The following is a 55,536-nucleotide window of genomic DNA, read 5'->3' as shown; positions in this document are numbered from 1 at the left end:
TGTGGTGTTCGGCCTGATCAGCCGCGGATGTCGTCATAGAGGACGGTGGAGATGTAACGCTCGCCGAAATCGCACACGATCGCGACAATCAGCTTGCCGGCATTCTCCGGGCGTTTTGCCAGTTCCAGGGCACCCCACACAATGGCGCCGGAGGAGATGCCGCCCAGGATGCCCTCCTTGATGCCCAGCTCGCGGGCAACGCGGACGGAGTCTTCCAGCGTGGCGTCCAGTACCTCGTCATAGACGTTGGTGTCCAGGATTTCGGGGACGAAGTTGGCGCCGAGGCCCTGGATCTTGTGCGGGCCCGGGGCGCCGCCGTTGAGGATCGCGGAGTCCTTCGGCTCGACGGCCACGATCTGGATGCCGGGCTTGCGTTCCTTGAGGACCTGGCCTACGCCGGTTACGGTTCCACCGGTTCCCACGCCGGCAACAAAGATGTCCACCTTGCCGTCGGTGTCGGACCAGATTTCCTCGGCCGTGGTGGTGCGGTGGACTTCGGGGTTGGCCTCATTGGCGAACTGCTGGGCCCAGATGGAGTTCGGCGTGTTGGCAACGATCTCCTGGGCCTTCTCGACGGCGCCGCGCATGCCTTCGGAGCCCGGGGTCAGGACGATTTCCGCACCGTAGGCGCGCAGCATAACGCGGCGCTCTGTGGACATGGTTTCCGGCATGGTGAGGATGACCTTGTAGCCGCGGGCAGCGCCCACCATGGCCAGGGCAATGCCGGTGTTGCCTGACGTGCCTTCAACGATGGTGCCGCCGGGCTTCAGGGCACCCGAGTTTTCGGCGGCGTTGACAATTGCCACACCGATGCGGTCCTTGACGCTGTTGGCAGGGTTGTAGAACTCCAGCTTGACGGCGACGGTGGCGTCGAGGCCCTCGCTGAGCCGGTTCAGCCTTACCAGCGGGGTTCCGCCAACCAGCTGCGTTACATCGTCATAGATCCGTGCCATGTGCAGATACGCCTATCTCTGAGTGTGAATACTGAGGTCAGCCTAACGAGGCCGCGTAATGCTGGCTAAGCGTTAAGCCATGCAGAGTAATATTTCCTGGCCTTCGCGAGCTTGGGGTTGATGATCACCTGGCAGTACCCCTGCTCGGGGTGTTTGCCGTAGTAGTCCTGGTGGTAATCCTCGGCCACGTGGAACCGGGGGAGCCGGCTGACCTCCGTGACGATCGGATGGGACCACAGGGCCTGGTTACGGTCAATGGCTTCTTCGAAGAGGATCTTTTCCTCCGTGGTCTCGTAGAACATTGACGAGCGGTACTGGGTGCCCACGTCGTAGCCCTGGCGGTTCAGGGTGGTGGGGTCGTGCAGCGCGAAGAACATGTCCAGGATGACTTCCGCCGGGATGATGTCCTCGTCGAAGGTCACCGCCACCACCTCCGCGTGCCCCGTGGTGCCGTTGCACACGGAGTAGTAGTCCGGCCGGGGATCATGCCCGCCGGTATAGCCGGACACCACCGAGCTCACGCCCTTGGTTTTCTGGTAAACGGCGTCGAGGCACCAGAAACAGCCTCCGCCCAGAACAAAAGTTTTCATGTCCTCTTCAATGGTTGAGCGTGCCGGATGATTCCCGGCACAGCAAGGCGCGGCTGCCCGGGCACGCTCCCCGGGACCCGCAATGGGGTAAAACTAAGACTATGGAACCTGTGGACACCGACGTTACCGGCCCCGATAATCACGACGGCGGCACACCGCCCGGAGCCTCGGGTCCAGGGCCAGGGGCCGTCACCACACTGGCAGACCTGCTGCTCGCTGTCGAAGAGCTCTGGCCGGAGTCCCTCGCAGAGAACTGGGACGAGGTGGGCCTGGTGGCGGGGCGTCCGGGCGCACCTGTGTCCAAGGTCATGTTTGCCGTGGACCCCACCCTTGAGGTCATCGAGGAAGCCGTTTCCTGGGGCGCGGAACTCCTCATCACCCATCACCCGCTGCTGCTCAAGGGCGTCACGTCCGTGGCTGCCACCTCTGCCAAAGGCAGGGCCGTGCACCGCCTGATCGAATCAGGCACTGCACTGCTGACCGTGCACACCAACGGGGATTCCGCCGTCGGCGGTGTTTCCGATGTACTGGCCGATGCGCTGGGGCTTCAGGATGCGGTCCCGCTGACGGCAGCCGCCCACGGACTGCCGGAAGAAGGCATCGGCCGGGTAGGGGACCTTGCGGAGGCCGTCAGCCTGGGCGACTTCGCTGCCCGGGTGTTCGGTATCCTTCCGGCGGTGGCCGGCGGCGTCCGGGTGTCCGGCGACAAGGACGGCCTGGTACGCCGGGTCGCTGTCTGCGGCGGCGCGGGGGATTCGCTGTTTGACGAGGTCCGCGCCAGCCATGCGGACGTCTACGTCACCGCGGATCTGCGGCACCATCCTGCCTCGGAGGCCCGCGAGGCGGCTGTGAACGGCAGGCCTTACCTGGTGGACGTCTCGCATTTTGCCAGTGAATGGCTCTGGCTTCCGGCTGCTGCCGCCGCGCTGGGCAACGTCCTCTCGGACCAGGGCCACGAGGTGCAGCTCAGGGTCAGTGGCACCAACAGTGACCCCTGGGACTTCATCCTGACTCCCGGCTAGGCCGGGCCCGCACACAACCCAGCCCGCGCAGCGAGGCAGGGAAGCAGGGCAGGCGCTAGAGTCGTGGGAGCGCCAAATCGGTGCCCGGCCATGGGCCGGAAGGTTTTAGCGGAGGTAAAAGTGGCGAAGGCAGCACCGGCGGAACAGTTGAAGTTGCTTGAGCTGCAGGGTTTTGACGCCAAACTGACGTCGCTGGCCAACCGCCGCCGGACGCTTGAGACCGATCCCCGCATCAAGGACCTCGAAGCTGCACTGGCCGTTGCAAACGGCACCCTGGGCTCGGCGAAGGTTGCCGTCCACGATGCTGAAGCCGAGCTGAAGCGGGCTGAGGCCGACGTCGAACAGGTTGCCGGCCGCATCCAGCGGGACGAAGCGAAACTGAACAGCGGCACCGGCCTGTCCAAGGACCTGGTGGCCCTGCAGAAGGACATCGTCTCGCTCAACAAGCGGCGCTCGGACCTCGAGGACGTGGAACTGGAGGTCCTGGAACGGCTGGATACCCTGCGGGCAACGCAGGCCGGGCAGCAGGTTATCGTTGACGTCATCCAGGGCTCCTTCGGCGGCATCCGCGCCGAGCTCGACGCGGCGCTGGCCGAAGTGGCTGCCGAAGCCACGGAGGTAAAAGCCAAGCGGGACGACTTCGCTGCGCTGCTGGAACCCGCACTCCTGGCGGTGTATGAAAAGACGCTGGCGAAGCGGGGCGTGGGCGCAGCCCGGCTGTTCCACGGCACCTCGGAGGCGTCCGGCATGAAGCTCAGCCCGGGCGACCTGGCCGAGATCAAGGCCGCCGCTGCCGATGACATTGTGTTTTGCCCGGACTCCGGGGCCATCCTGGTCCGCTCCGACGAGTGGAACGCCGCGGCCCCCGCCAGCTGACCCCAACTAACTAGCAGTAGATGTCGTTTTGGGGCGTCAAAACGACATCTACTGCGACCTAGTTGGGGAGGATGATGTTCAGCGCGTGCGGCTTGCGCACCGTGCCGGGAACCAACTCCGCGTCCCACCTTTCGCGGGCCGCTTTCAGCAGGGCCGCCGGCGTGGCGGGGGCGTTGCCGCGCCGCGCCAGCAGGTGCCGTGCCAGTTCCCCACGTGTGTGCTTGGCAAAATGGCTCACCACCTTGCGGACGCCGGCCACCTCGGTGAACACGTTGACGGCAACAGTACGGTCCGACGGCGGCGCCCACGCCGCTGCGTAGGTGCTGGACCGGCAGTCCACCAGCAGGTGGTCCGCCAGCTCCGGTGCGAGGGCGGCGCTCAGCTGCGGTTTCCAGAACGAGGCCAGCCGGCCGACGTCGGCCAGCGAGGTTCCCATGGACAAGCGGTAGGCGGGGACGCTGTCACCGAACCGGATCGCCCCCCACAACGCCGAAATCACCAGCACCGACTGGTCCGCCTTGCGCCGCTGCGCTGGGATCAGGCTGCGGTAGCCGAGCGCGTCGTACAGAACCCCGGAATAAATCTGGTGGGCAGGGGCCGCCGGTTCCGCGTGCAACCGGGTGTTCCGGTCGACGTCGTCCTGCAGGGACGCCCCCACGCCAAGCAGGGCCAGGGCATCCTGGTGGGCGCTGACCGTTCCCAATGCCTCCAGGACGGTGGCCCGGTGGGTGTTCAGGGCCGGAAAACTGAGTGTGGACCAGTCGACTGCGGGGCCGCGGACGGCGGGGGTCTTGCCTTCGGAGGGGGGAAGCAGAATCAGCACCGTCCGATCCTACCGGCGCTCCAACGCGCGGCGGCGCCAGGTTCCGGCACCCGCACCGTTAGACTTGATGCGGATGGGACAGCCAGGCGGCCGCGCGTCACGCAAGTGGCTCGAGGAACGTCCGGGCTCCGCAGGGCAGGGTGGTGGGTAACGCCCACTCGGGGTAACCCGCAGGCCAGTGCCACAGAGAAAAGACCGCCTGCCTCAGCCGTCCTTGGACGGGGGAGTGCAGGTAAGGGTGAAACGGCGGTGTAAGAGACCACCAGCTTCCCGGGTGACCGGGAAGGCTAGGTAAACCCCACCCGGAGCAAGGCCAGACAGGACACGTTTGAGGGCTGCCCGCCCGAGTGTCCGGGTAGGCTGCTGGAGGGCGTCGGCAACGGCGTCCGTAGATGGATGGCCGTCGCTCCCTTACCGGTAACGGTTCGGGGGAACAGAACCCGGCGTATCGGCTGTCCCATCCACACAAAAGGCGCCCCCTGGAGGGCGCCTTTTTCGTTGAAGGGAATCAGGACGCCATCAGTTCCTTCATGACCGGGACCAGCCTGTGCGCTGGCGGGGGATTGTGGCCGGCCTCTTCGTTGCTGAAGAAGCGGATGCTGACCCCCGCTGCGGCGTCGGCCCGTGTCAGTCCGGCAACCAAAGGCACCAGGTGGTGCTGCATGTGCCAGTGGTCGTGGGTGTTGATCATGACCGTCGCGGCCGGGACATGCTCTTCCTTTTTCCACAACTCCGCGATGCTGACGCGCCAGGGCATGGTCGCCTCAATCTTGATGGAGCTCATGCCGCCGAAGCTGGCCCGCAGGGTCCGTGCGAGTTCACCAACGTCGTGGAACCGCAGGATTTCGGTCTGCGGGTTGACCGCCAACGCTTTGGCGCCGCGAAGGTGGGTGGCCATGGCCAGGGAGGCGAAACCGCCAGCGGATGAACCGAAGAAAAGCGTCTGGCTAGGCTGAATCCCCAAATGCCGCAGCAGCCCGCCCATGAATGCCGCCGTGATTTTGGCGTAGTCAGCCGCAGCGGTCCCGATGAACCAACCAATCTGAACGTCATCTGCCAGGCGCTGGGTGGGGTCGGCCAGCGATATGCCCACGCCGTCCAGGTCAGCCAGCCACTTCATTCGCTGGAAGTACGGGTACGGGTAGGTCTCGCGGTTGATCCATCCCGGTGAGAAGATATAGGCCGCTTTAGACTCCGATGGCCGGAAATAGAAGTCCAGGGTGAAGTCCTTGAGTTTCACTTCGTAGTGTCCCTCATCCTGGATTTTCGCGTAGTCCGGACCGTTGATTGTTATCTTCTGCACCGTGTCAGTATGCCAGCAAGCGCTATCCAGCCTGGTAGGCGGGCAGGCGGAGTTGACCTGGTCCGATGCGTTGGGCATCCTGAAGCGTGCTTCCAATCTCTGACCTTCCGTCCGCTTCCGGACGTAAGGTTCCTTCCCCCGGCGGGCAGGCGGCTGCCCTGCTGGGGTTTCTTGGCCTGTCGATGGCAGCCTGGATCGTTGCATCAGTGCCCATCATTCTGAACTCCACCGGCTGGTTCGCCGCATCCGTCAAAGCCCCGTGGATGCCGCCGGGCTGGATGTTCAGGTCCATGTGGATGCTCCTGTACGCCGCCGTGGCGTTGGCGGCGTGGCTGGTATGGCGCCGGCAAGCACTTCGCGGCAGCACCCGGTGGTGGTACGCCGCACAGCTGCTGTTCAACGCCGCGTGGCCGCTGACGTTTTTTGGCCTGTATCCGTTGATCGGCACAGCGGCCCTCTGGGGTGCCCTGGTGGTCATTGCCGGCCTGGGTTTGTCCGTGGGATTCCTTGTGGTGCGCTTCGGCCCGGTCAGTGCCACTGCGGGGCTGCTAATGCTGCCTTATCTCTCGTGGGTCATCTATTCGTTCAGCCTGAACCTCTTTTCCGCCCTCCATAACTGAACGGCAGGTGTGAGTGATTTCACGGCGCCGGGGACTCAAACAGGCATCACGCCAAATTAGAATGGAACCGAACGCAGGGGTTCTTCCGCCGGAGCTCCGTTCTTAACCGGCGGTTTTTCTTTGCCAGCGATCCCGGTGCCCAGGGCCGAACCCTGCCGGCGCCACTGCCACTGGACATCATCAGGTGGCCTACAACCGCGCACGACGACGTACGCGGCTGAACCGAGGAAGGTATTTCTGTGAGCCAGACGTCAGATTCTTGTCTTGATACGTGGATGGGCCGGGAGGCCCTCGCCGAGGCCATGATCCCGGTGATTGGCCGGCTGTACCGCGACAACAACGTGGTCACCAGCATCCATGGCCGGAGCCTGATCAATAAGTCCACCATGAACATCCTCAAGGCGCACCGCTTCGCCCGCAGGATGAGCAAGGACGAACTGCTCCTGGAAGAGACAGCGCCGCTGCTCAATACCCTTGCCGGCCTGGAACTCGGCGCCGCAGCGATCGACATCGCGCGCCTGAACCAGAAGTTCAAGGAAGAAGGCGACGGCGCCTCGCTCGAGGAATTCCTCCGCGCTGAACTTGCCGACGTTGTGGGCAAGCGCGGCGGCGATGACCGCACCAGCACCGATGTTGTGCTTTACGGCTTCGGCCGGATCGGCCGGCTCCTGGCCCGCCTCCTGATCGAAAAGGCCGGCGGCGGCCACGGCCTTCGCCTGCGCGCCATCGTGGTGCGCCGCGGCTCGGACAACGACCTCGCCAAGCGGGCCAGCCTGCTTCGCCGCGACTCGGTCCATGGCTCCTTCGAGGGCACCATCCGCATCGATGAGGTTGCCAACACCATCACGGCCAACGGCGTCCAGGTCCAGGTCATCTACTCGGACAACCCCGCCACCATCGACTACACCACCTACGGCATCCACAACGCCCTGGTTGTGGACAACACCGGCCGCTGGCGCGATGCCGAGGGCCTCTCGCAGCACCTGCAGAGCACCGGCGTGGCACGGGTCCTCCTGACCGCGCCGGGCAAGGGCGACCTGAAGAACATCGTCCACGGCATCAACCACACCACCATCGAGGACAGCGACCGGATCGTCACCGCCGCATCCTGCACCACCAACGCCATCACTCCGGTGCTGAAGGCCATCAACGACAAGTTCGGCGTCATCCACGGCCACGTGGAAACGGTGCACTCGTTCACCAACGACCAGAACCTGATCGACAACTTCCACAAGGGCGACCGGCGCGGCCGCTCGGCAGCGCTGAACATGGTCATCACCGAAACCGGCGCCGCCAAAGCCGTTGCCAAGGCACTGCCTGAACTCCTGGGCAAGCTCACCGGCAGTTCCATCCGCGTCCCCACGCCTGACGTGTCCCTGGCCATCCTGAACCTCACTCTGGAGAACGGGACCACCAAGGACGAGGTCAACAACTACCTCCGGGAAATGTCGCTGCACTCGGGCCTGCGCAAGCAGATCGACTACATCGACTCGCCCGAAGTTGTTTCCACCGACTTCGTGGGCTCCCGCCGCGCCGGCATCGTGGACGGCCTGGCCACCGTCTCCACCGACAAAAACCTGGTGCTCTACGTCTGGTACGACAACGAATTCGGCTACAGCTGCCAGGTGGTCCGCGTGATGGAGGAGATGGCAGGGGTCAACCCGCCGTCCTTCCCCGCGAAGGAAAGCGCCGCTGCGCTGGCGGCCATCGCCGTCTGATCCGTCAAACGGTCAGCGGATTCCCGGCTGGTTCTCTGGAATCAGCCGGGAATCAGTACCACACTGGGGGAATGGAAAAAGAAAAGGCAATCCGGCACGAAACCACCCTCGAACACGCTCTCGACGTGGCACAAGACAACCACAAGGAAGCCATCCGGCTTTTGGAAGGGGCCCGTGCGGGCCACAAAACGGGCGACGTCGGTGCAGACCGGGTGCGCCAGCTTGAGGACCTGCTGGCCGTGGCCGAGGAGGACCTCCGCAGGGTGGTCCGGGAACAGTAACCGTCCCACCGAAGGGTCGAGTGGCCCTCCACACTGTGGATAACGGGGCAGCCCTGCTGCGGGTGCCCTAGGCTTTCCTGATGCTTGTCCCCACACCTACCGTCGTTGAGCCGTGAGCGTCAGCTGGGCCGCGTACCGGCGTGCCCGGCGCAGGTCACGGGCCGCGTGGGCCCTGCTCGCCGTTGCAGCCCTGGCCTTGCTTTCCGGACTGTTCTGGTTCTTCACTGCCGGGCAGTTTGCCGCAGCCGGCCCATCGTTGCCGGGTCCCACAGTTGCCCCGGTCTTCGAGCCGGGCTGGATGAAGCCGGTGGCTCCCGTCCACCCCGTGCCGGCCGGCGCAGCGGGCAACGTCCTCAACGGGCTGCCGGTAAAGGGCCGCGCAGGCAAGGGCGGATACAAGCGGGAAGCCTTTGGCGCGGCGTGGCTGGACATGGACCACAACGGGTGCGACACGCGCAACGACATCCTCCGCCGCGACCTGGCTGATGTCCGGTTCAGCGAGGGGTCACGCTGCAACGTCGCGGCCGGCCGGTTCACGGACCCGTACACGGCACGCGGCATAAATTTCAACCGGGGCCCTGACAGTAGCCAGGCCGTGCAGGTTGACCATGTGGTGGCCCTGGCGGATGCCTGGCAAAAGGGTGCCCAGCAGCTCAGCCCCGCACAGCGCACCGCCCTGGCCAACGATCCGCTGAACCTCATCGCTGTGGACGGCGCAGCGAACCAGGAAAAAGGCGCGGGCGACGCGGCCACCTGGCTGCCGCCGAACAAATCAATCCGCTGTCATTACGTGGCCCGCCAGATTTCGGTGAAAGCCGCCTACGGCCTCTGGGTGACTGCTGCCGAAAAGGACGCCATGAACCGGGTGCTGGGCTCCTGCCCCGGACAGCAGGCCATCAGGGTCCCCTGATCCAGGCCGTTGCCCTGTGGGGTCAGTGCCCGAACGGGTCCGGGTCGACGCCGGGGAGCCACGTCAGCCCTGGAACGCCCCAGCCGTGCTTTTTCGCCTGCTTCATTGCCTTGCGGCCATAACGGTCCAGCAGGCGGTTGACGTACAGCTTGCCGTCGAGATGGTCGAATTCATGCTGGATGACCCGGGCAAACCAGCCGGTTGCCTCAAACTCGACCGGCTGGCCATATCCGTCGAAGGCTTCCACGCGCGCCCAGTCGGCGCGCTTGAGCGGATACTGCTCACCCGGGAAGGACAGGCAGCCCTCTTCCTCCTCATCCGGATCGGGGACTGCACCGGAGACCTTGGAGAGCGTCAGGACGGGATTGACCAGGGCTGCGGTGGCGGGAGCGCCGTCGTCGTTGGCGTATTTGTAGACGAAAAGCCGTTTACCCACACCCACCTGGGGTGCCGCCAGCCCCACGCCGTTGGCGGCGTCGTTCGTTTCGAACATGTCGGCAATAAGGGTGCGGAGCGCGTCGTCGAACTCCTCCACTTCGGCTGCCCGGCGATGGAGTACGGGCTCTCCCCAGATGGTGATTGGCAGAACAGTCATCTTCAGCGGTCCTTCGACGTGCGGCCCCGGCCGGTTCGCCCGGGCAGGAAACAAAACAAAGGAGGCCGCACCGGGTATCCGGTACGGCCTCCTTCTTGGAAGGTCCACGACCATCCTGTGCGGGTGAGCTACGGGGGTTGAACCCGCGACCTCCTGGACCACAACCAGGCGCTCTGCCAACTGAGCTAAGCCCACCATGTGCCCCGCAGGTTTACCGGCTGACCGGCTCCCTCGAAAGGCAACTCAAATAGCTTACCTGCTGTTCGGGGCTGCTTTCACCACTTTTGCTGTTTTTGGCAAAAAATCCGCAAAACGTGGCGGAAATTACGCCTCGTTGTGCTCCCCGGCGGTGAGCCGGCGGGCAATCGACTTCGCCGTGGCACTGTCAGGCCCCGGGGCGGGCACAAAAACGGCCTCCCGGTAGTAGCGGAGTTCGTCGATGGAGTCGATGATGTCACCGAGCGCCCGGTGGCCGCCTTTTTTGGCGGGGGACTGGAAGTATGCCCGGGCAAACCAGCGGCGGGACAGTTCCTTGATGGTGCTGACGTCAATGACCCGGTAGTGCAGGTGCTCCACAACGGCGGGCATGTCGCGGGACAGGAACACCCGGTCGGTTCCCACCGAGTTGCCGCCCAGCGGCGCTTTGCGGGGGTCCGGCACCCATTCTGAGATGTAGGCCATAACTGCGGCCTCGGCCTCGGCCATGGTCTTGCCCGCCGGCAGTTCCTTCAGGAGGCCCGACGTCGTATGCATGTCCCGGACAAAATCATTCATCTGGGCCAGGGCTGCGTCATCGGGTTTGATGACCACATCCACCCCGTCGCCAAGGATGTTCAGTTCTGAATCGGTGACCAGCGCGGCGACTTCGATCAGGGCATCGTTTTCGATATCCAGACCTGTCATTTCGCAGTCGATCCAGACGATTCGTTCGTTAGAGATAGGCACCGGACCAGCCTACCGTTTCACCTTCAACCCGGACGCCGGTGCTAGGATTTCGGGTACGCGGCCTGCACTGCTGCCGCAGTAACGCGCCCGGGACTGCCCGGCGCCGCGCCGGTCAGCCCAAGCGCGGACGCAACAGCGGACAGCAAAAGATTGGACGATCCTGAAGATGACGGCGCCTATGCCCGCGACGGGGGAGAAGGCGGCCGCCCCTGCCGGAGCGGCCGGCCCGGAGGTGGACAATCCCGGCTCCCCGATCCTTGCCGGCTTCGTCGGTTCGCTGTTTATGTTTATCGGCTCCCTGGGCGTCGGCTGGCTGGCCCCCGTCTCTGAGCTGCGCCGTGTCCCGCTGTTCATCTGGATGCGGGCCGAGGCCGTCGGCGTCGCGCTTTCCATTGTGCTGCTGGCCGTGGGCGGCATGCTGCTGGTACGGGCCTGGCTGAGGCTGGGGCAGCGTGTGCGCGTCTGGGGTCCGCGGGCCCGCCGGGCGACGCTGACCGCGATCGGGGCCTGGAGCCTGCCCATGATGTTCAGCGTGCCGCTGTTCAGCCGGGACGTCTACGCCTACATCGGCCAGGGGCGGCTGATGGTGGAGGGCTTCAACCCCTACCGGAACGGGATCTCAGCCCTCTCCAACTATTTCCAGCTCGGGGCGGACAAGATGTGGACGGAGGCGCCCGTTCCCTACGGTCAACTGTTCCTCTGGATCGAACAGTTCGTGGTGTGGTCCACCAATGTCCATCCCGAAGCCAGCGTGATGCTGTTCCGGCTGGTGGCCCTGGCCGGCGTGGTGCTCTGCGTCATTTATGTCCCCAAGCTGGCCGAACTGCATGGTGTGAACCCCCACCGGGCTCTCTGGCTGACGGCCGCGAACCCGCTGTTCCTCACCAACTTCATCGCCAGCGTCCACAATGATTCACTGATGATCGGCCTGGCCCTGGCAGGCCTGTACTACGCGGCCACCCGGCGGGTGGTCCGCGGCATCGTCCTGGTGACCCTCTCCATCGCGGTCAAACCCATCACCATTGTGTTCCTGCCGTTCATTGGCCTGCTCTGGGCCGGCCGGGACGCCGGCTGGCTGCGGAAGATCGGTTTCTGGGCGCTGACGGCCGGGCTCAGCCTGGCACTGCTGGTCCTCATGAGCCTTGTTAACGGCTTTGGCTTCGGCTGGATCAACGGGCTGTCCGCTCCCGGCAGCATCTCCATCTGGTACGCGCCGGTGGGGCTGATCGGCATGGTGGTGGGCTCCCTCGGCAGCGCTTTCGGACTGGACGGCGCCCTGCTCTCGGCGGTGGTGGCCAACGCCGGCAAACTCCTGGCCGTAGGCATCGCCGGCTGGCTGATTCTCAAAGGGGACTACGACCGGTTGATGCGCCGGCTCACGCTGGCGTTCGCTGCCGTGGTGCTGCTCTCGCCGATCATCCAGTCCTGGTATGTGGTCTGGCTGATCCCGCTATTTGCCGTCACCGGGATCCGGAACGACTGGCAGGTCAAGGCCCTCTACTTTGTGGTGTCCTTCTTCATCATCTACGCCAACTCCGACCAGTTGGAAGTTTTCCCCTACCTGCAGACAGGTGATGTTGGCTTCGCCCTGCTCCTTGCGCGGGTGGCTGCGGCGGTCACCGGGGTCCTGTTTGCTTTGTACCTGGTCTTTTGGGACCCACGGACGCGCTCACTGTTCCGCAAGGCCGGCGATCCCGTGGTGGAACGCCCAGTCATCTGAGCCGCCAGGCATCAGGCCGGGCCGCCTGAAGGTCCTGGCAGCCGCCGTAACGCTTCACGGCGCGAGAGCTGGCTGAGGGAAGCTGAGTTCTCCGCCACGAAGCCCCGGACCCAGCCCGGCGCCGTCTTGCCGTATTCGCGCAGGGACCACCCGATGGCCTTGCGGATGAAGAATTCCCCATCCGCCAGGTTCGGCACAATAACCTGCGCCAACAGCCGGGTGTCCGTGGCAGTCTTTGCCTTCAGCTGCGACAGAATGGCCGATCGCCGGATCCAGAAATCGGGGTCCGTGCTCCAGGCCAGAATCACCGCAGTCATCTCATCCCGATGGGCCTGCAGCAGTCCACAGATCCTCCCGGCCACACCATCCACAAAGTCCCACCACGCGCCGGTGCGGATGATCTCCTCATAAACGGGAAGCATGTGCAGATCCCGGGCCACCATCCGGTTGCCCGTCAGGTCGATGGCCGCGTAGCGTTCCTCCCGCACGGTGGAGGTGCGCCACAGCTCCAGCACCGTGGCCCGAAGCTGATCCGCAGATTCAAAGGGCAGCCCGGCCGCGGCGTCCGCTGCGATCCGGCGGACATCGGGAACGCGGACGCCCAGCGACGGGAGCTCCGACTTCATATAGGCCTGGGCACCGGCGGCCCGCCCCGGGTCGGCGTGGTCCGCCAGGGCCGATCGGATGGCCGAGATCAGTTCCCGATTGACGTGGTCCGGAATGTCCATGAGGCTACTGTAGCCAGCACCGGCCCTTTTGCGGGCGGTGCCCGCCGGCAGGATCTGGGCTACGCTGTTTAGCGCTAACAATATTGTCGAACCGGAGGACGCATGACCGAAACCAGCATCGCCATGGGGCCCTACTCTGCGGTGGTCACTTCACGCGGGGGCGCCCTCCGGGAGCTGCAGCACAACGGCCGGGACCTGGTGGTGGGCTTCGGGGCCGGGGGCAGGATTCCCGACTACCGGGGCGTCATCTGCGCCCCGTGGCCCAACCGCCTGGCGGACGGCGCCTACGAGTACGCCGGCACGGCGTTCCAGGCTGGGATCAACGAACCGGAGCGCGGCGCAGCACTGCATGGGCTTGCGACGGACCAGGTGTGGGACGTGCGCGAGACGACCAACTCCTCCGTCACCCTGGGCTGCACCGTCGAGGCGGGTCCGGACTACCCTGCGGACCTGGACCTGGAAGTCAGCTACACGCTGGCGGCCGACGGCCTGCACTGCTCCGTCCGGGCCGCCAACACCGGCGGGACGGCCGGGCCATACGGCGTGTGCCCGCACCCCTACCTGGTGGCAGGGCCGGCGCCGCTGGACGAATGGACCCTGGAACTGCCGGCCTCCGAGTACCTTGCGGTGACGCCGGACAGGCTGCTGCCGGTGGGAATGAAGCAGGTGGCGGGCGGCAGCTTCGATTTCCGCGCAGAGCGCCGGCTCGGTCCGGTAAAAATCGACCACGCATTCACGGGCATCACCAGCGATGACTCGAAAACGGCGCGCGTCAGGGTGCACGATCCCTCCGGAACCGGGGTGGAGCTCGAATGGGGTGCAGAGTGGGCCTGGGTGCAGATCCACACCGCCGACAAACCCACCAAGCCGGACCGGCTGGGCCTCGCCGTGGAACCCATGACCTGCCCGCCGGATGCCTTCAACTCAGGGACTGACCTGATCCACCTCCAGCCGGGTGACACCCACACCGCGGCCTGGGCCATCAGGGCCCTCGGCTAAGGCCGGACAGGCCTCCGGTCACGGCTTCAGGACTGGGCCCAGCCCGCGCGCTGCAGCCACGCGGCGCACAAGGCAGGCCACTGGTCCGGGCCCGCTTCGCCGCCGGCCAGCCCCAGCCCGTGCCGGCCGTTCGGGAAAACATGCAGTTCTGCCGGGACGCCGGCGGCCATCAGGGCGCCTGCATAACCCAGGCTGTGGCTGACGGGCACGGCGGCGTCGTCGGCGGTGTGCCAGACAAACGCCGGCGGCGTGTCCGCGCCCACCTGTTGCTCTGCGGAGACTTCGGCCAGCAGGTCCGACGGCGGCGCGTCGCCCAGGAGGTTATCCACCGAGCCCTGGTGTACTTCAGCGGTGTAGGACACCACGGGATAGCACAGGACAGTCCGGTCCGGCACGCTGGCATCCACGTCCAGCCGGGAACTGCCCGTGGCCACTCCCGTGGACAGGGTGGCAGCGAGGTGCCCGCCGGCTGAGAAGCCCAGCACGCCAACCCGGCCTGGTTCCAGGTCCAGCCCGTGGGCGCCGCTGCGGATGTACAGCATGGCTTCCTTGGCGTCCATCAGGGGAGCCGGATGCCTGTCCGGCGCCACCCGGTAGCGCAGCACAAACGCGTGGATTCCCAGGGACGCCAGCCACTCGGCGACCGGCTCGGCCTCGTGATCCGCCTGGCGGGCATAGCCGCCGCCCGGGAGCACCAGCACGGCCGGCCTGGGTCTTTCAGCCCCGGCGGGCACCACGCTCAGGCCCGCAACAGGCCCGCCGCTCATGCCCCGGCCTCGGTACTTCGCCGCAGGGTCACGGCTCCCGTGATGGGTGGGCCGGCCTCATCCGGGTGTTCGGCCGCGCCGCGGGCGGTGGCCCGGGTGGCCAGGCGGCCGATGTCTTCGAGCGGCAACCGCACCGTTGAAAGCGCCGGGCGGAAGTCACGAAGCGTCTCGATGTCATCAAACCCGGCGATGGTGGCATCGCGGGGGATCCGCAGGCCTTCGGCGCGCAGCGCGGCCGTGGCGCCGATGGCCATCACGTCGTTGACGGCGAAGATGCAGAGCGGCCGCCGGGCGGGGCCGGCCGCCTTGAGCCGTTGGGCCAGCGCCAGCCCGGCCTCGTAACCACCGGAGCGGTTGAAGGCGCTCCGCACCAGTTCCGCAGCCGGCCGGCCGGCCCGCTCCAGGCCTGCCTGGAAGCCGCGGATCCTGTCATCGGAGGTGAACAGACCCTCAGGTCCGCCAATCACCACAAAATCGCAATCGCGGCCCTCGGCCAGGCTGGCCGCCAGCGATTCGGCAAGCTCCTCGTTGGGGACGGCCACCACGTGGTATCCCTCGCTGGCCGACGCGCCAACAACGGGATGGCCCACCACAGCCACCTGGCCGCCGTTGCGGCAGTACCTGTCCAGCTCCGCGGCCAGTTCGGCATTGTCCTGCAGATCCTCGCTGCGGGCGGAGCGGGAGCCCGCGATGACGATCGAGTCGGCGCGCCGGGCCGCAAACGCCGCCACGGCTTCCTTCTCCTCGGCCGGTGCCCCGCCTGTTGTGGCGAGCAGGACCATGCGGCGCTGTTCCCGTGCCGCGTCCTGGACGCCCCGGGCAATCGCCGCGAAGTAAGGATCGGCGATGTCATGGACAATCAGCCCGATCAGGCCCGAACTGGACTTCGCCAGGCCCTGGGCCTGCGCGTTGGGAATGTAACCCAGGGAGTCCGCTGCCTGGCGGACCCGCTGGGCGATATCGGGCCCGGGGGTGCGGGCCGAGCCGTTCAATACACGGGACGCCGTGGCAGGCGATACCCCGGCAAGCCGGGCCACTTCGGTCAGGGTACTAGCAGCCACAACATCTCCTGGTCAACGTAAAAAGTGGGCCAAATAACAGTTCCCCCAGTATGGCAGGGGAAGTTCTTTGCGGAAAGCGCTTGCCAACCCTGTCCTTTCCGGTGCATTATTGAAGCAGTGGGAATGCGCTTTCCCAATCAGCTTGAGTAACACTGCTCACTCACCGTGGAGGACACATGGGCTTCGAAACAAAAACCATCCGCATCGCCATGAACGGCATCACCGGCCGGATGGGCTACCGCCAGCACCTGCTGCGCTCCATCCTTCCCATCCGCGACGCCGGCGGCTTCACCCTCGAAGACGGCACCCGCGTCCAGGTGGAACCCATCCTGGTGGGCCGCAACGAAGCAAAAATCCGTGAACTCGCCGAGCTGCACAAGGTCTCCGAATGGACCACCGACCTGGACTCGGTCATCAACGACCCCACCGTCGACGTTATCTTCGACGCGTCCATGACCAGCCTGCGCGCCGCCACCCTTAAGAAGGCGATGCTGGCCGGCAAGCACATCTTCACGGAGAAGCCCACCGCCGAAACCCTCGAGGAAGCCATCGAGCTGGCCCGCATCGGCAAGGACGCCGGCGTCACCGCAGGCGTTGTCCACGACAAGCTGTACCTCCCCGGGCTGGTCAAGCTCCGCCGCCTGGTGGATGAAGGCTTCTTCGGCCGCATCCTCTCCATCCGCGGCGAATTCGGCTACTGGGTCTTCGAAGGCGACGTGCAGGCTGCGCAGCGCCCGTCCTGGAACTACCGCAAGGAAGACGGCGGCGGAATGACCACGGACATGTTCTGCCACTGGAACTACGTGCTCGAAGGCATCATCGGCAAGGTCAAGAGCGTCAGCGCCAAGACCGCCACCCACATCCCTGCCCGCTGGGACGAGGCCGGCAAGGAATACAAGGCCACGGCCGACGACGCCTCCTACGGCATCTTCGAGCTCGAGACCCCTGCCGGCGACGCCGTCGTGGGCCAGATCAACTCCTCCTGGGCCGTCCGCGTCTACCGCGACGAACTGGTGGAATTCCAGATCGACGGCACCCATGGCTCCGCCGTCGCCGGCCTGAACAAGTGTGTTGCACAGCAGCGCGCCCACACTCCCAAGCCGGTCTGGAACCCGGACCTGCCCGTTACGGAATCCTTCCGCGACCAGTGGCAGGAAGTTCCCGCCAACGCCGAACTCGACAACGGCTTCAAGCTGCAGTGGGAAGAGTTCCTGCGCGACGTCGTCGCCGGCCGCGAACACCGCTTTGGCCTGCTTTCCGCAGCCCGTGGCGTGCAGCTGGCAGAACTCGGCCTGCAGTCCAACGACGAACGCCGCACCATCGACATCCCGGAGATCACCCTCTGATGACTTCCCTTATCCTTCCCTCCAACGACGGCGGCACCCGGGAATACCGGCTGCGGGGCAACACCAGCTGGGCCCGGCCTACGGCCCCCCTGACAGCCCGCCGCGCTTACGCCGCGGCACACGTCATCCCCGAAGTTTCCGCTGACAACACACCCGGCGCCCCGGCCCGGCTGGACTGGGACGCCACCCTGGCCTACCGGCACGAGCTCTGGTCCTACGGCCTGGGCGTCGCCGATGCCATGGACACTGCCCAGCGGGGCATGGGCCTGGACTGGGCCGCCACCCAGCAGCTCATCAAGCGCACCGGCGTCGAAGCCGCCTCGGTCGTGGCCGGCAACAACGCCGCGACTGCAGGGAAGTCCGTTCGCGACCTCGTCTCCTGCGGTGCGGGTACGGACCAGCTGGACGTGGCCACCCTGCCCACCGGCGAGGCCGGCCTGAAAGCAGTCCTCGAGGCGTACCGCGAGCAGATCGCCGTTGTCTCGGAGGCCGGACCCAAGATCATCCTGATGGCCTCGCGGGCCCTGGCCCAGGTGGCCACAGGTCCCGAGGACTACTTGAAGGTCTACAGCACCCTGCTGCAGGAAGTTGACCAGCCCGTCATCCTGCACTGGCTGGGCACCATGTTTGATCCCGCGCTGGCCGGGTATTGGGGTTCGGATGACGTGGCAGCTGCCACCGAAACCTTCCTGGGACTCATCAAGGACAACGCCGCCAAGGTGGACGGCGTTAAGGTCTCCCTCCTCGACGCCAGCCACGAGGTGGCCCTGCGGGCCGCCCTGCCTGAAGGCGTCCGGCTCTACACCGGCGATGACTTCAACTATCCGGAACTGATCGACGGCGACGGAACCCACCATTCGGACGCCTTGCTGGGCATCTTCGCGGCCATCTACCCCGCCGCCTCGGTTGCGCTGCAGCATTACGAAGCGGGCAACCCCGCCAGGGCGCGGGAGATCCTGGACTCCACCCGTGAGCTGGGCAAGCACATCTTCAGCGCCCCCACGTTCTACTACAAGACCGGGATCGCGTTTATGTCCTGGCTCAACGGCAAGCAGCCTGGCTTCCAGATGGTGGGCGGCCTGCACTCGGGCCGCTCGGTAGCGCACCTGTCACGGACGTTTGAACTGGCCGACCAGGCCGGACTCCTGAAGGATCCGGCCCTGGCCGCCTTCCGGATGTCCGACTACCTGCGGATCAACGGGGTGGGGGTATGAGCGACTTCTCCCGCCTCGCCATCAACAGTGCCACCACCAAGAAGTGGACGCTGGCACAGGTAGTTGAAGGCTGCGTCAACGCCGGCATCCCCTCGATCGGCCCTTGGCGGGACCGGGTGGAGGAGGCCGGCCTGGACAAGGCCGCGCGCCTGATCAAGGACGCGGGCCTGCGGGTCTCCTCCCTGTGCCGCGGCGGCTTCCTGACAGCGCCCGACGCCGAGGGGCAGGCAGCTGCCCTCGCCGACAACCGCGCTGCCATCCTTGAAGCAGTGGCCCTGGACACCAGGGAGCTGTTCCTGGTGGTGGGTGGCCTGGCTCCGGGAGAGAAGGACGTGGTGGCCGCCCGCGGGCGCGTCGCCGACCGCCTCGCAGACCTGGTGCCCTTCGCCGCCGAAAACGGCGTCCGGCTGGTCCTTGAACCGCTGCACCCGATGTACGCCGCGGACCGTGCCCTGATTTCCACCCTGGGCCAGGCCCTGGACCTCGCAGCGCCCTTTGCCGCCGCCGAGGTGGGGGTCGCCGTCGACACCTTCCATGTCTGGTGGGATCCGGAACTGAAGGCCCAGATTGCGCGCGCCGGCCGGGAAAACCGGATCGCCTCCTACCAGGTGTGCGACTTCAACATGCCCATCGCCGCAGACCCGCTGCTCTCGCGTGGATACATGGGCGACGGTGTGGTGGACTTCGCCACGATCGGCACCTGGGTGCGCGACGCCGGCTACACCGGCGACATCGAGGTGGAAATCTTCAACCAGGAGATCTGGGACACCGACGGCAACACCGTCCTGTCCACGGTCAAGGAGCGCTACGCGGAGCTGGTCCTCCCGTACGCCTGACCTGGTGCAAGGATCGCGGGCCCGCGTTGCGTCACGGCGCGGGTCCGCGTTACCAACCGGAAACAGCCGACGGGGCGGCGGCGGGTTACTATTTTCCTGCCCCGCCGGCTGGCGGCCGGGGCCTTTTATGGGGGAGTCCACGTACGTGCGCCTGAAAAACCTGATTATTGCGTCACTGGCGGGTACCGTCATCGTCCTGGGCTCAACGGCCGTTCCGGCCTCGGCCGCCGCGCCGAAGTCGTACAAAAACTGCACGGAGCTGAATAAGGTTTATCCGCACGGTGTGGGCCGCTCCGGCGCCCGGGACAAGACCAGCGGCAAGCCGGTCACCACGTTCCGCGTCAACAGCACCGTTTACAGCTACAACGACGGCGCGGCGCGGCACAAGGGCGAATACGACCTTGACCGCGACAACGACGGCATCGCCTGCGAGAAGCGCTAAGGCAAGGCGCTGGCTTCCGGCCCGTTCCGCTTCGGCGGGGCGGGCCGGACTGCGTTGTCAGGATGGGTGGTTGGTGTCCGCAGCGAGGATCTGTTCGCGCAGGATGTCCGCGTGGCCGCAGTGCCGGGCCAGTTCGCGGATCATGTGCAGGTACACCCAGCGGAGGGGGAGTGGTCCGCGGCGGTTGCCGGGCAGCAGGTCCGTGAGGTCCAGGGCTGCGGTGGCCGCGGCGGACGCGGCGCAGGCTTGCCGGTGCAGTTCCCGGACGGAGGCGATGGAGTCCTCCGGGGCAAGGATGAACGATTCGTCAGGCGAGTCCGGGATGCCGATCTCCATTCTGGGGCGCGCCGTGATGGCCTCATCGAACCAGACCCGCTCAACAAACGTCACGTGCTTGACCAGCCCCAGCAGTGTGGTCCGGGAGGCGACCAGCCGGCGCCGGGCCTGTTCTTCCGTCAGCCCGTCGAGGCACGCGTTGAGGGCCAGCCGGTGCTCATTGAGGAAAGCCTCGAATTGGAGGCGTTCCGGGGAATTGATGCTGGTCTCAGGGGTGGCAGGCTGCTGATCGCGGGCGGGCATGATCCGAAGTATGCCAGACCGGGACGCGGGCATTGCCGCCGTTGCCCCGATCCGACGACCGCCTACGCCGGGAAGTGCAGGGCCGCGTAGCTGCGGTAGCGGGCCAGGACCTCAGGGGCAGGGCTGGCGGGCTGCGGCTCCTCGGCGTCGAGTTCCCAGGTGGGGAACTGTCCGGTGAGGACGGCGGCGGCCTGCCGGGCGGCGCCGTCGGCAACGTATTCGCCGGGACGGGGCACCAGGGTGGGCAATCCGATCAGGGCGGATGCGGCCTCCCGGACGGCTGTGGATTGCGCCCCGCCGCCCACCAGGATGATCCGGGCAGCCTGCACGCCCTGGGCTTGAAGTGCTGCGAGGCCATCGGCCAGGGACGCCACCACGCCTTCGACGGCGGCGCGCGCCAGGTTGGCCGGTGAGTAGTTGGCGCGGGTGATGCCGTGGAGGGAGCCGGTGGCGTCCGGCAGGTTGGGGGTGCGCTCGCCATCGAAGTAGGGAACCAGGGTCAGCCCGCCGGCGCCGGAGCCGGCCGACAGGGCAAGGCCGTTGAGTTCCCCGAGGCTGACGTCCAGCAGCGCGGCGGTGGCGTCGAAGATGCGGGTGGCGTTGAGGGTGCAGGCCAGGGGCAGGTAGTTCCCGGTGGCGTCGGCAAAGCCGGCCACCAGGCCGGTGGCGTCGGCAGCCGGCGTGGCGGAGACGGCGAAGACGGTTCCGGACGTGCCCAGGGAGAGCACCACGTCGCCCACAGTGGCGCCAACACCCAGCGCGGCCGCGGCGTTGTCTCCAGCGCCCGGGCCGATCAGGGCGCCGGCCGGAGTTGTTGCTGCGGCCTCGAGGGGGCCCACAACCTTGGGCAGGATCGGGACGTGGCCCAGGGACGCCTTAATGACGTCGGGCAGGTATGAGTCAGTGGCAGTGGAGTAGTAGCCGGTCCCGGACGCATCGGACCGGTCGGTGGTGAGTGCTCCCAGGTTGGCTTCGCCGTGCTCCACCGGGCCGTGGCCGGCAAGCCGCCAGCTCAGCCAGTCGTGCGGCAGGCACACGGCGGCCACTTTTGCGGCGTTCTCCGGTTCGTTGGCCGCCAGCCAGTGGAGCTTGGTCAGCGTCAGGGAGGCGACCGGGACGGTGCCCGTTGCCCCGGCCCAGTAGTTGGCACCCGAGGCGGGATCGCCGTCGCCCGCGTTTTTGATGAGTTCCGCGGCGGCAGGGGCACTGCGGGTGTCATTCCAGAGCAGGGCCGGGCGGATGACGTTCCCGCCCCTGTCCAGGACCACCATGCCGTGTTGCTGGCCGCCCACCGAAAGCGCCGCCACATCGTCGAGCCCGCCGGCCTGGCCGATGGCTTCCTGGAGTGCGTCCCACCAGCGGTCGGGATGCACCTCGGAGCCGTCAGGATGGGTGGCCCGGCCCTGGCGGACCAGCGCGCCGGTGCCCGCGTCGCGGATCACCACCTTGCAGGACTGGGTGGAACTGTCGATGCCGGCAACGAGGGCCATGGGATTCCTTAGGTGCGTACGCCGCCGTCGGGCTTTCCCTTCTGTTGGAAAGCCCGACGGCGGCGCATTGTTGGGTGCCAGGTGGCGCGGAGTGCGCGGCGGGTCAGCGGGCGTTGAGCAGGTGCTCGATGGCCAGCTGGTTGAGGCGGACAAACGCGAACGAGCGCTCGGCGGCCTGGTCGGCGTCGAAGGACTCGAATGCCGTGGTGTCTGCCAGCAGGTCCGCCGTGGTTTCGCCGGCGGCGAGGGTGGACTCGCCGAGTTCAAAGACACCGGACGTCGCCAGGGCTTCCTGGACCTGCGGGTCCGCGCGGAACGCCAGGGCGCGTTCCTTGAGCAGCAGGTAGGTGGCCATGTTTGCCTTTGCGGACTCCCAGACACCGTCGTAGCCGTCGGTGCGGGAGGGTTTGTAGTCGAAGTGGCGGGGGCCGTCGTACGTGGCGCCGCCGTTGGGGAAGCCGTTCTCCAGCAGGTCAACGGTGAAGAAGGCGCTGGTCAGGTCGCCGTGGCCAAACACCAGGTCCTGGTCGTACTTGATGCCGCGCTGGCCGTTGAGGTCGATGTGGAAGAGTTTGCCCGCCCACAGGGCCTGCGCGATGCCGTGCGTGAAGTTCAGGCCGGCCATCTGTTCGTGGCCGGTCTCCGGGTTCAGGCCCACAATGTCGCCGTGTTCCAGCTGGGCGATGAACGCCAGGCCGTGGCCCACGGTGGGCAGGAAGATGTCGCCGCGGGGTTCGTTGGGCTTCGGTTCCAGGGCGATGCGGAGGTTGTAGCCCTTGTCCTTGATGTAGGCGGCGGCCGTGTCCACGCCTTCCTTCATCCGGTCCAGAGCTGCGGAAAGGTCCTTGGAGCCGTCATACTCGCTGCCCTCGCGGCCGCCCCACATGACAAAGGTCTCGGCGCCAAACTCGGCGGCGGAGTCGATGTTGCGCAGCACCTTGCTGAGCGCGAACCGGCGGATGGAGCGGTCATTCGAGGTGAAACCGCCGTCCTTGAAGACGGGGTGGCTGAACAGGTTGGTGGTGACCATGGGCACCTTCAGGCCCGTCTCGGCCAGGGCTGCCTTGAAGTTCTTGAGGATCAGGTCCTTCTCCGATGCCGTGGCGTCGAAGGGAACCAGGTCGTTGTCGTGGAACGTGATGCCGTAGGCGCCCAAGTCGCTGAGGCGGTGCACCGCCTCCACGGGGTCCAGTGCATCGCGGGTGGCCACACCGAAGGGATCGGCGCCGGTCCAGCCGACGGTCCAGAGGCCGAAGGTGAACTTGTCATCGGGAGTGGGGGAAAGAGCCATGATGCATCCTTGCAGTCGGGCCGCGGTGCGCGACGATTAGTTCATTGCCTGAACTATATGAGTCGACGTAGGGTTGGGTCAACAGTTCCGGCGGATTGCCGGCCAGGAATTTTTCCGAGAGGGGGACCCGATGGCGATGCCTGCGCAGGCCGCCGCCCTTGCTGAGACGGGCGCGCCCGGCAACATGGGTGATGTCCGCAGGAGCAACCTGGCCCTGGTGATGGGCAGGATTGCCCGGCAGCCTGCCGGCGTCCACCTCACCCGCGCCCACGTGGCCGCTACCACCGGGTTGACCAAGGCGTCGGTTTCCAGTCTCGTGGTTGCGCTCCTGGACGCCGGCCTGGTCCGCGAAACCGGACTGAACCCGCAGGGCGAACGCGGCCGGCCCGGCGTCGGACTTGAACTTAATCCCGCCCGGGCAGTCATGGGGATGGAAATCAACGTGGACTACATCGCGGCCGGGGTGACGGACCTGTCCGGAACCTTGCTGCTGCGCGAGGTAAGGGAACGGGATAACAGGGACAGTGAGCCGGGTCCCGTGGTGGCTGCCCTGGCAGCGCTCGCGGCAAGCCTCTGTGTTGAAGCAACCGGGCGGGGCATCCAGATCGTGGGCGGCGGGCTGGCGGTGCCGGGGCTTGTGGATCCAGCACGGTCCATGGTGCTGGCCGCCCCCAACCTGGGCTGGGAAGGCGTGCCGCTGGACCTTGCAGCGCTGCTGCCGGGGTCGCCGCTGGGCGTGGCGCTGTTCAATGAAGCCAATGCCGCTGCCCTGGCGGAGATTGCCCGCCGGCCTGCCGGCGATGCTGACTTCCTGTTTGTTTCGGGCGAGGTGGGCGTGGGTGGCGGACTGGTGATCGGCGCCGAGTTGTTCACCGGGCCGGCGGGCCATGCCGGCGAGGTGGGCCACGTGGTGGTGGACCCCGGCGGCACCCGGTGCTCCTGCGGGGGAACCGGCTGCCTGGAGACGGTGGCGGGCCAGGACGCCATCTTTGCGGCGGCCGGAATGGCTGGCCTGCCGGTAACACGGTCAGCCGCGCTCGCAGCCCTGTTGTCAGCTCTTGACTCGGGCGACCCTGGCGCCCGGGCCGCCGTGGACCGGGCAGGCCGGGCCCTCGGTGTGGCGCTTGCATCCACGGCGCGGGTGGTGAACGTTGGTTCCGTGGTGCTGGGTGGGCATTTCGCGGTCCTCGACCAGTGGCTGCGCGCACCGCTCCTGGCCAGCCTGGAAAAGTACGCGCCGGGCAAGTTCACCCCCGGCCAGCTCACCGTTACCGCCGTGGGGGATCCGGGCGCGCTGCTCGGCGCGGCCGGGAGCGTGGTGCGCTCGCTGGTTGAGGCTCCGCATCTGCTGCAGGCCTAGCAGGGGTTGGATCGCGCAACAATCCGGGCACAAACCTGCAGCGTGGCCTCTTTTTCCTGTGAAGGCGACACATACTTGCCCGATGGGGTGCATACTGCAGCGGTGCTTGCCCAGCCGCAACAAATCAGTGGTTCTGGCGGCCATCGGCGTGGTCCTGATGGGGGGATCCGCCGGTTGCAGCAACACCTGGGGCAAGCCGCCCCCATGCATGCCGCCTGAGTATACGGTGACACCTTCCATGGCCTCGGCGGGGGAGACCGTCGTTGTGGCGGCCCTGGACGCCGGCTGCGATCCGCGCTATGGCGATAATGCCCGCGTGGCTGTCAGTGTCACCGACGCGGCCGGCGTTGAGGTCCTGAAGGACACGGCACCCATGGCGGATGCGGGCAGTTTTACCTATCGTTTTGAGGTTCCTGCCGGAGTCGCGGCTGGTGAGGCGCTTGTGTCCGCTTATCCGCATAATGTGGATTGGTGCGACGACACCGGGGTAAACAACCGTGCGGCAGCCGGTGTCCCGACCCTCGGACGTGTGTCCTGCGCCGAGCGCTTGGTGCCGTTTACCGTTCGGTAGGCAGAGCGAATCGCGCTCGTGGCGTTATTATCCAGTCAGTGTGGTTTTCCACGCCGGGTTTATTGGGGTGGACGTTTTTATCTCGGCAGGACCGGAACTGGCATTGCGAAGTTGCTGACGTTGGGCGCACTGGGAAAGGTGCTGGCGTTCATTTTGACTGGTGTTCTCTGCGCCCTGAACGCTGTGGCCCTGGCGTCTGTCACAGTGGCTGTGGCGCTGGGCGGCTTCAATCTTGCCGGATCCCACCCAACAGGGGTCAAGGATACCGAACCTGCCCCCAGGGGAGGCCTTGCAGTGCCCACCCAGGGCCCGCTGGGACACTTCACTGCGGTGGCGACCCAGACAGTAACCGGAACCGGCGATGACAGCATCCAGACACTGGACCTGGGTGGTTTACCGGCTCTGGTGTCATTCCAGTGCAATGACTGCACGGGCGCCACCGTTGTAAGAACCAACGGCCTGGACGGAGTGCTTATGGATACGCAGGGTCCGTATTACGGCGAGCACCTGGTGGATATATTCGCAGGCTCAACAACCGATGAGTTCGAGGTCACCGCCACTGGTTCGTGGGCCCTGATGGTAAGGGATTTATCGGAAGTTCCCGCCGTTGACGGGCCCGTCGAAGGGCACGGCGACACCGTCCTGTATTTCGGACAGAATCCAACGAGGCCACAGTCACCCACCACGGGGAGGGCCGCTTCCTGGTCGAAGGCTTTGGGGCCGATGATATGTCCGAACTTCCGGTGGACACCGAAGGCAGGTTCTCCGAAACGGTCAGGCTGACCACTCCTGGTTACGTCCGCATCATTTCGGACGGCGACTGGTCCGTAGCCCCCGGCTCGGAAGCGGCGGGCAGCCTCGCGTAAGCCGGCGAGCAGGTCCTCGACACCAAGTGCTCGAACAGAAGCGCAGTGCGCCATTCGCAGCAACCGCCCCGGGTTCGAAGCGGCCCGGACCTGCGCTTGTGCAGGCCCGGCCGCTTCGTGTGTGCCCCAGGAGGGAATCGAACCCCCGACCGGCGGATTAGAAGGCCGCTGCTCTATCCCCTGAGCTACTGGGGCGTTGGCGTTCGGATGAAACTTCCGGCGCCTGAAAAAGTTTACATTGCCGAGGGGCGGGTTGCAGCGGCCCCGTTCCACGGCCCGACTTGTCCTCCACACCGGGCCAGCAACGCTGGTTGTCCACATAGGCGGCTCATGGCATCGCCCTGCCGGGGCTCCGCCGCGATGCTGGTGTTGTCTGCACCAGGCACCACCAAATGAGACAGGACAGGACCATGATCGATTCCATCACCGTCCGGGGCTATGTGGCCACGGACGTCAAAAGTTCCACCACAACCGGTGGATTCGCCACCGCCACGTTCCGCATGGCCTCGAGCGTCCGCAGGTTCGACGAGCCCAGCCAAACCTGGGTGGACAGCCAAACCAACTGGTATGAGGTCCAGGCCTACCGGCAGATGGCGGGAAACGTCGCGTGCAGCCTACGGAAGGGCCAGCCCGTGATCGTCGTCGGCAAACTGAAGATCCGCGACTGGGAATACGAAGGACGCACCTATTACGCAGTCGAAATCGATGCCGAGGCCATCGGCCAGGATCTGAGGCACGGTACGGCGAACTTCAGCAAAAACTCCGGCAGGCCCGTTCTGTCCCTGATGGAGCAGGCACCGCCGGACGACGAGTCGGACCCGCCGGGCCCTGCGGATGGGGATGGGGCCACCAACGCCGCAGATCCGTCGGTGCTCATTGAGGACACCGACGGCGGCCTCTCCAGCCTTGATCTGCAGACGGGGGAACTCGTCGACAACCGCCCCTGACCTGGGACCCGCCAGGGCCGGCAGCGCTGCCGTGGCAGAATGTCAGAATGCGGCTCAATCCTTCCCTCCGGCAGACCAACCACACCGGAGTCCACGGACGAGACCCACGTTCGGAAACGGCCAACAAGCCAGGCCGGACCCGGACAGCCGTCACCCTCGCTGTAGTTGCCGCGGTGCTTTCGGGCTGTGCCGGCGGCGCCACCGTTGGCACCCCGCCGATCGACAGTTCCCCCGCGGTAGCGGCGCAAACCGGTTCCGCGCAAACAGGTTCCCCGGAAGCGCCAACATCATCGCAGTCCGCTTCGGCGCAGGCCTCACAGGCCGGCACACCAGCCGCGTCCCCGTCCGGTTCCGCGCAGGCAGCAGCCGCAACCGATGCCGTAAAGCAGTCAGTCACGGACGCCCTGGTGAGACTGGCAGCCGCGGCACCCAAGCCGGCCACCGAGCAGGTCACGGACGCCTTGACCGGATCCGGCGTCGCCCCGGGGGTCCTGGAGGTGTCCCAGAGCCGGACCCCCACGGGTCTGGCAGCCGACTCCATCGAAGCCGCCGTCCTGCAGGGCACGGATTGCATCATCGGCCAGGTCCGCGAGGGCGCCGTCACCGTTACCGTCCTGCCGGTACTGGCCAGCGGGAAGTGCTTCGCCGGGTCCTGATCCCGGCCGTAAATGGAAGTTATGCCCGCCAACCCAGTAGATTTGGAAGCATGGCGGAATTTATCTACACAATGACCAAGGCCCGCAAGGCTGTTGGCGAAAAACTCATTCTCGACGACGTAAGCATGTCTTTCTTCCCCGGCGCCAAGATCGGTGTCGTGGGCCCGAACGGTGCCGGTAAGTCCACCATCCTGAAAATCATGGCCGGACTGGACACCCCCTCCAACGGCGAGGCCCGGCTCAGCGCCGGCTACACCGTGGGGATCCTGCTGCAGGAACCGCCGCTCAATGAGGAAAAGACTGTCCTGGGCAATGTCCAGGAAGGCGTCGGCGAGATCTACGGCAAAATCCAACGCTTCAACGAAATCTCCGAAGAGATGGCCAGCCCCGACGCTGACTACGATGTCCTCCTCGAAGAGATGGGCCAGCTGCAGGAAGCCATCGACGCCGCCGACGCGTGGGACCTCGACTCCCAGCTGGAGCAGGCCATGGATGCGCTCCGCTGCCCGCCTGCCGATGCGGACGTCACCACCCTCTCCGGTGGTGAGCGCCGTCGCGTGGCCCTCTGCAAGCTCCTCCTGCAAAAGCCGGACCTGCTCCTCCTCGACGAGCCCACCAACCACCTCGACGCCGAGAGCGTGCTCTGGCTCGAACAGCACCTTTCGTCCTACGCCGGCGCAGTCCTGGCCGTAACCCACGACCGGTACTTCCTGGACCACGTGGCCCAGTGGATCGCCGAAGTGGACCGCGGCCACCTCTACCCGTACGAAGGCAACTACTCCACGTACCTGGAGAAGAAGCGCGCCCGCCTGGAAGTCCAGGGCAAAAAGGACGCCAAGCAGGCCAAGCGCCTCACCGAGGAACTCGAGTGGGTCCGCTCCAACGCCAAGGGCCGCCAGACCAAGTCCAAAGCCCGCCTGGCACGCTACGAGGAGATGGCAGCCGAGGCTGACCGGACCCGCAAACTCGACTTCGAGGAAATCCAGATCCCGCCGGGCCCGCGCCTGGGTGGCCTGGTCCTGGAGGCCAAGAACCTCCAGAAGGGCTTCGATGACCGCGTCCTGATCGATGGGCTGTCCTTCACGCTGCCCCGCAACGGCATCGTGGGTGTCATCGGCCCCAACGGGGTGGGCAAGTCCACACTGTTCAAAACCATCGTCGGGCTGGAACCGCTCGACGGCGGCGAACTGAAGATCGGCGACTCGGTCAAGATCTCCTACGCTGACCAGAGCCGCGGCGGCATCGACCCCAACAAAACCCTGTGGGAAGTCGTCTCCGACGGACTCGACTACATCCAGGTGGGCCACGTCGAAATGCCGTCCCGCGCCTACGTCGCCGCTTTCGGTTTCAAGGGCCCGGACCAGCAGAAGAAGGCCGGCGTCCTCTCCGGCGGTGAGCGCAACCGGCTGAACCTGGCCCTGACGCTCAAGCAGGGCGGAAACCTGCTCCTCCTCGATGAGCCGACCAACGACCTCGACGTCGAAACCCTCAGCAGCCTCGAAAACGCGCTGCTCGAATTCCCCGGCTGCGCCGTGGTGGTATCGCACGACCGCTGGTTCCTGGACCGGGTGGCCACCCACATCCTGGCCTACGAAGGTGACGAGGAGAACCCCTCCAAGTGGTACTGGTTCGAGGGCAACTTCGAGTCCTACGAGGAGAACAAAGTGGAGCGGCTGGGACCTGACGCGGCCAAGCCGCACCGGGTGACCCACCGCCGCCTGACCCGCGACTGATCAGCCCGCGGCAGACAGCACCGCTGAACCACCGAAGGACGGCCCCCGGAAGGGGTGCCGTCCTTCGGCGTTAAACCGGGACGCGCGCTATTGACCGGGCCGGGCGGCTTCGGACGGAACCCGGACCATGCCTTCCTGGGCCACGGACGCAACATGTTCCCCGGCCCGGTTGAAGATCTTCCCCGTGGCCAGGCCGCGCGCACCGTGCGCGCTGGGTGACTCCTGGACGTAGAGCAGCCATTCATCAACGCGGGCGGGCCGGTGCCACCACATGGCGTGGTCCAGGCTGGCCACGTTCATGCCGGGTGTGATCCAGCTCAGCCCGTGGCGCCGCAGGATGGACTCAAGCAGGGTGTAGTCGCTGGCGTAGGCCAGGGCGGCCCGGTGCAGGTTGGGAACGTCCGGCATGGGCCCGAACGTCTTCATCCAGACAGCATTCGTGGCCGCACGCTCACCCTTCGCCGACACGTACAGCGGCGGGTCCACGTGGCGGATGTCGAACGGCCGCTCGTAGGCCCAGTGCCGGGCCACGGGATGATCAAAACCGCCCAGCAGGTCCGCGGTGCTGGGCAGGGACTCCGGGTCCGGGATGCCTTCGGGCATGGCGGATGCGTGCTCCACTCCTTCGTCCTCCACCTGGAACGACGCGATCATCGACAGGATGGGCACCCCGTCCTGGTAGGCGTGGACCCGCCGTGCGGAGAAGGACCGGCCGTCCCGGAGCCGCTGCACGCCAAAGGTGATGGGTTTGTTCGCATCGCCGGGCCGCAGGAAGTAGCCGTGCATGGAATGGACGGCCCGGCCGTCCGCCACAGTCCGGATGGAGGCGACAAGCGACTGCGCCAGGACCTGGCCGCCAAACACCCGCTGATGGGGCTGCTGCTGCGAGGGCCCCAGGAAAATATCCTCATCCGTCCGTGCGCCCTCCAGATGGCCAAGGTCCAGAAGGGTGATCAGCGATGAGGTGGGGTCACCGCTGGGTGGCGCCAGCAGTCCGGCTTCGGCTTCAGTCATGGTTCGACTCTAGACGGCGCCCCGAAGCGGCTCAACCGGACGGCAGCCGGTAGTGTTCTTGGTGTGTCTGATCTGCTTACGTCATCCTTCCGCTTCGCCGACCCGCGGGATCTCGCGGACCTGAAGACCTTCGCCACCCGCGCCAAGGCCATTGATGACGGCGCCATCCGGCTGCAGGCCGCCGGCACCGTCCTGGCCGCCTACGTCTGTGTGCTGCGGCCCCGCGCTCTGGGCGAATCGACGCCCACCATCCTGGGCCTGCGCACCATGGCGCTGGCCCAGCCGTCCGGCACGGACGTCACTGTGCCGATCAGCGCGGTCCTGGACCGGCTGGCGCGGGCGGGGGAGCACGACGTCGACCTGCCGGTTCCGCCGTCCACGGTCGCCGAATCGTGGACCGGAGTCAGTGCGCCCCGCGGCGGGTGGGAACGCATTGGCAGCATCAGCGACGCCGACCTGCGTGCTGCGGCCGAAGCCGGCATCACCGAAGTGGCGGGCATCGTCCCCGACAAACCAGGCGCCTTGATCGTCAACAACGCCCGCGCAGCCGTGTGGGGGCGTGACCTGGACGGCAGCGGGCTGCCGGCCGGGGCTGCCTTCGCCGCCCTGACCCTGGGTTTCCTCGGAACCGGGGAGCAGGCCCTGTTCCGGGCCGGCCGCTGGTTCCGGGTCTCCGGCGACCGCGGCCACGTCCTGGCCCGCACCGGCAGCGGCCTCGGCTGAACAGCGGCCCCGGCCGAAGCCGGCAACCGCGCCTGAACCGGGCCCCGGCCCCCGGGCGCCTCAGCAGGCTACCGGCCCGGCCGCCCGGTCAGGATGAGGGACTGTTGACCATGGACAGCGCCGCGCGCTCCATGTAGTCCCACAACGTGCCCTCGTACAACGGCGGAAGGGCCAGGGCGTCCACGGCAGTGCGCATGTGGAAGAGCCAACGGTCCTTGGCCTCGGGCGTGACCTGGAACGGCATGTGCCGCATCCGCAGGCGCGGGTGGCCGCGTTCCTCGCCGTACGTGGTGGGGCCGCCCCAGTACTGCTCCAGGAACATCAGGAAGCGGCGCTTGGCCGGCGCCAGGTCCTCCTCCGGATACATGGGCCGGAGCAGCGGATCCGTGGCGACGCCGTCGTAGAAAACGTCGATCAGTTTCACGAACGTCCCGTGGCCGCCCACGGCGTCGTAAAAATTGTCCGTGTACCCGGGCTTGCTGAACGGATCGTTCTGCATCAGGGGCCGCTGCGGCTCCAGGGGGAGGCTCATGCTATTCGCCGGCTTTCTGTTCGGTTTTGCGTGGTTCGGCGTACTCGGCCGGAGCCATCAGGCCCGCGGCGGGTTCCTGCACGGGGGCCACGTACCGGCCCTGGGACCTGTTACCCACCCGGAGGATTTCGCCGTTGCGGAGGTACCAGATGGCGCCGTCGTCGGACCGGACCCGGGTGATCCGCAGGCCCATGGACTCCACAACGCCCACAACTTCGCTGGTCTCGATGACATCGCCGATGCCGTACTGGTCCTCGATGGTGATAAAGATCCCGGCAAGGAAGTCACGGATCAGCTGCTGGGCGCCGAAGCCGATGGCCACACCCAGGATGCCCACGCTGGTGAGCAGCGGCGCGATGTTGATGTCCAGGTTCTGCAGCACGTACATGCTGGTGATCACCACCACCAGCACCCCCACGATGCTGTTCAGCAGGGAACCGATGGTTTCCGCGCGCTGTACCCGCCGTTCGTGGTCGAGGGCACGCAGCGCCGGGGCCACCCACTTGAAGGTGCGTTTTTTGAAGAAGTTGCTGCCGGCCGCCACCCGCTTGGTGATGCGGGCAATCGCAAACGTGGCGATCAGCCAAAAGGCGATCCCGATGCCGATGCTGATGATTATTCCGGTGAGGCTGATGCCGTTGGGTTCTGACGCTGCGTTGGGAAGGATGGACATCATGCTGACCATAAGGGGGAAATGCTCCTTGGGGTGGGGGTCTGTTCGCTTTCAACATTAGCGCCGTACGGTGGACCAATGCGCATTCTTGTCCTGGGTGGTACCGCCTTCCTGTCCGCAGAAATCGTCCGGCAGGGGGTGGCCCTGGGGCACCGTGTCACCTGCCTGGCCCGCGGAACCACGCGGATCCCGCCCGACGGCGCCACCTGGCTTAAAGCGGACCGTTCACTGGGAGCGGAAGCCTATGCCGGGGCCGCCCGGCAGGACTGGGATGCGGTCATCGACGTGGCCCGCGACCCGGCCCTGGCTAAAGGCGCGCTGGCCGCCCTTGCCGGCCGGACTGCACACTGGACCTTCGTCTCCACCAGCTCCGTCTACGCCGACAACTCGGTCCCGGGTGCGGCGGAGGACGCCGCGCTGCTGCCGTCCCTGCCTGCCGGTGCGGAGGCCACACCGGAAACCTACGGTGCGGCGAAGGCAGCCATCGAGGCAGCCACCCTGGCAGCCACGGAAGGCCGGGCCCACCTGTGCCGGGCCGGGCTGATCAGTGGCCCGGGCGACAGCACTGACCGGTACGGCTACTGGCCGGGCAGGTTCGCCCGGGGCGGCAGCCCCGTCCTGGTCCCGGCCATCGCCGCCCACCCCACCCAGATCATCGACGCGCGGGACCTGGCGGCCTGGCTCCTGCAGGCAGCGGAGCAGGGGACCACCGGAACCCTCAATGCCATTGGGGACGCCGTCCCCTTCGGAAGCTACATCGAGGCGTCCCGTGCGGCGGCCGGCCACCGCGGCGGAACAGTGGAAGCTAACGTGGAGTTCCTGGCCGCGGAAGGCGTGGCGTACTGGGCCGGACCGGACTCCCTGCCGCTGTGGCTCCCGCCAGGAAACGACGGTTTTATGGCACGCAGCAACACCGCGGCGAAGGCGGCCGGCCTGACGCTGCGGCCCTGGCAGGAGACCGTCGAAGACACGCTGCTGGACGAGCGGCACCGCGGTCTGGACCGGCCCCGGAAAGCGGGGCTCAGCCCCGCCACCGAGGCCCGCCTGGTCGGCGCCCTCACGAACGGCCCCTAGGCCACCAGCGTCACCGGCCGGTGCTGCACCGGAAAGTTGACGCTCCGGGCGATGAAACACACCTTATTGGCTTCATGGTGCAGCGTTTCCGCCAGCCCGGCCTGCCCGGCGTCGGCCACGGTGACCTGAGGGTTCAGCGTCACGGACTCGAACTGGCCGCTGCCGTCCCGGTTCAGCCGCATCATCCCGGTGGCCTCATCGCGGTAATCCAGCACCGTCACGCCGTGCTGCACCGCCACATGCAGGAAGGACAGCATGTGGCACTGCGCCAGGGCAGCCAGCAGCAGCTGCTCGGGATTAAAGCGCTCCCGGTCCCCGTGGAACGTGGGGTCGGCCGAACCCTTGAGGACGGGCAGCCCGGGGATCAGCACGTTGTGGTCCCGCGAATAATCGCGGTACCCGGATGTTCCGGTCCCCAGGTTGCCCGTCCATTGGACCGCGAGGGCGTAGTGGTGCTCGTGCAGGTTCTTCACGGCCTGTCCTTCAGGCGTCCGCGGCACGGGCCCGCAGCGCACGCGCCACGGCGTCGCGGTTTTCCAGCATCATGCGGCGCAGCGCGGCGCCCTCCGCCGGAAGGCCGGCAAGGAACGCGTCCGTCCGGTCCACGGTGGCCTGCGTTGTCAGCAGGGCGGGGTAGAGGCCGACGACGATCTGCTGGGCGAGTGCGTGGGTCCGGTTTTCGACAATGCCCGGCACAGCCTCGAAATACTTTTCGGCGTACGGCTCGAGCAGGGACCGGTCCCGGACCCGCATGAACCCGGCCACCGCCGAGCCCTGCAGGGCGTTGGACAGGCTGCCCTTGACCACAATCGACTCCCAGGCTGCTGCCTTGGCCGCAGCCGTGGGGATCGCGGCCCCGGCCAGCGCCGCGGCGTTCTGCCCGCTGGCGGTGTTGTCGCGTGCCAGCTCGGCGTCGATTCCGTCCTGGTCCAGCCGGCCGCCTGCCACCAGCGAGGCCACGAGTTCCCAGCGCAGGTCCTGGTCAACGGCGAGCCCTTCCAGCGTGACCGAACCGGCCAGCAGCCCCGCCACGGTGTCCAGCTGAGTGGCGCTTCCGGCGTGGAGCGCAAAAGCCTTGATGAACTGCAGCTGGGCGTCGGAGCCGCCGGGCGCTTTGCCCGCGAGGTCCCAGAGTGTGTCTGCCGCCGCCACCGTGGTGGCTTCGCGGTGATCCCCGGAAACATAGAAGTTCAGCGCCGTCGCCAGTTGGCGGAGCTGGACCAGGATCACCGACGAATCGGTTTCGGCGGCGACGTTCGCCAGGATCAGTCCCACGTACTGCCGGGCCGGCGTCTGGCCGTCCCGGGCCGCGTCCCAGGCCGAGTTCCACACCAGGGTCCGGGGCAGGCTCTGGGCGAAGTCCTTGAGGTGGGCCGTGGCGGTGGCCAGGGACGCCGGATCCAGCCGGACCTTCGCGTAGGCCAGGTCGTCGTCGTTCACCAGCACCAGGTCAGGACGGGCCAGGCCCACCAGGGCAGGCACCTCGGTGCGGGGGCCGTCCACGTCCAGTTCCTCGCGGTGCACCCGCTCCAGCTTTCCGGCGGCGGAGAGGTTGTAGAAGCCAACGGCCAGCCGGTGCGGGCGGAGGGTGGGCCACTCCGGAACGGCAGTCTGGGCAATGGCAAAGGAGGTGATGGTGCCGTCGGCGTCCACGTCCAGTTCCGGGGTGAGCGTATTGACGCCCGCAGTTTCCAGCCACTGCTTGCCCCAGCTGTCCAGTTCCCGGCCGCTGGCCTTTTCCAGTTCCACCATGAGGTCGCTGAGCTCGGTGTTCTGCCAGGAATGCTTCGCGAAGTATTCGCGCACTCCGGCCATGAACTGCTCCGGCCCAACCCAGGCCACCAGCTGCCGGAGCACGGAGGCGCCCTTGGCGTAGGTGATCCCGTCGAAGTTCACCTCCACGTCCTGCAGGTCGTTGATGTCGGCGAAGATCGGGTGGGTGGTTGGCAGCTGGTCCTGGCGGTACGCCCAGGACTTCTCCACCGACGCGAACGTGGTCCAGGCACTGGTGAAGGAGGTGGCTTCCACCGCCGCCAGGTGCGACATGTATTCGGCAAAGGACTCGTTGAGCCACAGGTCGTTCCACCAGCGCATGGTCACCAGGTCGCCGAACCACATGTGCGCCAGCTCGTGGAGCACGGTGATGGCCCGGCGCTCCACCTGGGCGCCGGTGACCTTGCCGCGGAACACGTAGCCTTCCAGGATGGTTACCGCACCGGCGTTCTCCATGGCGCCCGCATTGAACTCGGGCACAAACAGCTGGTCATACTTTTCGAACGGGTAGGGGCAACCGAACTGGGCCTCGAAGAACCCGAAGCCCTGCCGGGTGAGCTCAAAGATGTTCTCCGCGTCGAGGTACTGCATCAGGGACTTCCGGGCGAAAACACCCAGCGGGATGACCCGCCCGTCGGAGCTGGTCACTTCGGACCGGACCGACTGGTACGGCCCGGCGATCAGGGCTGTGACGTAGGAGGACAGCCGCGGGGTGGGCGCGAACGTCCACACGGACCGGGCTCCGCCGTCGTCGCCGGGCTCGGCAGGCGCGGGCGCCGGGGTGGGGGAGTTGGAGATCAGGTCCCAGTGGGACGGGGCGGTGACGGTGAAGGCGAACGTGGCCTTCAGGTCGGGCTGTTCGAACACGGCAAACATTCGGCGGGAATCGGGAACCTCGAACTGCGTGTAGAGGTACACCTCGCCGTCCACGGGGTCCACAAACCGGTGCAGGCCTTCACCGGTGTTCATGTACGGCGCATCGGCCACCACGGTGAGCTCGTTCCGCTCCGCCAGGTCCGGCAGCTGGATCCGGACGCCGTCCGAGACCGTGGCGGGATCCAGGCTGCGGCCATTGAGGGTCACGCTGTGCACGGTGCGGGTAACGGCGTCGATGAAGGTGGATGAGCCGGGAACGGCCCCGAACGCCACGGTGGTGGTGCTGCCGAAGATTTCTCCGCCCCGGGTCAGGTCCAGGCTGACCTCGTAGGAATCGACGGTGATCAGGTCAGCGCGGCCGCGTGCTTCGGCGCGAGTCAGGTTCATGCCCGGCAAAGTGGTCCTCCAGAGAAGTTGGTGTGCCGCCGGCGGTGGCCGGCGTTGGCACTGATCATTCTTGCACTGCCTGCCCCCATGGCAAGTTGCGCCGGTCACAGCCACCGGCCGCGCCGGCCGGGACCTCGGGCGGCCAGGGCGGGAGTAGCGTTGGAGCATGGGAAAGTTCCGGGATTCGGTGGATGCCAAGGCGCTGCGCTTTGCGCTGGGGTTCCCTGTCCTCCTCGCCGTTGCCTTTGTGGTGTCCGCGTCCTTGCTGCGGCCTGACCTTCCGGAGCCGCTCGCCATCCGCTGGACGGCCGACGGCGGCGCCTCCTTTGCGCCGTTCGGCGCCTACGTGGGGTGGGGGGCAGCCCTGGTGGTGGCCTGCGGCTGGCTGGTTCTGCTCCAGGCCGTGCCGCTGAACAGGCCGGTGCTGATGCGGCGCATCATGATGGGCGCCGGGCTCTTCCTCGCCCTGTTCATCACCACGGTCCTGGCCGCCGGAATGGTGGGCCAGGCCGGTCTGGCGGACGCCCGCGACTCCCACGTCGACGCGATCGTCCTGGCCAGCGGCAGCGGCGCCGCCGTGGCACTGGGCGTCATCATGGCGTTCGTCTACAAGGCGGACCGGCAGTGGTCCCCGGACGATGACCGTGCCCTGCAGTCGGCGATCGCCCGCGAACTGGATCCAGAGCTGGCGGCGGACACCATCCGCTTCTGGGTGCACGCCCGCAGCTCGGTCTTTGTGATGATCGGCATCGGTTCCCTGTTCCCGGCGGCCCTGCTTGCCATCGCCGTCCCCTGGCTCGGTGCAGTCCTGGTGCTGGCTGCAGCCCTCGCGGCCGCTTTCCTCTTTGCCCGCGTCACCGCGGACCGGGCCGGCCTGAAAGTCCTGGTGGCCGGCGTGGTACCCGTGATGGACGTCCCCGCGGGGGCCATCGCCACCGCCGCCGCGTCGGACCTGAAAGCCGCCGACTACGGCGGGTGGGGCTACCGGCACCACGGCGGCACCGCAGCCCTGCTCGTCAGCAGTGGACCCGCCGTCGTCGTCCGCAAAACCGACGGCGGCAGGCTGGCCGTCAGCGGCGGCAGCCAGGCAACCGCCGCCAGGCTGGCCGATGTGCTCACCCGGGTGGCGGAACGGGCCAGACGGAGCGGACCGTCATCAGCCGCCGGGCAACCACCGTCCTAGTACTCTTGTCCTGTTGTTCCCTTGCTCCCGGGGCCGGCCGCAGCGCCCCCAAACCGAACGGATTCAAGCTCGTGACTTCTACTCCTGCCTTCCCGCGGGTCCACATTGCCACCGACCACGCGGGCATGGAACTCAGCGCCCACCTGGTCCAGCACCTCACCGCAACGGGCTACGACGTGGTGGACCACGGACCCAAGGAGTACGACGCCCTGGACGACTACCCCTCCTTCTGCATCAACGCCGCCCGCGCCGTTGTGGCGGACCAGGAAGCAGGCGTCCACGCGCTGGGCATCGTGCTGGGCGGCTCCGGCAACGGCGAGCAGATTGCCGCCAACAAGGTCCGGGGCGTCCGGGCCGCCCTCGCCTGGAACCATTCCACGGCCACCCTGGCCCGGGAACACAACGACGCCAACGTGGTGGCTGTGGGCGGCCGCCAGCACACGGTCGAGGAAGCCACCGCCCTCATCGAGGCGTTCCTGGCCGAGCCCTTCAGCAACGACGAGCGCCACGTGCGCCGGATCGGCAAGATCGCGGCCTATGAAACCACCGGCGAGGTCATCGACTAGTGCCGGAAGGGCATTCAGTCCGGCGCCTGGCCCGGCAGTTCGGCGACGTCTTCACTGGCCAGGCCCTGACCGTAACCAGCCCCCAGGGCCGGTTCAGCGCCGGCGCCGCGCTGCTTGACGGCCACACCATGGTTGCCGCCGAAGCCCACGGCAAGCACCTGTTCCTGCACTTCGGGAACGCGCTGGTGCTGCACGTGCACCTGGGCCTGTACGGCGCGTGGAGCTTCGGCGGGGACAGCAGCTTCGCCGGTGCTTCCAGCATCGGTGCGCCCCGCAGGGTGGGGGAGCGGGAAACCACGGCGGACCCTGACGACGGCGGCCTGCCGTACGAAGGCCCGCCCGCTCCGGTGGGGGCCGTCCGGGTCCGCCTGGCCGGCCCCCACGGCTGGGCGGATCTCCGCGGCGCCACGACGTGCGAAACCATTACCGAAGCGGAGGTACAGGCCGTCCTGGACCGGCTGGGCCCGGACCCGCTGCGGAACCTCCGCGGCGATGCGGGCCGCTTCGCCGCGAACCTGGCCGGCCGGAAACCCACCATCGCCGCGCTCCTGATGGACCAGAAGATCATCGCCGGGGTGGGGAACGTCTACCGGGCAGAGGTGCTGTTCCGGCAGCGGCTGGACCCCTACCTTCCCGGCGGGTCGCTCAGTGACGCCGCCGCGCGCAAGCTGTGGCGCGACGTCGTCAGCCTCATGACCGACGGGGTGGCGGACGGCCGGATCATCACCACGGCCGCCAAATACTGGACCCGGCGGAACGGAAAAACCGGCCGGGTCAGGAGCGCGGACGGCACCTTGTCGCTGCCCGCGAAAACCGCTGCCATTCCCGTCCGGGCGGACGCGCACTACGTCTACAAACGCAACGGGCTGCCCTGCAGGGTCTGCGGGACCGTGGTCCTGGCCGCCGAACTGGTGGGCCGCAACCTGTACTGGTGCCCGGTCTGCCAGCAGTCCTGACGGCACGCCAAATACAAAAGGACCCCTCAGGCGAGGGGTCCTTTTTGTTGGAGGGGACGACGGGAATCGAACCCGCGTAATCAGTTTGGAAGACTGAGGCTTTACCATTAAGCTACGTCCCCGAAGGAAGCTCCATTCCACTATATACGTGGGCGGGAATCTTCGGGCTGGCTGTTCAAGCCGGATACAACTAAACCTAATCGATGGCCTACGTGTCAAATGTGCAAACTGGGCGCGTATCACCGTAGACTTGCCTGTGCACTTACGGGGTGTAGCTCAGCTTGGCTAGAGCACCTGCTTTGGGAGCAGGAAGTCGCAGGTTCAAATCCTGTCACCCCGACTCTGCCGCCCGGACCGCCAGGCCCGGACAGAAAAATGCGTTTGATTGACAATCCATCCCCCAACCCCAGGAGTACTTAGACCGTGAAGAGCGCTGTCGAGAACCTCACCCCCACGCGGGTCAAGCTCAATGTTGAGGTCCCCTTCGAGGAACTGAAGCCCAGCATCGACTCGGCCTACAAGACCGTTGCTTCGCAGATCCAGGTTCCTGGTTTCCGTAAGGGCAAGGTCCCCGCCAAGCTCATCGACCAGCGCGTCGGCCGCGGCTACGTCCTGGAAACCGCCATCAATGATGGCCTCAACGGCTGGTACCAGGCGGCCGTGCAGGAATCCGGCATCCGCCCGCTGAGCCGTCCCGAGGTTGAAATCACCGAGGTTCCGGACCCCACCGCCACCGACGGCGGCCTGAAGTTCGCCGCCGAGGTTGACGTCCGCCCCGAGATTGAACTGCCCGATTACGCCGGAATCACGGTCGAGGTTGCTGCAGCCGAATCCTCCGACGAGGACGTGGACAAGGCCCTGGACGAACTGCGCGGCCGCTTCGGCACGCTCAAGTCCGTGGACCGTCCCGCCGCCGACGGTGACTTCCTCACCATCGACATCACCGCCACCATCGAGGGCGACGATGTGGACACCGCGTCCGGCCTGTCCTACCAGGTTGGCGCCGGCACCATGCTCGAGGGCCTCGACGAAGCCGTTACCGGCCTCAGCGCCGACGAGGACGCCATCTTCAACACCACTCTGGTGGGCGGCGAGCACGCCGGCGAAGCAGCACAGGTCAAGGTTGTTGTGACCGCTGTCAAGGAACGCGAGCTTCCCGAAGCGAACGATGACTTCGCTCAGCTCGCCTCCGAGTTCGACACCCTTGTTGAGCTCCGTGAGGACCTCGCCAAGCAGGCTGCCGACTCCAAGGTTGTTGAGCAGGGCGTCGAAGCCCGCGACAAGGTCCTGGACAAGCTCGTTGAGCTCGTTGAGGTTCCCGTGCCGGATTCGGTCGTCGAAGAGCAGCTCGAAGCCCACTTCAAGGAGGGCAATGGCCACGGTGAAGGCGAGCACGACACCGAGGAGCACCGCGAGGAGATCCGGGTCAACACCGCCCGCGCCTTCCAGAACGAAATCATCCTCGACGCCATCGCCGAAAAGGAAGAAGTGGACGTCAGCCAGAACGAGCTGATCGACTACATCGTCACCACCGCCAGCCAGTACGGCATGGACCCGAACCAGTTCGCCCAGATCATTGATCAGAGCGGCCAGGTCCCCATGATGGTCTCCGAGGTCCGCCGCCGCAAGGCACTGGCTGTTGTCCTCGGCCAGGCCACCGTGACCGACACCGACGGCAAGACCGTTGACCTGAGCGACTTCGTCCGCCCCGGCGGCGAAGACGAAGCTCCCGCAGCTGACGAAGCAGAGGCCGTAACCGCCGATGCCGAGGCTGCAGAAGCTCCCGCCGAAGACGAGAAGGCAGCGGCCAAGGCCTAGCCTTCAGCACCCTGTAACCAATGGCCCCCGGATCAATGATCCGGGGGCCATTCGCGTTAAAGAGCCCCACGCAGCCCATGGTTCGCCGATCGTGCGCCGTCAGCGAACAGCCGTCGGTGCGCGAACAATTCGCCGCTGAAACGGGTTAGTGTCCAAGTAGTGATTTTCAGTGATGTCACCGTCACCAGTGAGAGGTAAGCAAACATGTCACAGCACCCACAGGCACCCCGGATGGCCACCGTCGATCCTGCAGCCCAGGATAGCTACATCTACAACCGCCTCCTCAAGGAGCGGATCATCTGGCTCGGCTCGGAGGTGCGTGACGACAACGCCAACGCCATCTGCTCGCAGCTGCTCCTGCTCTCCGCCGAGAACCCGGAAAAGGACATCTACCTTTACATCAACTCTCCCGGCGGTTCCGTGACGGCCGGCATGGCCATCTACGACACCATGCAGTTCATTCCCAATGACGTTGTCACCGTCGCCACCGGCCTGGCCGCTTCCATGGGGCAGTTCCTGCTCTCCTCCGGCACCAAGGGGAAACGCTACGCCACTCCCAACGCACGTGTCCTGATGCACCAGCCCTCGGGCGGCATCGGCGGTACCGCATCGGACATCAAGATCCAGGCGGAGCTGATCCTGCACATGAAGAAGGTCATGGCCGAACTGACAGCCGACCAGACCGGCCAGAGCGTGGAAACCATCCTCAAGGACAACGACCGCGACAAGTGGTTCACGGCTGACGAGGCCCTTGCCTACGGTTTCTTCGACAAAATTGCGGCGCACGCCGGATCCGTGGCCGGTGGCGGCGGAACTGCCAGCGGCAGCGGCAGCGACTCCGCCGCTTCGAACTAACCGGCACCCAGAAACCCAGATCAGGAGCTATGAACATGAACTACAACTTCGGGTGGTCTGCCGGAAATCTTCCGTCCAGCCGTTACGTCCTGCCCCAGTTCGAGGAGCGCACCCCCTACGGCTTCAAGCGCCAGGACCCGTACACCAAGCTCTTCGAGGACCGCATTATCTTCCTCGGTGTGCAGGTTGACGACGCCTCCGCCGATGACGTCATGGCCCAGCTGCTGGTGCTCGAGTCCACTGACCCGGACCGCGACATCACCCTGTACATCAATTCCCCGGGTGGATCGTTCACGGCCATGACGGCCATCTACGACACCATGCAGTACATCCGGCCCGAGATCCAGACCGTGTGCCTGGGCCAGGCCGCCAGTGCCGCAGCGGTCCTGCTTGCGGCGGGCACCCCGGGTAAGCGCCTGGCGCTGCCCAACGCCCGCGTCCTGATCCACCAGCCGGCACTGTCCGGCGGGCAGGGCGGGCAGGCCTCGGACCTCGAGATCCAGGCTGCCGAAGTGATGCGGATGCGCTCCTGGCTTGAGGACACCCTGGCCCACCACTCGGGCCGGACCTCCGAACAGGTCAACAACGACATCGAGCGCGACAAGATCCTGACCGCAGCCGAGGCGCAGGCCTACGGATTGATCGACCAGGTCCTTGACTCCCGAAAGATCAAGGCACAGGCAATTACCAGGTAGCAGTTCGGCCCAAGGCCGGTGGGACCGCCGTCATTTGGCCCCACCGGCCTTTGCCTTCCACCCTTTGGGACCGAATGTGACCTAGAGTGGAAGGTGTCACACCGGCCAGGCCGGGTGGTGAAGATTCCAGCATCGGCGCAAGGCTGCCCGGCAGCAAGATTCTAAAAGGGGTTTCCATATGGCTCGGATTGGCGAGAGCACGGATCTGCTGAAGTGTTCTTTCTGCGGAAAGAGCCAGAAGCAGGTGCGCAAGCTCATTGCCGGGCCAGGTGTCTACATCTGCGATGAATGCATTGAACTCTGCAATGAAATCATCGAAGAGGAACTGGCCGAAGTAGCAGACCTGGGCAGTTTCGAGCTACCGAAACCCCGCGAGATCTTCGACTTCCTGCAGGAATACGTCATCGGCCAGGAACCGGCCAAACGTTCCCTCGCCGTCGCCGTTTACAACCACTACAAGCGGATCCAGTCGGGCCACGCCCCGAAGGCCGGCAGCCTCGCCGAAGGCGGGCACCACGACGACGTTGAGATCGCCAAGTCCAACATCCTCCTCATCGGGCCCACCGGCTGCGGGAAGACCTACCTCGCCCAGACCCTGGCCCGCCGGCTGAACGTCCCGTTCGCCGTCGCGGACGCCACCGCGCTTACCGAAGCCGGTTACGTGGGCGAGGACGTCGAGAACATCCTCCTGAAACTCATCCAGGCCGCCGATTACGACGTCAAAAAGGCCGAGCAGGGCATCATCTACATCGACGAAATCGACAAGATCTCGCGCAAGAGCGAAAACCCGTCCATCACCCGGGACGTGTCCGGTGAAGGCGTCCAGCAGGCCCTGCTGAAAATCCTGGAGGGCACCGTTGCGTCCGTTCCGCCGCAGGGTGGCCGGAAGCACCCGCACCAGGAATTTATCCAGATCGACACCACCAACGTCCTCTTTATTGTTGCTGGTGCGTTTGCCGGCCTTGAAGAAATCATCGGCTCACGCTCCGGCCGCAAGGGCATCGGCTTCGGCGCCCCACTGAACGAAGCCAGCAAAAAAATCGATTCCTACGGTGAGGTCATGCCGGAGGACCTGCTGAAGTTCGGCCTGATCCCCGAATTCATCGGCCGCCTCCCCGTGATCACCACGGTCTCCAACCTGGACCGGGACGCCCTGATCCAGATCCTTTCCACACCCAAAAACGCCCTGGTGAAGCAGTACCAGAAAATGTTCCAGATTGACGGCGCCGAACTGGTGTTCGACGACGCCGCCCTGGATGCCATCGCGGACCAGGCCCTGGACCGGGGCACCGGCGCCCGCGGCCTGCGGGCCATCATGGAGGAAGTCCTCCTGCCCGTGATGTTCGACCTTCCCAGCCGGGAGGACGTGGCCAGCGTGGTGATCACCGCTGACGTTGTGCTGAAGGGCGCCGAGCCAACCCTCATCCAACACGTCACCAAACGCCGCAAGTCCGCCTGACCGGTTCAACCCCCACATCAGTTGTGGCTGCCCCCTGCGCAGCCGCCCGTTACTGAAGGACCTTCCCATGACTGAATCCGCCAAAAACACTGCCGACTTCTGGTTCGATCCGCTGTGCCCGTTTGCCTGGATCACCTCGCGCTGGATCGGCGAAGTCGAAACCGTCCGCAACATCGAAACTAAATGGCACGTGATGAGCCTTGCCGTCCTGAATGAGGGCCGGGACCTGGACCCCAAGTACCGGGCGTCCATGGACAACGCGTGGGGAATGGTCCGGGTCATTATTGCGGCCCGGGAAGCCCACGGCGAATCCGTGGTCAAGGCCCTTTACGATGCCATGGGAACGCTGATCCACGAAGGTGGGGAGAAGGACCGCTCCCTGGTCATCACCAAGGCGCTGGCCGACTGCGGCCTCCCGGCCGGCCTGGCTGACGCTGCGGATACCGACGCCCACGACGCCAAACTCCGCGCCAGCCACGAAGAGGGCATCTCCCTGGTGGGCCAGGACGTTGGCACCCCCGTGGTGGCATTTAACGGCACCGCGTTCTTCGGCCCTGTCCTTACCCGCATCCCGCGTGGCGAGGACGCCGGGAAACTCTGGGACGCCACAACAGCCCTGGCAGGCTTCCCCTACTTCTTCGAACTGAAGCGCAGCCGCACGGAAGACCCGCAGTTCGGCTAAACCACCGCCACCCAACTGACTCGCAGTTGTTGTCGTTTTGAGCCCTCATAACGACAACAACTGCGAGTCAGTTGGGGCACACGGGCCCCGGCAGAACTACTCTCGTGTAGTTCTGCCGGGGCTCTTGCCATTGGTCCAGGGCAGGATCACAATTGCAGGTACCACCTTCGAAAGAGGGAGGACGCAGGAACCAAAGATCCAGTGATATGCATCTGACGCAGCCCTTGGCACAGCCGGATGCAAGCTGCCAGTGACGTGGCAGGAAGACCTGGAAATCGGCGGATCCTGCCAGACCATCAAGCGTCACCGGATGGCCGAAAAGTCGAAGCCCCACCAACGGCAAAACGCTGATGGGGCTTCCCCTTTGCCCGGATATACCCGGAATGAACCGGCTCAGGCCTTGGCGGGCTCCTCGGTGGGCGCCAGCTCCACGTCGGTGACCGTGAGTTCGCCGTCACCCACCACCAGCGTGATGTCGCGGGCGTTGGAGGCTGCCTTGAGGTCCTGCAGGCCGGCTTCCAGCTGGGCGGTCAGCGCTGCGGAGGCGGAGATCGTGGCAGCGAGTACTTCCGTGCGCTGCTTGACCTTGGCCTCCGACTTGGCCTTGCGGACGCCGCTGAGCGCGACCCCCACCGTGGCCAGCATGGTGGTGTCCCCCCCGGGAACCTCCAGTGCGGCCGGCCACGGCGCGCGGTGCACGGAGCCGGTGCGCCACCAGCCCCAGACCTCTTCGGTGGCGAACGGCAGGAACGGGGCGAAGAGCCGCAGGAGGGTGTCCAGCGTGGTGGCCAGCGCCGCGAGCACGGAAGCCTGCTCGGTTTCGCCGGCAGCACCGTAGGCGCGGTCCTTGATGAGTTCCACATAATCGTCCGTGAACTGCCAGAAAAAGCTTTCCGTGATCTGCAGGGCACGGGCGTAGTCGTAGTTGTCGAAGGCCTTGGTGGACTGCTCCACCACCGCGGCAAGCTGCGCCAGCAGGGCCCGGTCCAGGGGGTTGGACAGGACGGACAGGTCACCGGTAACGACGGAGTCCTCCGTGGCACCCAGGTTCAGGACGAACTTGGAGGCGTTGAGCAGCTTGATGGCCAGGCGGCGGCCGATCTTCATCTGCGCAATTTCGTAGGCCGTGTCCGCTCCAAGCTTGGCGGAGGCGGCCCAGTAGCGGACCGCGTCCGAGCCGTAGTCGTTCAAGACGTCGGTGGGAACCACCACGTTGCCCTTGGACTTGGACATCTTTTTGCGGTCCGGGTCCAGGATCCAGCCGGAGATCGCCGCGTGCTTCCACGGTGCCGTGTTGTGCAGCGCGTCCGCGCGGACGGCCGAAGAGAACAGCCAGGTCCGGATGATGTCGTGGCCCTGCGGACGAAGATCAAACGGGTACACCTTGGCCAGCAGGTCCTCGTCCCGGCTCCAGCCGCCCACAATCTGCGGGGTGAGCGATGAGGTTGCCCAGGTGTCCAGCACGTCGGCGTCGCCGGTGAAGCCGCCGGCAATGTCGCGCTGGTCTTCCCGGTAGCCCGGCGCGGCGTCCGCGGCGGGATCCACCGGGAGCTGCGCATCGGCCGGCAGGATCGGCGCGTCGTAGTCCGGGTTGCCGTCCGCGTCCAGCGGGTACCAGACGGGGATCGGCACGCCGAAGAACCGTTGGCGGGATACCAGCCAGTCACCGTTCAGCCCGGAGATCCAGTTCTCGTAGCGGGAGCGCATAAATGCCGGGTGGAAGTCGATGTCCTGCCCGCGGCCGATCAGTCGTTCGCGGCGGTCGGCATCGCGGCCGCCGTTGCGGATGTACCACTGGCGGGAGGTGACCACTTCGAGGGGCTTGTCGCCCTTTTCGAAGAAATTCACCGGGTGCATGATCTTTTTGGGTTCGCCGTCCAGCAGGCCGGCTGCGGTGAGCAGTTCCACAACGCCTTCCTTGGCGCTGAAGACCGTCTTGCCGGCAATCTTTTCGAAGGCCTCCCGGCCGCCCGGGGTGGTGATCCACTCAGGGGTGTCGCCGATGATGCGGCCGTCGCGGCCCACGATGGCCCGGGTGGGCAGCTGCAGTTCACGCCACCAGGTGACGTCGGTCAGGTCACCGAAGGTACACACCATGGCGATGCCGGAACCCTTGTCGGCCTTGGCCAGCGGGTGCGGGCGGACTTCTACCTCGACGCCGAAGACCGGGGACGTGACCTTCTTGCCGAACAGCGGCTGGTACCGTTCATCGTCGGGGTTGGCCACGAGGGCGGCGCAGGCAGCCAGGAGCTCGGGGCGGGTGGTCTCGATGTAGATTTTGTCGCCGTCTTCGGTGAAGAAGGGGTAGCGGTAGTAGGCGCCGGCAACTTCGCGGTCCTCAAGCTCGGCCTGGGCCACTGCGGTGCGGAACGTGACGTCCCACAGGGTGGGTGCCTCGGCCATGTAGGCGTCGCCGTTGGTGAGGTTGGCCAGGAAGGCGCGCTGGGACACTGCCCGGGAGTTGTCATCGATGGTGCGGTAGGTCAGGTTCCAGTCCACGGACAGGCCCAGGGTCTGGAAGAGGTTCTCGAAGACCTTTTCATCCTCAACTGCCAGTTCCTCGCACAGTTCGATGAAGTTGCGGCGCGAGACAACGTCGAAGTCGCGCTGGTTTTTGGCGGGCTCGGCCGGCGGGCGGTACCCGGCGTTGTACGGAATGGCCGGGTCGCAGCGGACGCCGTAGTAGTTCTGCACGCGGCGTTCGGTGGGCAGGCCGTTGTCGTCCCAGCCCATGGGGTAGAACACGTTTTTGCCGGTCATCCGCTGGTAGCGGGCCAGGACGTCGGTCTGGGTGTAGGAGAACATGTGGCCGACGTGCAGGGAACCGGAAGCCGTGGGTGGGGGAGTGTCGATCGAGTAGACCTGCTCCCGGGTGGTGTCGGGGTTGAACTTGTAGGTTCCTTCGGTGAGCCAGCGCTGCGTGAGGGCAGCTTCGAGGCCTTCGAGGGCCGGCTTGTCCGGAACGTTGATGGGCGCGGTGGTGGGCGTGTCTGTACCCTGTTTATCTTCAGCCATGTGCCAATTGTTCCATGCTTGCCCGGAACGGAGCGGCGTTGCGCCGGCCGCCGGGCGGCAGCGGGCCCGGTTCATCGGGCGACACACTTTTGCGGGCCCCCGTTAGGGTGGTGCCATGACTGACGAATCACAGAACAGGGCAGCCCTAGTGACCGGTGCCAGCACGGGAATCGGCGAGGCGACAGTCCGCGCCCTCCGCGCACAGGGCTGGACGGTTTTCGCGGTGGCCCGCCGCGCTGACCGGCTGGCGGCGCTCCAGGACGCCACCGGCGCCATCGCCGTTCCCGCGGACATCACCGCGGACGACGACGTGTCCCGGCTGGTTGCCCATGTCACCGCTGCCGGGGGCATCGATACTTTGATCAACATCGCAGGCGGCGCCCGGGGGGCGGACCGCATTGCCGACGCGGGCACGGAAGACTGGGAATGGATGTACCAGGTGAACGTGGTGGGCACCATGAAACTCACCCGCGCCTTCTTGCCCATGCTCCGGGCCACGGGGCAGGGAACGGTGCTGAACCTGACGTCCACTGCCGGGCTGGTGGCATACGAGGGTGGTGGGGGCTACAACGCGGCCAAGTTTGCCCAGCACGCCATGACCGGGGCCCTGCGCCTCGAGGAGGCTGAGCACAACGTCCGCGTGATCGAGGTGGCCCCTGGGCTGGTCTACACCGAGGAGTTTGCCCTCAACCGGCTCGGCGACGAGGCTGCCGCAGCCAAGGTCTACCAGGGCGTGGAAAAGCCGCTCACCGCCGACGATGTGGCTGACGTGGTCCGGTATGCCGTCAGCGCGCCGCACCATGTGAACCTGGACCAGATCGTCATCCGTCCCGTCGCCCAGGCGGCAAACCACAAACTGATCCGCAAAAGCTGAGCCGACCGCTGTGCTTACAGTGGCCACGGGCGGATCAGGGGGCCGGCAGCACCAGATCCGCCACCAGGCCGGCATGGTCGGTGCCGGGAAGGATGAAGCTCTCGACGTCTGTCACCTTCACCCCGGCACTGACCAGGATGTGGTCCACGGCGACGAACGGTGGCACCTCCGAGTTCACCGGCCAGGTAGGCGCCAGGCCCTTGCCCACGGCGTGGGCTGCGTCCGTGAGCCCGCCAGCCAGCAAGGCCCGGAACTCACGGTGGTCGGCGCTGGAATTGAAATCGCCCAGCAGTACCGTGGTACCGGCCGGCCCCTGCGCTGGCAAGGTCCCCAACTGGCGCAGCTCCTGCCGCCAGTTCCAGATGAGCCCAGGGCGCGGTGACTGGACGTGGACGGCGGTCAGCTTCACCGGGGCATCCGTTCCGGGGATTGAGGCCACTGCCCGGCTTTGATGGAATTCCGTTCCCGGGACCCGCCGGCGGGGTTCCATGGCGTACTTCGAAAACAATCCGCTGCCCACCCCCACCCAGTCAACGTCCACTGACCGGTAGGGGAACAGGTCAGCCACACCCGCTTCCACCAGGGCTTCCAGGCCCTGCGGCGCCAGCTCCGGAAGGGCCAGGATGTCTACCTCCCGGTTCCGGGCTTCTGCCAGGAGCCGGGCGGCGTCCACCCCTGACTCGCCGACATTGAGGGTCATCACCCGAAGGCCAGGTCCGGGTCCCGGCCCGGCAATCTGCACCGGGCGGGCCGCCCGGGTTGCCGGGATGGCCCGGGGCAGGACAAGGGCTGACTGGGCCATCAGCAGGGCAGCCAGCAGGAGGGCCAGGACAAGCTGGCCGCCGGCCCGGTGGTGGCGCCTTGTGCCTGTCCACACCGCCAGCAGCGCCAGGCCCAGGGCAGCCGCGGTGAAGGGCAGCGTGGCGGGCAGCGCCGAGACCAGCTGGATCCACGGCGTGCCCACCTCCCAGGGAAAGAGCCGCACCCCCAGGAGGAGCGAGCCCGGCAGGCCGAACAGCACCGCGCCGGCGGCTGCCGTGGCGGATGACCAGCCCAGGACTGCAGGCAGCGGTTTCCCCGGCGAGGGCAGCGGGGACCCAAACGTCTCCATGGCCCCAATATTTGTCCACAATTGCCCACAATCCCGGACAATTGCGGCAATCTTGCGCCAGCGGTCCGGGAAATGGCCACGGATGCGGCAGGAATAGTAGACTGGGCAACGGCTATGACCCGGCAATCACCGGTGAGCTTCCGGAAGAACGCGCAACCGGCCCGGTTCGGGTTGGCAGCGCCGGTAGAACCGGACGGGTAAGCCCGTCACAGCAGTAATGAGTGGCCGGCGCTCCGGCTGTTCCCCAGGGAACAGGCTGCGCCGGTAAGTGAGGTGGTACCGCGGTTCACGCACGGTCTTCAGGCCATGCGGCAGCCGTCCTCGCATCCTGAACGGAACCGCCCGGCGACTGCCGGCGGCTCGCCACGCTCAACCCAGGATGTCGAGAATGACGAATTACCCCAAGGCCTCAGCCGTCAGCAGCAACGGCAGTGCAGGCGTGTCCGCGTCCGTGAAGTTCCCGGAGGTCGAAGAGCGGATCCTGAAGTACTGGGAGCAGGACGGCACCTTCCAGGCCAGCATCGATGCGCGCAGCGCCGACGCCCCCGGCGGCGCACCGGGCAGCAACGAATTCGTTTTCTACGACGGCCCGCCCTTTGCCAACGGCCTGCCGCACTACGGCCACCTCCTCACCGGGTACGCCAAGGACCTGGTGGGCCGGTACCAGACGCAGCGCGGTAAGAGGGTGGAGCGCCGCTTCGGCTGGGACACCCACGGGCTGCCGGCCGAACTCGAGGCCATGAAACAGCTCGGCATGACCGACAAAACCCAGATCGAAGCCATGGGCATCGACAAGTTCAACGACGCCTGCCGGGCCTCCGTGATGAAGTACGCCGATGAATGGCGCAACTACGTGACCCGCCAGGCCCGCTGGGTGGACTTCGACAACGACTACAAAACGCTCAACGTGGAGTACATGGAGTCTGTCCTTTGGGCCTTCAAGCAGTTGCACGAAAAGGGCCTGACCTACAACGGCTACCGCGTCCTGCCGTACTGCTGGAAAGACGAGACGCCGCTCTCCAACCATGAGCTGCGGATGGACGACGACGTCTACAAAAACCGCCAGGACCAGACCGTCACCGTCACGTTCCCCATCCTTGCGGGGGAGTCCGCCCTTTCCCGCGCGCTCGACGGCGTCCAGGCCCTTGCGTGGACCACCACCCCCTGGACCCTGCCCACCAACGCCGCGCTCGCCGTCGGCCCTGCCATCACGTATGCCGTCCTGCCGGCCGGCCCCAACGGCATCAAGGCCGCCGCTCCGGACGCCCCCGTGTCGGGCAGCTTCCTGCTGGCCGCGGACCTGGTGGGCGCTTACGCCAAGGACCTTGGCCACGAAAACCACGAGGCCGCGCAGGCGGCCGTGGTGTCCACCCACACCGGCGCCGAACTGGCGGGGCTGGCCTACCGGCCGCTGTGGGATGACTTCAGCGACACCGAAAAATACGGCACCGAGAACGCCTGGCGCATCCTGGTGGCGGACTACGTCACCACCACCGACGGCACCGGCATTGTCCACCAGGCTCCTGCCTACGGTGAGGACGACCAGAAAGTCTGCGAAGAGGCCGGCATCCCGGTGGTCCTCTCCGTGGATGAGGGCGCCAAATTCCTGCCCCTGTTCCGCGGCGGCGACCTGGACGCCATCGTGGGCCTGCAGGTTTTCGAAGCCAACAAGCCCATCACCCAGGTGCTGCGCGCCCAGGGCCGCCTGGTCCGCCAGGCCAGCTACGAGCACAGCTACCCGCACTGCTGGCGCTGCCGCAACCCCCTGATCTACCGCGCGGTGTCGTCCTGGTACGTGGAGGTGACCCAGTTCAAGGACCGGATGTCCGACCTGAACCAGGACATCAACTGGATCCCCGGCAACGTCAAGGACGGCCAGTTCGGCAAATGGCTGGCCAACGCCCGTGACTGGTCCATCAGCCGTAACCGCTACTGGGGCAGCCCCATCCCCGTCTGGCAGTCCACGGATCCCGAATACCCGCGCACCGACGTCTACGGCTCCCTCGCCGAGATCGAGGCCGACTTCGGCCGGCTGCCCTTGAACAAGGACGGCCAGGTTGACCTGCACCGCCCGTTCATCGACGAACTGACCCGGCCCAACCCGGACGATCCCCGCACCCCGGAGCAGGGCCAGTCCGTTATGCGCCGTGTTGAGGACGTCCTGGACGTCTGGTTCGACTCCGGCTCCATGCCCTACGGGCAGGTCCACTACCCGTTCGAAAATGAAGCCTGGTTCGACACGCACAACCCTGCCGACTTCATCGTCGAGTACATCGGCCAGACGCGCGGCTGGTTCTACATGCTCCACATCCTTTCCACCGCCCTGTTTGACCGGCCGGCCTTCCGCAACGTCATCAGCCACGGCATTGTGCTCGGCTCGGACGGACAGAAAATGTCCAAGAGCCTGCGGAACTACCCTGACGTGTCAGAGGTCCTGGACCGCGACGGATCCGACGCGATGCGCTGGTTCCTGATGTCCAGCCCCATCCTCCGCGGCGGCAACCTGGTGGTCACCGAGCAGGGAATCCGCGACGGCGTCCGGCAGGTCATCCTGCCCCTCTGGAACGTCTACAGCTTCTTCACGCTCTACACCAACGCAGCAGGCGGCGGCGCCGGCTACGACGCGAAGCTCCGGTACGACGGCTACACCGACACGCTGGACACCTACCTGCTGGCCAACACCGGCGAGCTGGTCCGGAACATGACGGCGCAGCTGGACACCTACGACATCTCCGGTGCCTGCGACGAGCTCCGCAGCTACCTCGACATGCTGACCAACTGGTACGTCCGCCGCAGCCGCCAGCGGTTCTTCGACGAGGACCAGGACGCGTTTGACGCCTTGTTCACCGCCCTGGAAACCGTGTCCCGGGCAGCCGCGTCGCTGCTGCCCCTTGTATCCGAGGAAATCTGGCGGGGCCTCACCGGTGGGCGCTCCGTGCATCTGGCCGACTGGCCGGATGCCGCCCTGTTCCCGGCCAACCCCTCGCTGGTAGAAGCGATGGACCGGGTCCAGCAGATCTGTTCCACCGGCTCATCCCTGCGGAAAGCGGCGAACCTCCGTGTCCGGCTGCCCCTGCAGGAACTGACGGTGGTGGCGCCCGGCGCCGGCGCCCTCGCAGGATTCGCCGGTGTGGTAGCCGATGAACTGAACCTCCGCTCCGTCCGGGTCCTCGACGCTGCCGACGCCTCACCGCAGGAATTCGGAATCGAGCAGAAACTGGTGGTCAACGCCAGGGCAGCCGGTCCACGGCTGGGCAAAAACGTCCAGGTGGCCATCAAGGGCGCCAAGTCCGGCGACTGGTCAGTAGACGCGGCGGGTCTGGTGGTGGCAGGTGGCCTGGCCCTTGAGCCGCACGAGTACACGCTCGAAACCGTGGTGGCAACGGCCGACGGCGGCGCGGCAGCAACCTCGGCCGTGGCGGTCCTGCCCGGCGGCGGTTTTGTGGTGCTGAACACCGAGGTCACGCCGGAACTGGAAGCCGAAGGGCTGGCAAGGGACATGGTCCGCGCCATCCAGCAGGCCCGGAAGGACGCCGGACTTAATGTCAGCGACCGGATCCGGACCGCGGTGTCCGCACCGCAGCGCGTCGTGGATGCGCTGTTGGCCAACGCCGAACTGGTCAAGGGCGAGACCCTCACCGTGGACCTCACGGCAGAACCCGCAGATGTTGATGAACCCGCCGTTGTGGTGGCCAAGGTGGAGGTCTAGGACATGACTGACGAATTTTCCGTAGAGAGCGTTTACGCCGAACTGCTGGGCCGTGCGCCCGAGAACAAGATGGAACCCCGGCTTGCGCCGCTGTTCCGGGCCATGGACGTCCTGGGGGAGCCCAATAAGGCGTACCCGATCATCCATGTGACCGGCACCAACGGCAAAACCTCCACGGCGCGGATGATCGAATCCGTGCTGCGGGCCCACGGCCTGAGCACCGGCCGCTACACCAGCCCCCATCTGACCAAGGTCACCGAACGGATCAGTATCGACGGGCACCCCGTCCCCGATGAGACCTTCGTCCGGATCTGGGACGAAATCAGGCCGTACCTGGAAATCGTGGACGCCGAGTTGGAAGCAGACAACCAGCCGCGGTTGACCTACTTCGAATGCCTCACCATCCTGGGCTTCGCCATCTTCGCCGACCAGCCCGTCAACGTGGCCGTCATCGAAGTTGGCCTGGGCGGCATCACCGACGCCACGAACGTGGGCGACGGCCAAGTCTCCGTGATCACGCCGATCTCACTGGACCACACCGACCTGCTGGGCGACACCACCGGCGACATCGCCCTGGAAAAGGCCGGCATCATCAAGCCCAACGGCTACCTCATCAGCGCCGCCCAGCCGTTGGACGCAGCCCAGGTCCTGCTGGAAAAGGCCCGCGACACCGGCGTTCCGTTCCGGTTCGAGGGCGTGGAGTTCGGCGTTGAGGACCGCACCGTTGCTGTGGGCGGCCAGATGGTCACCGTCCAGGGCATCGCCGGCCGGTACCCGGACCTGCTGGTCCCGCTGCACGGGGCGCACCAGGCGCAGAACGCAGCGGTGGCCGTCGCCGCGCTGGAGGCGTTCTTCGGCGGGGAAAAGGAGCTCGACTTCGAGGTCCTGCAGGAAGGCTTCGCCGCTGTCACGTCGCCGGGCCGGCTGGAAGTGGTGCGCACCGCGCCCACCATCATCGTGGACGCTGCGCACAACCCGGACGGCATCAAGGCGTCCGCCGCTGCCATCCAGGAAGCCTTCACCTTCACCCGGCTGGTTCCGGTGGTGGGTGTGCTCAAGGAAAAGGACGCCGAGGAGATCCTCCGCCAGCTCAAGGAGTCCCTGGGCGGGGAAGCCGAGGAATTCTGCTTCACGCAATCAAACTCCCCGCGTGCGGTTCCCGCAGCCGAACTCGCCGAGCTGGCCATCGAAATGGGCTTCGGTGAAGACAAGGTGCATGTGGCCGAAAAGCTGGACGACGCCATCGAATGGGCAGTCGAACGCGCCGAAGCCAACGATGACCTGTCCGGCGCCGTCCTGGTGACCGGCTCCATCACGTTGGTGGCTGAAGCGCGGATCCTGCTCGGGAAGACGGAGGCTTAGCGGTGGCCAAGCTGACCAAGGCGCAGCGCGACTGGCGCCCGGGCATGCCCAAAAAACGCCGGTCCACCAAGGTGATGTTCGCTTCCACGGTCCTGCTCCTGGAAGCGTTTGTGATGTTCTTCGCCACCCTGGCCGTATTCGGCCTGCGGCGGGCGGAGTTCGCCCCCGGCCTCATCCTGGGCGTGGGCATCGGCCTGAGCGTGGTGATGATCCTGGCCTGCGCTGTCCTGCGCAAACCCTGGGGCATCGGATTGGGCTGGGTCCTCCAGCTGGTCCTGATCCTGACGGGAATCTTCGAGCCCGCCATGTTCCTGGTAGGCGTGCTCTTTGCGCTTGCCTGGTGGTACGGGATCCGGACCGGCACCCGGCTGGACCGGGAAGCAGCCCAACGGGCGCGCGACCAGGCCGAATGGGAAACAGCCCACCCGGACCAGGCCGCCGGATCCAGCCCGCCGCAGTCCCCGTAGACTTATCCCGAAACCCCCACCAACGCATTGGAGCAGTTGTGACTACAGAGCGCACCCTCGTCCTGATCAAGCCCGACGGCGTCGCCCGTAACCTGACCGGCGCCGTCCTGGCCCGGATCGAAGCCAAGGGGTACACCCTGCTGGAGCTGAAGAAGGTCGAAGCCACCCGCGAACTCCTGGAGCAGCACTATGAGGAGCACGTGGGCAAGCCCTTCTACGAGCCGCTCGTGGAATTTATGCTCAGCGGGCCCGTTGTGGCGGCCATCTTCGAAGGCCACCGCGTCATTGAGGGCTTCCGCTCACTGGCGGGCACCACCGATCCCACCACCGCGGCCCCCGGCACCATCCGTGGCGACTTCGGCCGGGACTGGGGCCTGAAGGTCCAGCAGAACCTGGTGCACGGCTCCGATTCGCCCGAGTCAGCCGAGCGGGAAATCGCGATCTGGTTCTAAGTCCCCACCTGCCCGTCCCGCGAGATGACACTTAAGGC

At 66.4% G+C, this 55,536-nt stretch carries 52 protein-coding genes, 4 tRNA genes and 1 other RNA gene; 35 read left to right on the top strand and 22 right to left on the bottom strand.

Features of this window, described 5'->3' with window-relative positions:
* Positions 1-17 precede the first annotated feature (17 nt).
* Both cysK and msrA read right to left on the bottom strand, forming a co-directional pair.
* On the bottom strand, positions 18-953 hold the full coding sequence (cysK, locus tag ACU18_RS06740) for a cysteine synthase A (RefSeq protein WP_050684763.1): 936 nt from the start codon (positions 951-953) through the stop codon (positions 18-20).
* A gap of 65 nt (positions 954-1,018) precedes the next feature.
* Complete coding sequence (gene msrA, locus ACU18_RS06735) at positions 1,019-1,543, bottom strand: peptide-methionine (S)-S-oxide reductase MsrA (protein WP_050684762.1); 525 nt, start codon at positions 1,541-1,543, stop codon at positions 1,019-1,021.
* Positions 1,544-1,644: 101 nt separating this feature from the next.
* Here msrA and ACU18_RS06730 point away from each other — a divergent pair, with 101 nt between their 5' ends.
* Positions 1,645-2,565, top strand: a complete 921-nt coding sequence (locus tag ACU18_RS06730) for a Nif3-like dinuclear metal center hexameric protein (protein ID WP_157407609.1) — start codon at positions 1,645-1,647, stop codon at positions 2,563-2,565.
* A gap of 120 nt (positions 2,566-2,685) precedes the next feature.
* A complete protein-coding gene (locus ACU18_RS06725; RefSeq protein WP_050684761.1) occupies positions 2,686-3,441 on the top strand; it encodes a zinc ribbon domain-containing protein in 756 nt (251 codons plus the stop codon).
* Positions 3,442-3,499: 58 nt separating this feature from the next.
* Here the strand turns inward: ACU18_RS06725 and ACU18_RS06720 are convergent, their stop codons facing one another.
* Positions 3,500-4,264, bottom strand: a complete 765-nt coding sequence (locus ACU18_RS06720; RefSeq protein ID WP_050684760.1) for a YaaA family protein — start codon at positions 4,262-4,264, stop codon at positions 3,500-3,502.
* 74 nt (positions 4,265-4,338) lie between these two features.
* On the opposite strand from ACU18_RS06720, the gene rnpB reads away from it, so the two are divergent.
* Positions 4,339-4,728: RNase P RNA component class A (rnpB, locus tag ACU18_RS06820), an RNA gene on the top strand.
* A 44-nt stretch (positions 4,729-4,772) separates the two neighbouring features.
* On the opposite strand, the gene ACU18_RS06715 is transcribed toward rnpB, so the two are convergent.
* Positions 4,773-5,567 carry a hypothetical protein gene (locus tag ACU18_RS06715; protein ID WP_050684759.1) on the bottom strand — a complete coding sequence of 265 codons (795 nt, stop codon included), beginning with the start codon at positions 5,565-5,567 and terminating at the stop codon, positions 4,773-4,775.
* Between the two features lie 182 nt (positions 5,568-5,749).
* Here ACU18_RS06715 and ACU18_RS06710 point away from each other — a divergent pair, with 182 nt between their 5' ends.
* From ACU18_RS06710 to ACU18_RS06695, 4 genes are all read left to right on the top strand, one after another.
* On the top strand, positions 5,750-6,187 hold the full coding sequence (locus ACU18_RS06710) for a TspO/MBR family protein (RefSeq protein ID WP_082178212.1): 438 nt from the start codon (positions 5,750-5,752) through the stop codon (positions 6,185-6,187).
* Between the two features lie 239 nt (positions 6,188-6,426).
* A complete protein-coding gene (locus ACU18_RS06705; RefSeq protein WP_082178211.1) occupies positions 6,427-7,905 on the top strand; it encodes a glyceraldehyde-3-phosphate dehydrogenase in 1,479 nt (492 codons plus the stop codon).
* A gap of 71 nt (positions 7,906-7,976) precedes the next feature.
* On the top strand, positions 7,977-8,186 hold the full coding sequence (locus ACU18_RS06700; protein WP_050684756.1) for a hypothetical protein: 210 nt from the start codon (positions 7,977-7,979) through the stop codon (positions 8,184-8,186).
* 112 nt (positions 8,187-8,298) lie between these two features.
* Positions 8,299-9,096 (top strand): HNH endonuclease family protein, encoded by a 798-nt coding sequence (locus tag ACU18_RS06695; protein ID WP_050684755.1) that lies wholly within the window; start codon positions 8,299-8,301, stop codon positions 9,094-9,096.
* A gap of 22 nt (positions 9,097-9,118) precedes the next feature.
* Here ACU18_RS06695 and def read toward each other — a convergent pair whose 3' ends face one another.
* The 3 genes from def to orn form a co-directional block, all read right to left on the bottom strand.
* On the bottom strand, positions 9,119-9,691 hold the full coding sequence (gene def / locus ACU18_RS06690) for a peptide deformylase (protein WP_050684754.1): 573 nt from the start codon (positions 9,689-9,691) through the stop codon (positions 9,119-9,121).
* A gap of 122 nt (positions 9,692-9,813) precedes the next feature.
* Positions 9,814-9,886: transfer RNA gene (locus ACU18_RS06685), tRNA-His, on the bottom strand.
* A gap of 129 nt (positions 9,887-10,015) precedes the next feature.
* Positions 10,016-10,636 (bottom strand): oligoribonuclease, encoded by a 621-nt coding sequence (gene orn, locus ACU18_RS06680; RefSeq protein WP_082178210.1) that lies wholly within the window; start codon positions 10,634-10,636, stop codon positions 10,016-10,018.
* Positions 10,637-10,802: 166 nt separating this feature from the next.
* Between orn and mptB the strand changes: the two genes are divergently transcribed.
* Positions 10,803-12,356: a polyprenol phosphomannose-dependent alpha 1,6 mannosyltransferase MptB gene (gene mptB, locus ACU18_RS06675; RefSeq protein WP_050684752.1), complete on the top strand. Its 1,554-nt coding sequence runs from the start codon at positions 10,803-10,805 to the stop codon at positions 12,354-12,356.
* A gap of 11 nt (positions 12,357-12,367) precedes the next feature.
* Here mptB and ACU18_RS06670 read toward each other — a convergent pair whose 3' ends face one another.
* Positions 12,368-13,084: a DNA alkylation repair protein gene (locus tag ACU18_RS06670; protein ID WP_050684751.1), complete on the bottom strand. Its 717-nt coding sequence runs from the start codon at positions 13,082-13,084 to the stop codon at positions 12,368-12,370.
* A gap of 102 nt (positions 13,085-13,186) precedes the next feature.
* Between ACU18_RS06670 and ACU18_RS06665 the strand changes: the two genes are divergently transcribed.
* A complete protein-coding gene (locus tag ACU18_RS06665; RefSeq protein WP_050684750.1) occupies positions 13,187-14,083 on the top strand; it encodes an aldose 1-epimerase family protein in 897 nt (298 codons plus the stop codon).
* Between the two features lie 26 nt (positions 14,084-14,109).
* Here ACU18_RS06665 and ACU18_RS06660 read toward each other — a convergent pair whose 3' ends face one another.
* Entirely contained in the window at positions 14,110-14,850 is a 741-nt protein-coding gene (locus ACU18_RS06660; protein WP_050684749.1) for an alpha/beta hydrolase, read from the bottom strand.
* Positions 14,847-15,911, bottom strand: coding sequence for a LacI family DNA-binding transcriptional regulator (locus tag ACU18_RS06655; RefSeq protein WP_050684748.1), 1,065 nt, complete (start codon positions 15,909-15,911; stop codon positions 14,847-14,849). Before ACU18_RS06655 ends, ACU18_RS06660 begins: the two co-directional genes overlap by 4 nt.
* 176 nt (positions 15,912-16,087) lie before the next feature.
* Here ACU18_RS06655 and ACU18_RS06650 point away from each other — a divergent pair, with 176 nt between their 5' ends.
* The 4 genes from ACU18_RS06650 to ACU18_RS06635 all read left to right on the top strand — a co-directional run bounded on the left by ACU18_RS06650 (position 16,088) and on the right by ACU18_RS06635 (position 19,749).
* Positions 16,088-17,257 (top strand): Gfo/Idh/MocA family protein, encoded by a 1,170-nt coding sequence (locus ACU18_RS06650; protein ID WP_050684747.1) that lies wholly within the window; start codon positions 16,088-16,090, stop codon positions 17,255-17,257.
* Complete coding sequence (locus ACU18_RS06645) at positions 17,257-18,471, top strand: dihydrodipicolinate synthase family protein (RefSeq protein ID WP_050684746.1); 1,215 nt, start codon at positions 17,257-17,259, stop codon at positions 18,469-18,471. Before ACU18_RS06650 ends, ACU18_RS06645 begins: the two co-directional genes overlap by 1 nt.
* Positions 18,468-19,307, top strand: coding sequence for a sugar phosphate isomerase/epimerase family protein (locus ACU18_RS06640; protein ID WP_050684745.1), 840 nt, complete (start codon positions 18,468-18,470; stop codon positions 19,305-19,307). The genes ACU18_RS06645 and ACU18_RS06640 overlap by 4 nt, the downstream gene beginning before the upstream one ends.
* Before the next feature lie 127 nt (positions 19,308-19,434).
* Positions 19,435-19,749: an excalibur calcium-binding domain-containing protein gene (locus tag ACU18_RS06635; protein ID WP_231686018.1), complete on the top strand. Its 315-nt coding sequence runs from the start codon at positions 19,435-19,437 to the stop codon at positions 19,747-19,749.
* Between the two features lie 57 nt (positions 19,750-19,806).
* Here ACU18_RS06635 and ACU18_RS06630 read toward each other — a convergent pair whose 3' ends face one another.
* The 3 genes from ACU18_RS06630 to xylA all read right to left on the bottom strand — a co-directional run bounded on the left by ACU18_RS06630 (position 19,807) and on the right by xylA (position 23,109).
* Positions 19,807-20,328, bottom strand: a complete 522-nt coding sequence (locus tag ACU18_RS06630) for a DinB family protein (protein ID WP_050684744.1) — start codon at positions 20,326-20,328, stop codon at positions 19,807-19,809.
* Between the two features lie 62 nt (positions 20,329-20,390).
* Positions 20,391-21,818, bottom strand: a complete 1,428-nt coding sequence (locus ACU18_RS06625) for a xylulokinase (protein WP_050684743.1) — start codon at positions 21,816-21,818, stop codon at positions 20,391-20,393.
* A 103-nt stretch (positions 21,819-21,921) separates the two neighbouring features.
* On the bottom strand, positions 21,922-23,109 hold the full coding sequence (gene xylA, locus ACU18_RS06620; RefSeq protein ID WP_050684742.1) for a xylose isomerase: 1,188 nt from the start codon (positions 23,107-23,109) through the stop codon (positions 21,922-21,924).
* Between the two features lie 130 nt (positions 23,110-23,239).
* On the opposite strand from xylA, the gene ACU18_RS06615 reads away from it, so the two are divergent.
* The 3 genes from ACU18_RS06615 to ACU18_RS19595 all read left to right on the top strand — a co-directional run bounded on the left by ACU18_RS06615 (position 23,240) and on the right by ACU18_RS19595 (position 25,906).
* Positions 23,240-24,469, top strand: a complete 1,230-nt coding sequence (locus tag ACU18_RS06615) for an ROK family protein (protein WP_050684741.1) — start codon at positions 23,240-23,242, stop codon at positions 24,467-24,469.
* 106 nt (positions 24,470-24,575) lie between these two features.
* Positions 24,576-25,040, top strand: coding sequence for a hypothetical protein (locus ACU18_RS06610; protein WP_231686017.1), 465 nt, complete (start codon positions 24,576-24,578; stop codon positions 25,038-25,040).
* 728 nt (positions 25,041-25,768) lie between these two features.
* On the top strand, positions 25,769-25,906 hold the full coding sequence (locus tag ACU18_RS19595) for a hypothetical protein (RefSeq protein ID WP_157407605.1): 138 nt from the start codon (positions 25,769-25,771) through the stop codon (positions 25,904-25,906).
* A gap of 122 nt (positions 25,907-26,028) precedes the next feature.
* On the opposite strand, the gene ACU18_RS06605 is transcribed toward ACU18_RS19595, so the two are convergent.
* Positions 26,029-26,101 (bottom strand) — tRNA-Arg (locus ACU18_RS06605).
* Positions 26,102-26,316: 215 nt separating this feature from the next.
* On the opposite strand from ACU18_RS06605, the gene ACU18_RS06600 reads away from it, so the two are divergent.
* Genes ACU18_RS06600 through ettA form a run of 3 tightly spaced genes read left to right on the top strand, consistent with a single transcriptional unit; the run spans position 26,317 to position 29,242 of the window.
* Positions 26,317-26,853: a single-stranded DNA-binding protein gene (locus ACU18_RS06600; protein ID WP_050684740.1), complete on the top strand. Its 537-nt coding sequence runs from the start codon at positions 26,317-26,319 to the stop codon at positions 26,851-26,853.
* Positions 26,854-26,900: 47 nt separating this feature from the next.
* Positions 26,901-27,509 carry a DUF6993 domain-containing protein gene (locus ACU18_RS20170; RefSeq protein WP_050684739.1) on the top strand — a complete coding sequence of 203 codons (609 nt, stop codon included), beginning with the start codon at positions 26,901-26,903 and terminating at the stop codon, positions 27,507-27,509.
* A 50-nt stretch (positions 27,510-27,559) separates the two neighbouring features.
* A complete protein-coding gene (gene ettA, locus ACU18_RS06590) occupies positions 27,560-29,242 on the top strand; it encodes an energy-dependent translational throttle protein EttA (RefSeq protein WP_050684738.1) in 1,683 nt (560 codons plus the stop codon).
* A gap of 87 nt (positions 29,243-29,329) precedes the next feature.
* Here the strand turns inward: ettA and ACU18_RS06585 are convergent, their stop codons facing one another.
* A complete protein-coding gene (locus ACU18_RS06585) occupies positions 29,330-30,256 on the bottom strand; it encodes an acyl-CoA thioesterase (RefSeq protein ID WP_050684737.1) in 927 nt (308 codons plus the stop codon).
* 63 nt (positions 30,257-30,319) lie between these two features.
* On the opposite strand from ACU18_RS06585, the gene ACU18_RS06580 reads away from it, so the two are divergent.
* Complete coding sequence (locus ACU18_RS06580; protein ID WP_050684736.1) at positions 30,320-30,979, top strand: hypothetical protein; 660 nt, start codon at positions 30,320-30,322, stop codon at positions 30,977-30,979.
* Positions 30,980-31,067: 88 nt separating this feature from the next.
* On the opposite strand, the gene ACU18_RS06575 is transcribed toward ACU18_RS06580, so the two are convergent.
* Positions 31,068-31,511, bottom strand: a complete 444-nt coding sequence (locus ACU18_RS06575; RefSeq protein ID WP_050684735.1) for a globin — start codon at positions 31,509-31,511, stop codon at positions 31,068-31,070.
* A gap of 1 nt (position 31,512) precedes the next feature.
* The gene (locus ACU18_RS06570) at positions 31,513-32,196 is read right to left on the bottom strand and encodes a mechanosensitive ion channel family protein (protein ID WP_050684734.1); all 684 of its coding nucleotides are present in this window, start codon (positions 32,194-32,196) and stop codon (positions 31,513-31,515) included.
* Positions 32,197-32,262: 66 nt separating this feature from the next.
* On the opposite strand from ACU18_RS06570, the gene ACU18_RS06565 reads away from it, so the two are divergent.
* Entirely contained in the window at positions 32,263-33,258 is a 996-nt protein-coding gene (locus ACU18_RS06565; RefSeq protein WP_050684733.1) for an epimerase, read from the top strand.
* Here ACU18_RS06565 and ACU18_RS06560 read toward each other — a convergent pair.
* The gene (locus ACU18_RS06560) at positions 33,255-33,731 is read right to left on the bottom strand and encodes an OsmC family protein (RefSeq protein WP_197273532.1); all 477 of its coding nucleotides are present in this window, start codon (positions 33,729-33,731) and stop codon (positions 33,255-33,257) included. The genes ACU18_RS06565 and ACU18_RS06560 overlap by 4 nt on opposite strands.
* Before the next feature lie 10 nt (positions 33,732-33,741).
* Positions 33,742-36,294, bottom strand: a complete 2,553-nt coding sequence (gene pepN / locus ACU18_RS06555) for an aminopeptidase N (protein WP_050684732.1) — start codon at positions 36,292-36,294, stop codon at positions 33,742-33,744.
* A gap of 166 nt (positions 36,295-36,460) precedes the next feature.
* Between pepN and ACU18_RS06550 the strand changes: the two genes are divergently transcribed.
* From ACU18_RS06550 to ACU18_RS06540, 3 genes are all read left to right on the top strand, one after another.
* The gene (locus ACU18_RS06550; RefSeq protein ID WP_050684731.1) at positions 36,461-37,477 is read left to right on the top strand and encodes a hypothetical protein; all 1,017 of its coding nucleotides are present in this window, start codon (positions 36,461-36,463) and stop codon (positions 37,475-37,477) included.
* Between the two features lie 71 nt (positions 37,478-37,548).
* Positions 37,549-38,043, top strand: coding sequence for a ribose-5-phosphate isomerase (locus tag ACU18_RS06545; protein WP_050684730.1), 495 nt, complete (start codon positions 37,549-37,551; stop codon positions 38,041-38,043).
* Positions 38,043-38,999: an Fpg/Nei family DNA glycosylase gene (locus ACU18_RS06540; RefSeq protein WP_050684729.1), complete on the top strand. Its 957-nt coding sequence runs from the start codon at positions 38,043-38,045 to the stop codon at positions 38,997-38,999. Before ACU18_RS06545 ends, ACU18_RS06540 begins: the two co-directional genes overlap by 1 nt.
* A 48-nt stretch (positions 39,000-39,047) precedes the next feature.
* Here ACU18_RS06540 and ACU18_RS06535 read toward each other — a convergent pair.
* Positions 39,048-39,121: transfer RNA gene (locus ACU18_RS06535), tRNA-Gly, on the bottom strand.
* Positions 39,122-39,264: 143 nt separating this feature from the next.
* Between ACU18_RS06535 and ACU18_RS06530 the strand changes: the two genes are divergently transcribed.
* From ACU18_RS06530 to ACU18_RS06505, 6 genes are all read left to right on the top strand, one after another.
* Positions 39,265-39,339, top strand: a tRNA-Pro gene (locus tag ACU18_RS06530).
* 83 nt (positions 39,340-39,422) lie between these two features.
* The gene (gene tig, locus ACU18_RS06525) at positions 39,423-40,817 is read left to right on the top strand and encodes a trigger factor (protein WP_050684728.1); all 1,395 of its coding nucleotides are present in this window, start codon (positions 39,423-39,425) and stop codon (positions 40,815-40,817) included.
* A 231-nt stretch (positions 40,818-41,048) separates the two neighbouring features.
* On the top strand, positions 41,049-41,672 hold the full coding sequence (locus ACU18_RS06520; protein ID WP_050684727.1) for an ATP-dependent Clp protease proteolytic subunit: 624 nt from the start codon (positions 41,049-41,051) through the stop codon (positions 41,670-41,672).
* 35 nt (positions 41,673-41,707) lie between these two features.
* A complete protein-coding gene (locus tag ACU18_RS06515; RefSeq protein ID WP_050684778.1) occupies positions 41,708-42,367 on the top strand; it encodes an ATP-dependent Clp protease proteolytic subunit in 660 nt (219 codons plus the stop codon).
* A 178-nt stretch (positions 42,368-42,545) separates the two neighbouring features.
* Entirely contained in the window at positions 42,546-43,826 is a 1,281-nt protein-coding gene (clpX, locus tag ACU18_RS06510; protein ID WP_050684726.1) for an ATP-dependent Clp protease ATP-binding subunit ClpX, read from the top strand.
* Between the two features lie 67 nt (positions 43,827-43,893).
* Positions 43,894-44,508, top strand: a complete 615-nt coding sequence (locus tag ACU18_RS06505; protein WP_050684725.1) for a mycothiol-dependent nitroreductase Rv2466c family protein — start codon at positions 43,894-43,896, stop codon at positions 44,506-44,508.
* 393 nt (positions 44,509-44,901) lie between these two features.
* On the opposite strand, the gene valS is transcribed toward ACU18_RS06505, so the two are convergent.
* Positions 44,902-47,523 (bottom strand): valine--tRNA ligase, encoded by a 2,622-nt coding sequence (gene valS / locus ACU18_RS06500; protein ID WP_050684724.1) that lies wholly within the window; start codon positions 47,521-47,523, stop codon positions 44,902-44,904.
* A 115-nt stretch (positions 47,524-47,638) separates the two neighbouring features.
* Between valS and ACU18_RS06495 the strand changes: the two genes are divergently transcribed.
* Positions 47,639-48,397 carry an SDR family oxidoreductase gene (locus ACU18_RS06495; protein WP_050684723.1) on the top strand — a complete coding sequence of 253 codons (759 nt, stop codon included), beginning with the start codon at positions 47,639-47,641 and terminating at the stop codon, positions 48,395-48,397.
* Positions 48,398-48,431: 34 nt separating this feature from the next.
* On the opposite strand, the gene ACU18_RS19585 is transcribed toward ACU18_RS06495, so the two are convergent.
* A complete protein-coding gene (locus ACU18_RS19585; protein ID WP_050684722.1) occupies positions 48,432-49,508 on the bottom strand; it encodes an endonuclease/exonuclease/phosphatase family protein in 1,077 nt (358 codons plus the stop codon).
* Positions 49,509-49,896: 388 nt separating this feature from the next.
* Between ACU18_RS19585 and ileS the strand changes: the two genes are divergently transcribed.
* From ileS to ndk, 4 genes are read left to right on the top strand one after another with little or no spacing between them, the layout of a single operon-like run.
* Positions 49,897-53,217: an isoleucine--tRNA ligase gene (ileS, locus tag ACU18_RS06485; protein WP_050684721.1), complete on the top strand. Its 3,321-nt coding sequence runs from the start codon at positions 49,897-49,899 to the stop codon at positions 53,215-53,217.
* 3 nt (positions 53,218-53,220) lie between these two features.
* Positions 53,221-54,579: a bifunctional folylpolyglutamate synthase/dihydrofolate synthase gene (locus ACU18_RS06480; RefSeq protein ID WP_050684720.1), complete on the top strand. Its 1,359-nt coding sequence runs from the start codon at positions 53,221-53,223 to the stop codon at positions 54,577-54,579.
* Positions 54,580-54,581: 2 nt separating this feature from the next.
* A complete protein-coding gene (locus ACU18_RS06475; protein ID WP_050684719.1) occupies positions 54,582-55,046 on the top strand; it encodes a DUF4233 domain-containing protein in 465 nt (154 codons plus the stop codon).
* Positions 55,047-55,084: 38 nt separating this feature from the next.
* A complete protein-coding gene (ndk, locus tag ACU18_RS06470; protein ID WP_050684718.1) occupies positions 55,085-55,498 on the top strand; it encodes a nucleoside-diphosphate kinase in 414 nt (137 codons plus the stop codon).
* Positions 55,499-55,536 lie beyond the last annotated feature (38 nt).

The sequence above is a fragment of the Arthrobacter sp. ZBG10 genome (assembly GCF_001238605.1).
Taxonomy (GTDB): domain Bacteria; phylum Actinomycetota; class Actinomycetes; order Actinomycetales; family Micrococcaceae; genus Arthrobacter.
Note: the sequence above shows the minus strand (reverse complement) of the source record. Positions and strands in the feature narration are given on the sequence as shown.

What these genes read in the sequence shown, in the direction of transcription:
- cysK (WP_050684763.1), bottom strand. Translation starts at nt 953, where the DNA reads ATGGCACGGATCTATGACGATGTAACGCAGCTGGTTGGCGGAACCCCG.
- msrA (WP_050684762.1), bottom strand. Translation starts at nt 1,543, where the DNA reads ATGAAAACTTTTGTTCTGGGCGGAGGCTGTTTCTGGTGCCTCGACGCC.
- ACU18_RS06730 (WP_157407609.1), top strand. Translation starts at nt 1,645, where the DNA reads ATGGAACCTGTGGACACCGACGTTACCGGCCCCGATAATCACGACGGC.
- ACU18_RS06710 (WP_082178212.1), top strand. Translation starts at nt 5,750, where the DNA reads ATGGCAGCCTGGATCGTTGCATCAGTGCCCATCATTCTGAACTCCACC.
- ACU18_RS06700 (WP_050684756.1), top strand. Translation starts at nt 7,977, where the DNA reads ATGGAAAAAGAAAAGGCAATCCGGCACGAAACCACCCTCGAACACGCT.
- def (WP_050684754.1), bottom strand. Translation starts at nt 9,691, where the DNA reads ATGACTGTTCTGCCAATCACCATCTGGGGAGAGCCCGTACTCCATCGC.
- mptB (WP_050684752.1), top strand. Translation starts at nt 10,803, where the DNA reads ATGACGGCGCCTATGCCCGCGACGGGGGAGAAGGCGGCCGCCCCTGCC.
- ACU18_RS06670 (WP_050684751.1), bottom strand. Translation starts at nt 13,084, where the DNA reads ATGGACATTCCGGACCACGTCAATCGGGAACTGATCTCGGCCATCCGA.
- ACU18_RS06665 (WP_050684750.1), top strand. Translation starts at nt 13,187, where the DNA reads ATGACCGAAACCAGCATCGCCATGGGGCCCTACTCTGCGGTGGTCACT.
- ACU18_RS06660 (WP_050684749.1), bottom strand. Translation starts at nt 14,850, where the DNA reads ATGAGCGGCGGGCCTGTTGCGGGCCTGAGCGTGGTGCCCGCCGGGGCT.
- ACU18_RS06650 (WP_050684747.1), top strand. Translation starts at nt 16,088, where the DNA reads ATGGGCTTCGAAACAAAAACCATCCGCATCGCCATGAACGGCATCACC.
- ACU18_RS06645 (WP_050684746.1), top strand. Translation starts at nt 17,257, where the DNA reads ATGACTTCCCTTATCCTTCCCTCCAACGACGGCGGCACCCGGGAATAC.
- ACU18_RS06640 (WP_050684745.1), top strand. Translation starts at nt 18,468, where the DNA reads ATGAGCGACTTCTCCCGCCTCGCCATCAACAGTGCCACCACCAAGAAG.
- ACU18_RS06635 (WP_231686018.1), top strand. Translation starts at nt 19,435, where the DNA reads ATGGGGGAGTCCACGTACGTGCGCCTGAAAAACCTGATTATTGCGTCA.
- ACU18_RS06630 (WP_050684744.1), bottom strand. Translation starts at nt 20,328, where the DNA reads ATGCCCGCCCGCGATCAGCAGCCTGCCACCCCTGAGACCAGCATCAAT.
- ACU18_RS06625 (WP_050684743.1), bottom strand. Translation starts at nt 21,818, where the DNA reads ATGGCCCTCGTTGCCGGCATCGACAGTTCCACCCAGTCCTGCAAGGTG.
- xylA (WP_050684742.1), bottom strand. Translation starts at nt 23,109, where the DNA reads ATGGCTCTTTCCCCCACTCCCGATGACAAGTTCACCTTCGGCCTCTGG.
- ACU18_RS06615 (WP_050684741.1), top strand. Translation starts at nt 23,240, where the DNA reads ATGGCGATGCCTGCGCAGGCCGCCGCCCTTGCTGAGACGGGCGCGCCC.
- ACU18_RS19595 (WP_157407605.1), top strand. Translation starts at nt 25,769, where the DNA reads ATGTCCGAACTTCCGGTGGACACCGAAGGCAGGTTCTCCGAAACGGTC.
- ACU18_RS06600 (WP_050684740.1), top strand. Translation starts at nt 26,317, where the DNA reads ATGATCGATTCCATCACCGTCCGGGGCTATGTGGCCACGGACGTCAAA.
- ACU18_RS20170 (WP_050684739.1), top strand. Translation starts at nt 26,901, where the DNA reads ATGCGGCTCAATCCTTCCCTCCGGCAGACCAACCACACCGGAGTCCAC.
- ettA (WP_050684738.1), top strand. Translation starts at nt 27,560, where the DNA reads ATGGCGGAATTTATCTACACAATGACCAAGGCCCGCAAGGCTGTTGGC.
- ACU18_RS06585 (WP_050684737.1), bottom strand. Translation starts at nt 30,256, where the DNA reads ATGACTGAAGCCGAAGCCGGACTGCTGGCGCCACCCAGCGGTGACCCC.
- ACU18_RS06575 (WP_050684735.1), bottom strand. Translation starts at nt 31,511, where the DNA reads ATGAGCCTCCCCCTGGAGCCGCAGCGGCCCCTGATGCAGAACGATCCG.
- ACU18_RS06570 (WP_050684734.1), bottom strand. Translation starts at nt 32,196, where the DNA reads ATGGTCAGCATGATGTCCATCCTTCCCAACGCAGCGTCAGAACCCAAC.
- ACU18_RS06565 (WP_050684733.1), top strand. Translation starts at nt 32,263, where the DNA reads ATGCGCATTCTTGTCCTGGGTGGTACCGCCTTCCTGTCCGCAGAAATC.
- pepN (WP_050684732.1), bottom strand. Translation starts at nt 36,294, where the DNA reads ATGAACCTGACTCGCGCCGAAGCACGCGGCCGCGCTGACCTGATCACC.
- ACU18_RS06550 (WP_050684731.1), top strand. Translation starts at nt 36,461, where the DNA reads ATGGGAAAGTTCCGGGATTCGGTGGATGCCAAGGCGCTGCGCTTTGCG.
- ACU18_RS06520 (WP_050684727.1), top strand. Translation starts at nt 41,049, where the DNA reads ATGGCCACCGTCGATCCTGCAGCCCAGGATAGCTACATCTACAACCGC.
- ACU18_RS06515 (WP_050684778.1), top strand. Translation starts at nt 41,708, where the DNA reads ATGAACTACAACTTCGGGTGGTCTGCCGGAAATCTTCCGTCCAGCCGT.
- clpX (WP_050684726.1), top strand. Translation starts at nt 42,546, where the DNA reads ATGGCTCGGATTGGCGAGAGCACGGATCTGCTGAAGTGTTCTTTCTGC.
- ACU18_RS06505 (WP_050684725.1), top strand. Translation starts at nt 43,894, where the DNA reads ATGACTGAATCCGCCAAAAACACTGCCGACTTCTGGTTCGATCCGCTG.
- valS (WP_050684724.1), bottom strand. Translation starts at nt 47,523, where the DNA reads ATGGCTGAAGATAAACAGGGTACAGACACGCCCACCACCGCGCCCATC.
- ACU18_RS06495 (WP_050684723.1), top strand. Translation starts at nt 47,639, where the DNA reads ATGACTGACGAATCACAGAACAGGGCAGCCCTAGTGACCGGTGCCAGC.
- ACU18_RS19585 (WP_050684722.1), bottom strand. Translation starts at nt 49,508, where the DNA reads ATGGAGACGTTTGGGTCCCCGCTGCCCTCGCCGGGGAAACCGCTGCCT.
- ileS (WP_050684721.1), top strand. Translation starts at nt 49,897, where the DNA reads ATGACGAATTACCCCAAGGCCTCAGCCGTCAGCAGCAACGGCAGTGCA.
- ACU18_RS06480 (WP_050684720.1), top strand. Translation starts at nt 53,221, where the DNA reads ATGACTGACGAATTTTCCGTAGAGAGCGTTTACGCCGAACTGCTGGGC.